The sequence below is a fragment of the Stenotrophomonas sp. RIT309 genome (genome assembly GCF_000632045.1).
Taxonomy (GTDB): Bacteria; Pseudomonadota; Gammaproteobacteria; order Xanthomonadales; family Xanthomonadaceae; genus Stenotrophomonas; species Stenotrophomonas indicatrix.
Map to the genome: position 1 here is coordinate 57,672 of NZ_JFYS01000007.1, position 57,671 is coordinate 115,342.

Annotated in this window: 48 protein-coding genes (2 of these 48 cut by a window edge); 20 read left to right on the top strand and 28 right to left on the bottom strand. The window is 66.7% G+C overall.

Features of this window, described 5'->3' with window-relative positions; all coding sequences use genetic code 11:
* The 6 genes from BW38_RS14940 to dapB form a co-directional block, all read right to left on the bottom strand.
* Window positions 1-45, bottom strand: the 5' portion of a protein-coding gene (locus BW38_RS14940) for a phosphoglycerate mutase (protein WP_032975483.1). It extends 876 nt beyond the left edge of the window; only the first 45 of its 921 coding nucleotides appear in the window; the start codon lies at window positions 43-45; its stop codon lies beyond the left edge, outside the window.
* 3 nt (window positions 46-48) lie between these two features.
* Window positions 49-513, bottom strand: coding sequence for a transcription elongation factor GreA (gene greA, locus BW38_RS14935; RefSeq protein WP_025874725.1), 465 nt, complete (start codon window positions 511-513; stop codon window positions 49-51).
* Window positions 514-521: 8 nt separating this feature from the next.
* Window positions 522-3,764 carry a carbamoyl-phosphate synthase large subunit gene (gene carB, locus BW38_RS14930; protein WP_032975484.1) on the bottom strand — a complete coding sequence of 1,081 codons (3,243 nt, stop codon included), beginning with the start codon at window positions 3,762-3,764 and terminating at the stop codon, window positions 522-524.
* A 54-nt stretch (window positions 3,765-3,818) separates the two neighbouring features.
* Window positions 3,819-4,367, bottom strand: a complete 549-nt coding sequence (locus BW38_RS14925) for a hypothetical protein (protein WP_032975486.1) — start codon at window positions 4,365-4,367, stop codon at window positions 3,819-3,821.
* Window positions 4,367-5,497: a glutamine-hydrolyzing carbamoyl-phosphate synthase small subunit gene (carA, locus tag BW38_RS14920; protein WP_025874731.1), complete on the bottom strand. Its 1,131-nt coding sequence runs from the start codon at window positions 5,495-5,497 to the stop codon at window positions 4,367-4,369. The genes BW38_RS14925 and carA overlap by 1 nt, the downstream gene beginning before the upstream one ends.
* Window positions 5,498-5,786: 289 nt before the next feature.
* Window positions 5,787-6,515 (bottom strand): 4-hydroxy-tetrahydrodipicolinate reductase, encoded by a 729-nt coding sequence (gene dapB, locus BW38_RS14915; RefSeq protein ID WP_080277594.1) that lies wholly within the window; start codon window positions 6,513-6,515, stop codon window positions 5,787-5,789.
* 159 nt (window positions 6,516-6,674) lie between these two features.
* Here dapB and BW38_RS14910 point away from each other — a divergent pair, with 159 nt between their 5' ends.
* Window positions 6,675-7,070 (top strand): MerR family transcriptional regulator, encoded by a 396-nt coding sequence (locus tag BW38_RS14910; RefSeq protein WP_032975488.1) that lies wholly within the window; start codon window positions 6,675-6,677, stop codon window positions 7,068-7,070.
* 55 nt (window positions 7,071-7,125) lie between these two features.
* Window positions 7,126-7,707, top strand: a complete 582-nt coding sequence (locus BW38_RS14905) for an NAD(P)H-dependent oxidoreductase (protein WP_032975491.1) — start codon at window positions 7,126-7,128, stop codon at window positions 7,705-7,707.
* A 247-nt stretch (window positions 7,708-7,954) separates the two neighbouring features.
* Here BW38_RS14905 and BW38_RS14900 read toward each other — a convergent pair whose 3' ends face one another.
* The 3 genes from BW38_RS14900 to BW38_RS14890 are packed head-to-tail and all read right to left on the bottom strand — an operon-like array spanning window position 7,955 to window position 10,322.
* The gene (locus BW38_RS14900; RefSeq protein ID WP_025874739.1) at window positions 7,955-8,209 is read right to left on the bottom strand and encodes a DUF6587 family protein; all 255 of its coding nucleotides are present in this window, start codon (window positions 8,207-8,209) and stop codon (window positions 7,955-7,957) included.
* Complete coding sequence (gene feoB / locus BW38_RS14895; protein ID WP_032975492.1) at window positions 8,209-10,071, bottom strand: ferrous iron transport protein B; 1,863 nt, start codon at window positions 10,069-10,071, stop codon at window positions 8,209-8,211. Before feoB ends, BW38_RS14900 begins: the two co-directional genes overlap by 1 nt.
* The gene (locus BW38_RS14890) at window positions 10,068-10,322 is read right to left on the bottom strand and encodes a FeoA family protein (RefSeq protein WP_025874743.1); all 255 of its coding nucleotides are present in this window, start codon (window positions 10,320-10,322) and stop codon (window positions 10,068-10,070) included. The genes feoB and BW38_RS14890 overlap by 4 nt, the downstream gene beginning before the upstream one ends.
* Before the next feature lie 120 nt (window positions 10,323-10,442).
* Here BW38_RS14890 and BW38_RS14885 point away from each other — a divergent pair, with 120 nt between their 5' ends.
* The 7 genes from BW38_RS14885 (at window position 10,443) to BW38_RS14855 (ending at window position 17,243) form a co-directional block, all read left to right on the top strand.
* Window positions 10,443-11,231, top strand: a complete 789-nt coding sequence (locus BW38_RS14885; RefSeq protein WP_025874745.1) for an enoyl-CoA hydratase-related protein — start codon at window positions 10,443-10,445, stop codon at window positions 11,229-11,231.
* 1 nt (window position 11,232) lies between these two features.
* A complete protein-coding gene (locus tag BW38_RS14880; protein WP_032975493.1) occupies window positions 11,233-11,619 on the top strand; it encodes a VOC family protein in 387 nt (128 codons plus the stop codon).
* Between the two features lie 171 nt (window positions 11,620-11,790).
* Window positions 11,791-12,684: a hydroxymethylglutaryl-CoA lyase gene (locus tag BW38_RS14875; RefSeq protein WP_032975495.1), complete on the top strand. Its 894-nt coding sequence runs from the start codon at window positions 11,791-11,793 to the stop codon at window positions 12,682-12,684.
* Complete coding sequence (locus BW38_RS14870) at window positions 12,681-15,254, top strand: EAL domain-containing protein (RefSeq protein WP_032975497.1); 2,574 nt, start codon at window positions 12,681-12,683, stop codon at window positions 15,252-15,254. Before BW38_RS14875 ends, BW38_RS14870 begins: the two co-directional genes overlap by 4 nt.
* Before the next feature lie 79 nt (window positions 15,255-15,333).
* Window positions 15,334-16,104, top strand: coding sequence for an SDR family NAD(P)-dependent oxidoreductase (locus BW38_RS14865; RefSeq protein ID WP_032975499.1), 771 nt, complete (start codon window positions 15,334-15,336; stop codon window positions 16,102-16,104).
* 49 nt (window positions 16,105-16,153) lie between these two features.
* Complete coding sequence (yeiP, locus tag BW38_RS14860; RefSeq protein ID WP_006363947.1) at window positions 16,154-16,720, top strand: elongation factor P-like protein YeiP; 567 nt, start codon at window positions 16,154-16,156, stop codon at window positions 16,718-16,720.
* A complete protein-coding gene (locus BW38_RS14855) occupies window positions 16,710-17,243 on the top strand; it encodes a hypothetical protein (protein ID WP_032975540.1) in 534 nt (177 codons plus the stop codon). Before yeiP ends, BW38_RS14855 begins: the two co-directional genes overlap by 11 nt.
* 72 nt (window positions 17,244-17,315) lie before the next feature.
* Here the strand turns inward: BW38_RS14855 and BW38_RS14850 are convergent, their stop codons facing one another.
* The 4 genes from BW38_RS14850 to BW38_RS14835 all read right to left on the bottom strand — a co-directional run bounded on the left by BW38_RS14850 (window position 17,316) and on the right by BW38_RS14835 (window position 22,823).
* Entirely contained in the window at window positions 17,316-18,032 is a 717-nt protein-coding gene (locus BW38_RS14850; protein WP_032975501.1) for an MliC family protein, read from the bottom strand.
* Between the two features lie 83 nt (window positions 18,033-18,115).
* A complete protein-coding gene (locus BW38_RS14845; protein WP_032975502.1) occupies window positions 18,116-18,508 on the bottom strand; it encodes a nuclear transport factor 2 family protein in 393 nt (130 codons plus the stop codon).
* On the bottom strand, window positions 18,489-21,653 hold the full coding sequence (locus BW38_RS14840; protein WP_032975503.1) for a multidrug efflux RND transporter permease subunit: 3,165 nt from the start codon (window positions 21,651-21,653) through the stop codon (window positions 18,489-18,491). Before BW38_RS14840 ends, BW38_RS14845 begins: the two co-directional genes overlap by 20 nt.
* 21 nt (window positions 21,654-21,674) lie before the next feature.
* Window positions 21,675-22,823, bottom strand: coding sequence for an efflux RND transporter periplasmic adaptor subunit (locus tag BW38_RS14835; protein WP_032975505.1), 1,149 nt, complete (start codon window positions 22,821-22,823; stop codon window positions 21,675-21,677).
* A gap of 130 nt (window positions 22,824-22,953) precedes the next feature.
* On the opposite strand from BW38_RS14835, the gene BW38_RS14830 reads away from it, so the two are divergent.
* Window positions 22,954-23,670 carry a response regulator gene (locus tag BW38_RS14830; protein ID WP_025874768.1) on the top strand — a complete coding sequence of 239 codons (717 nt, stop codon included), beginning with the start codon at window positions 22,954-22,956 and terminating at the stop codon, window positions 23,668-23,670.
* A complete protein-coding gene (locus BW38_RS14825; protein WP_025874770.1) occupies window positions 23,670-24,737 on the top strand; it encodes an ATP-binding protein in 1,068 nt (355 codons plus the stop codon). The genes BW38_RS14830 and BW38_RS14825 overlap by 1 nt, the downstream gene beginning before the upstream one ends.
* On the opposite strand, the gene BW38_RS14820 is transcribed toward BW38_RS14825, so the two are convergent.
* From BW38_RS14820 to BW38_RS14810, 3 genes are all read right to left on the bottom strand, one after another.
* Window positions 24,715-26,547 (bottom strand): DUF4105 domain-containing protein, encoded by a 1,833-nt coding sequence (locus BW38_RS14820; RefSeq protein ID WP_032975506.1) that lies wholly within the window; start codon window positions 26,545-26,547, stop codon window positions 24,715-24,717. The genes BW38_RS14825 and BW38_RS14820 overlap by 23 nt on opposite strands.
* 40 nt (window positions 26,548-26,587) lie before the next feature.
* Window positions 26,588-26,887: a DUF2388 domain-containing protein gene (locus tag BW38_RS14815; protein WP_032975508.1), complete on the bottom strand. Its 300-nt coding sequence runs from the start codon at window positions 26,885-26,887 to the stop codon at window positions 26,588-26,590.
* A gap of 62 nt (window positions 26,888-26,949) precedes the next feature.
* Complete coding sequence (locus BW38_RS14810; protein WP_032975509.1) at window positions 26,950-28,338, bottom strand: FAD-binding oxidoreductase; 1,389 nt, start codon at window positions 28,336-28,338, stop codon at window positions 26,950-26,952.
* Between the two features lie 169 nt (window positions 28,339-28,507).
* Between BW38_RS14810 and serA the strand changes: the two genes are divergently transcribed.
* Window positions 28,508-29,749 carry a phosphoglycerate dehydrogenase gene (gene serA / locus BW38_RS14805; protein WP_032975510.1) on the top strand — a complete coding sequence of 414 codons (1,242 nt, stop codon included), beginning with the start codon at window positions 28,508-28,510 and terminating at the stop codon, window positions 29,747-29,749.
* Between the two features lie 75 nt (window positions 29,750-29,824).
* On the opposite strand, the gene BW38_RS14800 is transcribed toward serA, so the two are convergent.
* Window positions 29,825-30,439: an NUDIX hydrolase gene (locus tag BW38_RS14800; protein ID WP_032975511.1), complete on the bottom strand. Its 615-nt coding sequence runs from the start codon at window positions 30,437-30,439 to the stop codon at window positions 29,825-29,827.
* A 132-nt stretch (window positions 30,440-30,571) separates the two neighbouring features.
* Here BW38_RS14800 and BW38_RS14795 point away from each other — a divergent pair, with 132 nt between their 5' ends.
* On the top strand, window positions 30,572-32,047 hold the full coding sequence (locus BW38_RS14795) for an amino acid permease (RefSeq protein ID WP_025874781.1): 1,476 nt from the start codon (window positions 30,572-30,574) through the stop codon (window positions 32,045-32,047).
* A 97-nt stretch (window positions 32,048-32,144) separates the two neighbouring features.
* Window positions 32,145-33,572, top strand: a complete 1,428-nt coding sequence (locus tag BW38_RS14790; protein WP_032975512.1) for an amino acid permease — start codon at window positions 32,145-32,147, stop codon at window positions 33,570-33,572.
* Window positions 33,573-33,895: 323 nt separating this feature from the next.
* Here the strand turns inward: BW38_RS14790 and BW38_RS22080 are convergent, their stop codons facing one another.
* Window positions 33,896-34,045, bottom strand: coding sequence for a hypothetical protein (locus BW38_RS22080; protein ID WP_235189912.1), 150 nt, complete (start codon window positions 34,043-34,045; stop codon window positions 33,896-33,898).
* Between the two features lie 44 nt (window positions 34,046-34,089).
* Between BW38_RS22080 and BW38_RS22160 the strand changes: the two genes are divergently transcribed.
* Window positions 34,090-34,224 carry a hypothetical protein gene (locus BW38_RS22160; protein ID WP_265350032.1) on the top strand — a complete coding sequence of 45 codons (135 nt, stop codon included), beginning with the start codon at window positions 34,090-34,092 and terminating at the stop codon, window positions 34,222-34,224.
* Window positions 34,225-34,231: 7 nt separating this feature from the next.
* Here the strand turns inward: BW38_RS22160 and BW38_RS14785 are convergent, their stop codons facing one another.
* A complete protein-coding gene (locus BW38_RS14785) occupies window positions 34,232-34,627 on the bottom strand; it encodes a hypothetical protein (protein ID WP_032975513.1) in 396 nt (131 codons plus the stop codon).
* Window positions 34,628-35,041: 414 nt separating this feature from the next.
* Between BW38_RS14785 and BW38_RS14780 the strand changes: the two genes are divergently transcribed.
* The 3 genes from BW38_RS14780 (at window position 35,042) to mtnC (ending at window position 37,031) form a co-directional block, all read left to right on the top strand.
* Entirely contained in the window at window positions 35,042-35,683 is a 642-nt protein-coding gene (locus BW38_RS14780; RefSeq protein ID WP_025874785.1) for a methylthioribulose 1-phosphate dehydratase, read from the top strand.
* Window positions 35,684-35,774: 91 nt separating this feature from the next.
* Window positions 35,775-36,332 (top strand): acireductone dioxygenase, encoded by a 558-nt coding sequence (locus tag BW38_RS14775; protein ID WP_025874787.1) that lies wholly within the window; start codon window positions 35,775-35,777, stop codon window positions 36,330-36,332.
* Window positions 36,333-36,335: 3 nt separating this feature from the next.
* The gene (mtnC, locus tag BW38_RS14770; protein ID WP_032975514.1) at window positions 36,336-37,031 is read left to right on the top strand and encodes an acireductone synthase; all 696 of its coding nucleotides are present in this window, start codon (window positions 36,336-36,338) and stop codon (window positions 37,029-37,031) included.
* Between the two features lie 139 nt (window positions 37,032-37,170).
* Here the strand turns inward: mtnC and BW38_RS14765 are convergent, their stop codons facing one another.
* The 6 genes from BW38_RS14765 to BW38_RS14740 all read right to left on the bottom strand — a co-directional run bounded on the left by BW38_RS14765 (window position 37,171) and on the right by BW38_RS14740 (window position 47,088).
* Window positions 37,171-39,789, bottom strand: a complete 2,619-nt coding sequence (locus BW38_RS14765) for a glycoside hydrolase family 2 protein (protein ID WP_032975516.1) — start codon at window positions 39,787-39,789, stop codon at window positions 37,171-37,173.
* A 99-nt stretch (window positions 39,790-39,888) separates the two neighbouring features.
* Entirely contained in the window at window positions 39,889-41,115 is a 1,227-nt protein-coding gene (locus BW38_RS14760) for an AGE family epimerase/isomerase (protein WP_032975518.1), read from the bottom strand.
* Complete coding sequence (locus BW38_RS14755) at window positions 41,112-42,107, bottom strand: carbohydrate kinase (RefSeq protein ID WP_025874794.1); 996 nt, start codon at window positions 42,105-42,107, stop codon at window positions 41,112-41,114. The genes BW38_RS14760 and BW38_RS14755 overlap by 4 nt, the downstream gene beginning before the upstream one ends.
* Window positions 42,108-42,114: 7 nt before the next feature.
* The gene (fucP, locus tag BW38_RS14750; protein WP_025874796.1) at window positions 42,115-43,428 is read right to left on the bottom strand and encodes an L-fucose:H+ symporter permease; all 1,314 of its coding nucleotides are present in this window, start codon (window positions 43,426-43,428) and stop codon (window positions 42,115-42,117) included.
* Between the two features lie 75 nt (window positions 43,429-43,503).
* Window positions 43,504-44,553: a LacI family DNA-binding transcriptional regulator gene (locus BW38_RS14745; protein ID WP_032975521.1), complete on the bottom strand. Its 1,050-nt coding sequence runs from the start codon at window positions 44,551-44,553 to the stop codon at window positions 43,504-43,506.
* Window positions 44,554-44,649: 96 nt separating this feature from the next.
* On the bottom strand, window positions 44,650-47,088 hold the full coding sequence (locus BW38_RS14740; protein WP_032975541.1) for a GH92 family glycosyl hydrolase: 2,439 nt from the start codon (window positions 47,086-47,088) through the stop codon (window positions 44,650-44,652).
* A gap of 1,221 nt (window positions 47,089-48,309) precedes the next feature.
* Between BW38_RS14740 and BW38_RS14735 the strand changes: the two genes are divergently transcribed.
* Both BW38_RS14735 and BW38_RS14730 read left to right on the top strand, forming a co-directional pair.
* Window positions 48,310-51,387, top strand: coding sequence for a TonB-dependent receptor (locus BW38_RS14735; protein ID WP_032975522.1), 3,078 nt, complete (start codon window positions 48,310-48,312; stop codon window positions 51,385-51,387).
* 162 nt (window positions 51,388-51,549) lie between these two features.
* Entirely contained in the window at window positions 51,550-51,744 is a 195-nt protein-coding gene (locus BW38_RS14730; protein ID WP_025874804.1) for a heavy-metal-associated domain-containing protein, read from the top strand.
* A 77-nt stretch (window positions 51,745-51,821) separates the two neighbouring features.
* On the opposite strand, the gene cueR is transcribed toward BW38_RS14730, so the two are convergent.
* The 3 genes from cueR to BW38_RS14715 form a co-directional block, all read right to left on the bottom strand.
* Window positions 51,822-52,274 (bottom strand): Cu(I)-responsive transcriptional regulator, encoded by a 453-nt coding sequence (gene cueR, locus BW38_RS14725; RefSeq protein ID WP_025874806.1) that lies wholly within the window; start codon window positions 52,272-52,274, stop codon window positions 51,822-51,824.
* Between the two features lie 12 nt (window positions 52,275-52,286).
* Window positions 52,287-54,788: a heavy metal translocating P-type ATPase gene (locus BW38_RS14720; protein WP_032975524.1), complete on the bottom strand. Its 2,502-nt coding sequence runs from the start codon at window positions 54,786-54,788 to the stop codon at window positions 52,287-52,289.
* Window positions 54,789-54,974: 186 nt separating this feature from the next.
* Window positions 54,975-57,671: the 3' portion of a TonB-dependent receptor gene (locus BW38_RS14715; RefSeq protein ID WP_025874810.1), read on the bottom strand. Its footprint extends 261 nt past the window's final position; only the last 2,697 of its 2,958 coding nucleotides appear in the window; its start codon lies off the right edge, out of view; its stop codon occupies window positions 54,975-54,977.

Genomic DNA, 57,671 nt, shown 5'->3' on the forward strand with positions numbered 1-57,671 from the left:
CGCAAAGCGGCTGCGTGCCGGCAACAGCAGGGTCGCCGTCGCCACGGATCAGTCCTGGTAGCTGACGCTGACGATCTCGTACTCGCGCTGGCCGGCCGGCGCATCGATCACGATCGAATCACCTTCCAGCTTGCCGATCATCGCGCGGGCGACCGGCGAGGAAATCGCGATCAGGCCGAGTTTGATGTCCGCTTCCAGATCACCAACGATCTGGTACTTCTTCTCTTCGTCCGATTCCACGTCGGCCAGGATCACGCTGGCCCCGAACACCACCTTGGAGCCTGCATTGAGCTTGCTCACGTCGATGATCTCGGCGTGCGACAGCTCGCCTTCCAGCTGCTTGATGCGGCCTTCGATGAAGCCCTGTTCCTCGCGCGCGGCGTGGTACTCGGCGTTCTCCTTCAGGTCGCCGTGCTCGCGCGCTTCGGCGATCGCGGCGATCACCTTCGGACGCTTGACCGACTTCAGGTGATCCAGTTCGTCGCGCAGACGCTGCGCGCCCTTCATCGTGATGGGTGCTCTCATGCGTTCAACTCCTTGTGCAGTTCCTGCAGCGACCAGACCGGGCCGGTACCGCGGAATTCCAGTGAATCCACCAGCGCCTTGGCACCGGCAATGGTGGTCGAATAGGTGACACGGTGCTGCAGTGCCTCGCGACGGATCGAGAACGAGTCGTTGATCGCGGCACGGCCTTCGGTCGTGTTGACGATATAGACGATCTCGCCGTTCTTGATCGAATCGACGATGTGCGGGCGACCCTCGACCACCTTGTTGATGATCTCGCAGTCCATGCCGTGCTGCTGCAGCCACGCTGCGGTGCCACGGGTGGCAACCAGGCTGTAGCCACGCGCCAGCAGGGCCTTGGCCACCGGCAGCACGCGCTTCTTGTCCGGGTCGCGCACCGACACGAACGCCTTGCCCACCGGCGGCGCCTTGATGCCACCGGCTTCCTGCGCGCGCGCGAAGGCGGCGTTGAAGCTGCGGCCCACGCCCATCACCTCACCGGTGGAGCGCATCTCCGGCCCGAGGATCGGGTCGACGCCCTGGAACTTGGCGAACGGGAAGATCGCTTCCTTCACCGAGTAGTAGTCCGGCACGATTTCCTTGGTGGCGCCCTGCTCTTCCAGGGTCTTGCCCGCCATGCAGCGGGCCGCGATCTTGGCCAGCGGCATGCCGGTGGCCTTGGACACGAAGGGCACGGTGCGCGAGGCACGCGGATTCACTTCCAGCAGGAAGATGGTGTCGTTGCCTTCCTCATCGGTCTGGATCGCGAACTGGGTGTTCATCAGGCCCACCACGTTCAGGGCCTTGGCCAGCTCGACCACCTGGCGACGCAGCTCGGCCTGGGTTTCAGCCGACAGCGAGTAAGGCGGCAGCGAGCAGGAGGAATCGCCCGAGTGCACGCCAGCCTCTTCGATGTGCTCCATCACGCCGCCGATCAGGACGTTGCCCTGGGCGTCGGCGATGATGTCCACGTCGCACTCGACGGCGTTGTCGAGGAAGCGATCCAGCAGCACCGGCGAATCGTTGGACACCTTCACCGCGTCACGCACGTAGCGGGCCAGATCGGATTCGCCGTAGACGATTTCCATCGCGCGGCCACCCAGCACGTAGCTCGGGCGCACCACCAGCGGGTAACCGATCTCGCGCGCCAGCAGCAGGGCTTCCTGGTCGTTGCGGGCAATGCGGTTCGGCGGCTGCTTCAGGCCCAGGTTGTCCACCAGCTGCTGGAAGCGCTCGCGGTCTTCGGCCAGGTCGATCGAGTCCGGGCTGGTGCCGATCACCGGCACGCCGTTGGCTTCCAGCGCGCGTGCCAGCTTCAGCGGGGTCTGGCCGCCGTACTGCACGATCACGCCCTTCGGCTGCTCCAGCTCGACGATTTCCAGCACGTCTTCCAGGGTCAGCGGCTCGAAGTACAGGCGGTCGGAGGTGTCGTAGTCGGTCGACACGGTTTCCGGGTTGCAGTTGACCATGATGGTTTCATAGCCATCCTCGCGCAGCGCCAGTGCCGCGTGCACGCAGCAGTAGTCGAACTCGATGCCCTGGCCGATGCGGTTCGGGCCACCGCCGAGGATCATGATCTTGTCGCGGTTGCTCGGCGCGGCTTCGCACTCGTCCTCGTAGGTCGAGTACAGATAGGCGGTGCCGGTGGAGAACTCGGCGGCACAGGAGTCCACGCGCTTGTACACCGGGCGCACCTTGTGTGCGCGACGCAGCGCACGCACGGCCGCTTCGTTGGTGCCGGTCAGCTGGGCCAGGCGGGCGTCGGAGAAGCCGGCACGCTTGAGCTTGCGCAGGCGCGCCGCATCCAGTGCGTCGATCCCATCGGCTGCGACCTGGGTCTCGGCGGCGATGATTTCTTCAATCTGGTCCAGGAACCACGGATCGATGTAGGACAGCTTGAAGATGTCCTCCACGCTCATGCCGGCGCGGAACGCGTCGGCGACGAAGAACAGGCGCTCCGGACCCGGCGCCTTCAGCTCGCGGCGCAGGGTCTGCAGATCGTCTTCACTGGTCAGGTCCAGGCCGGTCGGGTCGAAGCCGACCTTGCCGGTTTCCAGGCCACGCAGGGCCTTCTGCATCGATTCCTGGAAGGTGCGGCCCATCGCCATCACCTCGCCCACCGACTTCATCTGGGTGGTCAGGCGCGCATCGGCAGCCGGGAACTTCTCGAAAGCGAAGCGCGGAATCTTGGTGACGACGTAGTCGATGGACGGCTCGAACGAGGCCGGGGTCAGGCCGCCGGTGATCTCGTTCTTCAGTTCGTCCAGGGTGTAGCCCACGGCCAGCTTGGCGGCGACCTTGGCGATCGGGAAGCCGGTGGCCTTGGACGCCAGCGCCGAGGAACGCGACACGCGCGGGTTCATCTCGATCACCACCACGCGGCCGGTGTCCGGGTTGATGCCGAACTGCACGTTCGAACCACCGGTATCCACGCCGATCTTGCGCAGCACGGCGATGGAGGCATCACGCAGGCGCTGGTATTCCTTGTCGGTCAGGGTCTGCGCCGGGGCCACGGTGATCGAGTCACCGGTATGCACGCCCATCGGGTCCAGGTTTTCGATCGAGCAGACGATGATGCAGTTGTCCGCAGTATCGCGGACCACTTCCATCTCGAATTCCTTCCAGCCCAGCACCGACTCTTCGACCAGCACTTCGGTGGTCGGCGACAGTTCCAGGCCGCGGTTGACGATCTCGATCAGCTCTTCGCGGTTGTAGGCGATGCCGCCGCCACTGCCGCCCAGGGTGAAGCTGGGGCGGATGATGGTCGGATAGCCGACGCGGGTCTGGATCTCCAGCGCTTCGTCCAGGGTATGGGCAACGGCAGCGGTCGGGCACTCCAGGCCGATCTCGCTCATCGCCACGCGGAACAGCTCGCGGTCTTCGGCCATCATGATCGCTTCGCGCTTGGCGCCGATCAGCTCGACGTTGTACTTCTCAAGCACACCGTTGTCGGCCAGGTCCAGCGCGCAGTTCAGCGCGGTCTGGCCACCCATCGTCGGCAGCAGCGCGTCGGGCTTCTCCTTGGCGATGATCTTCTCGACGGTCTGCCAGTTGATCGGCTCGATGTAGACGGCGTCGGCCATCTCCGGGTCGGTCATGATCGTGGCCGGATTGCTGTTGACCAGCACCACGCGGTAGCCCTCATCTCGCAGGGCCTTGCAGGCCTGGGCGCCGGAGTAATCGAACTCACAGGCCTGGCCGATGACGATCGGGCCGGCACCGATGATGAGGATGGTCTTGAGGTCAGTGCGCTTGGGCATTTTCTTCTCTAAGTCAGTACAGCGTGACAAGGGGGAGTGATCGCACGCTGTCGATCAGGAAATCTCTTCGGGTTTCAGCGCAATCCCGCACTGGTCCTGCAATCCCTGGCTCAGTTTCACCGCATATTCGTCAGGGACGCTCATTGCATCGAAACCAGCATCCAGGCGCTTGAAGGACGTACTGCCGAGAAAGGCGTCGAATCCGGCGGCGTACGCCTCGTCGTTGACGTTGACCGACGCGTCCGCTGCCGACTCCGGGAGCGCGCGGGTGAGGATCAGGTAACCCTTTCCGGACGGTGTGGCCAGGAAGCGCGACCAGTCCGCGACGATCACGTCACCGTCCTCGCCAAGGCTGTTGATCAACGACTGGCGCGCATGAACGTAGAAGAACGACTGGATGGAGGTGCGGGCGCATTGGCGATCGCTTTCGGCCAGCGCTTTGAGCGTTGGCACCTCCTCGACCATCATCGCCGCCGACGACGCACCGACCGAGTCTTTCTTCAACGTGTGCAGCAGCGCGTCCATGTCCGCAGCGGACGCCGGCGCAGCCTGTGCCGCACCCGCGGCGCAGCACAGCGACAGCAGCAGAGCGGCGCTGCGCATCAAGCCTTCGCCTCGGCCATCAGGGTCACGAAACGATCGAACAGCGGACCGACGTCATGCGGGCCCGGCGAGGCTTCCGGGTGGCCCTGGAACGAGAACGCCGGCACATCGGTGCGGGCGATGCCCTGGTTGGTGCCGTCGAACAGCGAACGGTGGGTCACCCGCAGCGTGGCCGGCAGACTGGCTTCATCGACCGCGAAGCCGTGGTTCTGCGAGGTGATCATCACCCGGCCGCTGTCCAGGTCCTGCACCGGATGGTTCGCGCCGTGGTGGCCATGGCCCATCTTGATCGTCTTCGCGCCCGAGGCCAGGCCCAGCAGCTGATGGCCCAGGCAGATGCCGAAGGTCGGAATCTTCACGTCGATGAAGGTCTTGATCGCGGCGATCGCGTAGTCGCACGGTTCCGGGTCACCCGGGCCGTTGGACAGGAACACGCCGTCCGGCTTCAGCGCCAGCACTTCAGCGGCCGGGGTCTGCGCCGGCACCACGGTGACCTCGCAGCCGCGCTCGGCCAGCATGCGCAGGATGTTGGTCTTCACGCCGAAGTCGTACGCCACGACCTTGTACTGGGCCGGCACGCTGACGAAGGCGTTGGCATCCAGGTCCAGCTGGCCCTCGGTCCAGACGTAGGTCTTGTCGGTAGTCACGACCTTGGCCAGATCCATGCCCTTCAGCCCCGGGAACTTGCGGGCCGCTTCCAGTGCCTTTTCCACGTCGATGCCGTCGCCGGCCATCAGCGCGCCGTTCTGGGCACCCTTCTCGCGCAGTATGCGGGTCAGCTTGCGGGTGTCGATGCCGGCGATGGCGACCACGCCACGCTGGATCAGCCAGTCCTGCAGCGACACCTGGCTGCGCCAGCTGCTCGGGCGGCGCGGTACGTCGCGCACGATCAGGCCGGCCGACCACACCTTGGACGCTTCATCGTCCTGGTCGGTCATGCCGGTGTTGCCAATGTGCGGATAGGTCAGCGTGACCATCTGCCGGGCGTAGGACGGGTCGGTCAACACTTCCTGGTAGCCGGTCATGGCGGTGTTGAACACCACTTCACCGACGGACAGGCCGGGCGCGCCTACGGATTCGCCCTCGAATACGGTGCCGTCTTCGAGGACGAGGATTGCGGCTTGGGTCACGGAATTCTCACTTTGGCTACCGAGGGGGTGCCGAAGTCACGCCTGCGCTTCACGGAAATCCGGTTGCAAAAAAGCGCGGACGTACGGTCTGGGACCGGTCCGGCTTTCGTGATTCGGCGAGTGCGAATTGTAGCGGTGCCGGGGCGCTCGCGCCAGCGGTTATCGCCATTCATGAACAGGCGATTGCGCATTCATTTCAATCCGGGGCCGTATGCAGGCACCCAAGGGTAGCGCCGGGCCATGCCCGGCGGATCTGCCACCGACGCCGGGCATGGCCCGGCGCTACCGGTTACAGGGGGCCGTCCAGCAGGTCCCTTACCCGGTAGCTGCCAGCCGCCCGGCCCTGCAGCTGGCGAGCGGCAAACAGCGCCCCGCGGGCAAAGATGTCGCGGTTGGTGGCCCGGTGCACCAGCTCGATGCGCTCGCCCAGGCCGGTGAACTGCACCAGATGCTCGCCGACGATGTCTCCGGCGCGCAGGCTGGCGTACTGCGGCTCGGCCCCGCCCCGCTGCGCCGCGGCCCCCAGGGTCAACGCCGTGCCCGAGGGAGCGTCCTTCTTCTGCGTATGGTGCGATTCGACGATGTCGCAGTTCCAGCCGGCCAGCGCCTGCGCTGCACGTTCCACCAGCTCATCGAGCACCGCCACGCCCAGGCTGAAGTTCGACGCCCACACCAGCGGGATCTTCGCCGCCGCTGCTTCCAGTGCCTGGCGCTGCACACTGGAAATACCGGTGGTGCCCGATACCAGTCCCGCACCGCGCTCCACGCACAGTGCCAGCAGCGCATCGAAGCCCTCGGGCAGGCTGAAGTCGATCGCCACATCGAACACCGGCGCCCCCGGCAACTCGCTGGCCGCGAAGAACGGCACGCCGTCGATCACCCGCTGCGCCGGCGCGCGGCCGGTCACCGCAGCGACGATCTGCAGGGAATCAGGATGTTCGGCGGCCAGCCGCAACAGGGCCTGGCCCATGCGCCCGGAGGCGCCGTGAATAAGCAATCGCAGGGGAGTCTGGTTCATGCACGCAGGCTAGCGGCAGCACGCATGGTCCGGCAAGCACTGTCGCTGCTACGCTGCGTGCCCCTTCAAGCGCTGGCCCGCACCCCATGCACCTTTGCAAACCGCCCGCGCCAAGCGCTGACGCCGTCATGCCGCCTGCGCGGATGCAGGGCTGAAACGGTGCGCATTTCCGAAGTCGCCCGCCGCACCGGCGCCAGCGCCAAGGCCATCCGCCTGTACGAGGCACGCGGCCTGCTGCCGCCAGTGCCGCGCCTGAACCGCTATCGCGACTACAGCGAGCAGGACGTGGCCTGGGTGCAGCTGATCCGACAGGCACTGGGGCTGGGCATCGGCTTGGCCGCCATCACCCGCCTGCAGCGCGGCGACGGCCAGCTGGACTGGCCAGCCGTGCTCGCCCTGCTGGAACGCCAGCGCACTGCGATTGCCGCCGAGCGCGAGCGCCTTGCCCGCACCGAGATCGAGCTGCTGCATGTGGCTGACGAGCTGCGGCAATGGCTGCAACAGGGCGATGGTCCCTGCGTGCTGGCCTCCGCTGGCTGCCCCGGCGGGGTTTGACTCTGCCCTTGGGGCATAGCGCAACGTCGGTCGCCTTCCAGCCTCCGAGACTGCCGTGTCCCGCTCCATCCTGATCCTGCTTGGCCATCCCGACCGCGACAGCCTGTGCGGCGCCCTCGCCCAGCGCTACGCGACCGCCGCCCGCAACGCCGGCCACCGCGTGCACTTGATCGCCCTGGGTGAACTGCAGTTCGACCCGGTGCTGCGCCACGGTTATCGCCAGATCCAGCCGTTGGAAACCGACCTGCAGGATGCAGCAGACGCGATCCAGGCCTGCGATCACCTGGTGCTGGTCTACCCGACGTGGTGGGGCGCGATGCCGGCACTGCTGAAGGGCTTCTTCGACCGCGTGCTGCTGCCGGGCTTTGCTTTTCGCTACCGGCGCGATTCGGTGTGGTGGGACCGGCTACTGGCGGGGCGCAGCGCGCGGGTCATCACCACGCTGGATACGCCGCCCTGGTACTACCGCTGGATCTACCGCGATCCGGGCATTACCCAGATCCGCGCCACCATCCTTAAGTTCTGCGGCATCCGCCCGGTGCGGGTCAGCCGGCTGGGCCCGGTGCGCAGTAGCACGCCGCAACAGCGCGAACGCTGGTTGGCACTGGCAGCGGAGCTTGGCACGCGGGCAGGTTGACGCATCGCCGCGAACCGGTCGCCTCACCCTGCCTGCAACGTAGATCCAAGTCCTGCGTGGATGATCAATTCCGACACCGCTGGAGGACAGCGCTGGGGATGGGTAGATCCACGCCATGCGTGGATGATCAATTCCGACACCGCTGGAGGGCAGCGCTGGGGATGGGTAGATCCACGCCATGCGTGGATGATCAATCGGCAGTGCGGACCAAGGTCCGCACTCACCAGGGCAGCGCCCAGACGCCTCTCTAGTGCTGCTTCGGCGGCGTCGGTCCGCAGCTGTCGCAGCCGCCGCACGCACCGCCACCGCCAGTGGCCGGCGGCGCGATCTTCCGGCCCAGCGCCTGCAGCCAGGCCGCACGGCCCGGCTTCAGCAGCGCCAGTGCCAGCGCGCCGCGCAGCTTGCGCACGGTGCCGGGCGCCTGCTTCTTCAACACCACCCACGCACTGACCAGCACGGCCACCGCGATGATCAGGTACTGGACCAGCAGGCCGGCATCCATCAGCCGCCTCCCAGCGCCACGGTCACCTGGTAGGTGATCAGCGCCGCGACATAGGCGGCAGCAAACAGGTAGAACGCCGAGAAGCCCATCGTCTTCCACGAGTTGGTCTCGCGCTTGATGGTGGCCAGCGTCGAAATGCACATCGGCGCGTAGATGAACCACACCAGCAGGGCCAGGCCGGTAGCCAGCGACCAGCCGTCGGCCACCACCGGCGACAGTGCGGAGATCGCCGCATCATCATCGGCGGCCGACAGCGCATACACCGTCGCCAGCGAGGACACCGCTACTTCGCGCGCAGCGAGGCCCGGGATCAGCGCGATGCAGATCTGCCAGTTGAAGCCCAGCGGCGCGAAGATCGCGGTCATCGCATGACCGATCTGGCCGGCGTAGCTGTAGTCGATGGCCGGCATCGTCGCGTCGGCGGGCGCGCCCGGGAACGACAGCAGGAACCACAGCAGGATGGTCAGCGCCAGGATGATGCCGCCGACACGCTTGAGGAAGATCATGCCGCGCTCGTACAGGCCGACGGCGAGGTCGCGCGGATGCGGAATGCGGTACGACGGCAGCTCCAGCATCAGCGGGTGCTCGCTCTTGTCGCGGCGCCACTTCTTCATCACCCACGACATCACCAGCGCGCTGAGGATGCCCGCCACGTACAGGCCGAACAGCACCAGGCCCTGCTGGTTGAAGATGCCGATCCTGCCGGCCGGTATGAACGCACCGATCAGCAGCGCATACACCGGCAGCCTTGCCGAGCAGGTCATCAGCGGTGCCACCAGGATCGTGGCCAGGCGGTCACGCGGGTCCTGGATGCTGCGGGTGGCCATGATGCCCGGCACCGCGCAGGCAAAGCTGGACAGCAGCGGGATGAACGACCGCCCCGACAGGCCGGCCGCCGCCATCATGCGGTCCAGCAGGAACGCGGCGCGTGGCAGGTAACCGGACTCTTCCAGCGCCAGGATGAAGGCGAACAGGATCAGGATCTGCGGCAGGAACACCACCACGCCGCCCAGGCCGGCGATGATGCCGTCGGTCAGCAGGCTGGTCAGCGGACCCGCCGGCAGCACGCTGGCAGCCAGCTCACCCAGCCAGGCAAAGCCGGCCTCGATGCCATCCATCAGCGGCGTGGCCCAGGCGAACACCGCCTGGAAGATCAGGAACATCACCACCACCAGCGTGATCAGGCCGAACACCGGATGCAGCAGCCAGCGGTCCAGCGTGTCGTCGATCTTCGCCGTCCGTGCCGGCATGCGTACGGCTGCGGCCAGGATCGCGCGCACCTGCGCGTGGTAGTCCACACCGCTCTCAACGCCGGCCAGCGGCGCATCCAGGTGCGGCACCATCGTATCCAGGCGTTCCACCAGTGCACGCGCGCCCTGCTTGCGTACCGCCACGGTTTCCACCACCGGCACACCGATCTCGCGCTCCAGCGCGGCCACATCGATCTGGATGCCGCGGCGCTGCGCGGCGTCGACCATGTTCAGGGCGATGATCATCGGCTTGCCCAGCTCGCGCAGTTCCAGGGCGAAGCGCAGGTGCAGGCGCAGGTTGGTGGCGTCGATCACGCACAGAAGGACGTCCGGCGCGGCCTCGCCCGGGTAGAACCCCCGGCACAGGTCGCGGGTGATCGCCTCGTCCAGGCTGGCCGGCTGCAGGCTGTAGGCGCCCGGCAGGTCCAGCACGGCGAACTCGCGGCCGGACGGCGCACGCAGGCGGCCTTCCTTGCGCTCAACGGTGACGCCGGTGTAATTGGCGACCTTCTGCCGGCTGCCGGTCAGCTGGTTGAACAGCGCGGTCTTGCCGCTGTTGGGGTTGCCGACCAGCGCGATGCGCAGCGGGGCGGCGGTTGCGGTGGCGCTCATGCACGTCCCTCCTGGCTGGCCGGGTCGATGACCACGCGCCGGGCCTCACTGATACGCAGCGCGAAACGGGTGAACCCGACCTGCACCAGCAGCGGCTCGCCACCAACCGGGCCTCGCGCCACCAGGCGCACTTCCTCACCCTTGACGAAGCCCAGCTCGCGCAGGCGCCGGGCGATGGCATCGTTGGCATGCAGGTCCTGCACGGAATCGACCACGGCCGAGGCGTGCAGGGGCAGTTCGGACAGCGTCATCTAGCGTGTTCTCTGCTGGATGTAAATGGTTCTCGATTCTAACATTCCCGCGTCGCGTCATGGCCCATGACCAACGGCCCGCTATGATCCATACAGGTATGGAGCAACCCCCGGAATCCCATGAACGATGCTTTGCAGATCGAGCGCAACGGCGCTGTCCTGACCCTCTGGCTGAACCGGCCGGAGCTGCACAACGCCTTTGACGCCGGCCTGATCGCCCGGCTGACCGCAGCCCTGGAAGCGGCCGGCCGCGATGACACGGTGCGCACGGTGGTGGTGGCCGGCCACGGTGCCTCCTTCTCCGCCGGTGCCGACATGCAGTGGATGCGCGGCATGGCCTCCGCCAGCGAGGCCGACAACCGTGACGACGCCCTGGCCCTGGCCCGGCTGATGCGCACCCTGGACGAACTGCCCAAGCCCACCCTCGCCCGCGTCCACGGCGCCGCCTTTGGTGGTGGCGTCGGCCTGGTGGCCTGCTGCGATATCGCCATCGCCACCACCGCCGCCCGCTTCGGCCTGACCGAAAGCCGTCTGGGCCTGCTGCCGGCAGTGATCTCGCCCTATGTGATCGAGGCCATCGGCAGCCGCCAGTCCCGCCGCTGGTTCGCCACCGGCGAGCACTTCGACGCCGACACCGCCCTGCGTATCGGCCTGATCCACCAGCTGGTGGAGCCCGAACGCCTGGACGAGGCCGTGCAGCGACAGCTGGCTTTGCTCGACAAGGCCGGGCCGATCGCCTCGGCTTCGGCCAAGCTGCTGGTCCGGCAGGTTCGCGACGCCCATGATCGCGACAGCCTGGACCGTGACAATGCCGCCCTGATCGCCCGCCTGCGGGTATCGGCCGAAGGCCAGGAGGGCTTGGGTGCCTTCCTCGACAAACGCGCGCCGCACTGGGTCACGGAGGCCTGACATGCTGGACCATATCGGCTTGAACAGCGGCGACCTGCCGCGCAGCAGGGCCTTCTTCCTGCAGGCGCTGGCACCGCTGCAGATCGGCGTGGTGATGGAGGTCAGCGCCGAACAGACCGGTGCCCACGACCACGTAGGTTTCGGCAACCACGGCAAGCCGTTCTTCTGGCTGGGCAATGCGGCGCCGGTCAGCCAGGGCGTGCACGTGGCCTTCGTCTGCGCCGAACGCGCCCAGGTTGATGCCTTCCACGCCGCCGCGCTGGCCGCAGGGGCACGCGACAATGGTGCGCCCGGCCTGCGTCCCTGGTACCACCCGGACTATTACGCCGCCTTCGTGATCGACCCCGACGGCAACAACATCGAGGCGGTCTGCCACCTGCCCGGGTAGATCCTTCCGCCGTAACCAGACGCGGGCATGGCCGCTTGTGCGACCCGCCTGCGTATCTCATCTGGCAGCCTGGCGAAGACCGGGCCGCCCCCGTTTCCCAGGAACCGTCGTGACCCCAGCCGATCCCATCCGCCCTGCCCGCCCCGCCCCGCTTTTCATGGGGGTGCCGCGATGAGCGATTTCGTCCGCATCGTCGAGGTCGGCCCGCGCGACGGGCTGCAGAACGAAAAGCAGGCCGTGGCCACCACCGACAAGATCGCCCTGATCGATCGCCTGTCGGCCACCGGCCTGCGTACGATCGAGGCAACCAGCTTCGTCAGCCCGCGCTGGGTTCCGCAGTTGGCCGATGCTGCCGAGGTCTATGCCGGCATCCAGCGCCGCCCGGGCATCGCCTATCCGGTGCTGGTGCCGAACGAACAGGGCTACGACCGTGCGCGCGCCGTCGGCGTGCAGGAGATCGCGGTGTTCACCGCTGCATCGGAAGCCTTCAACCGCACAAACACCAACGCCGGCATCGATGAGTCGCTGGCCCGCTTCGAGCCGATCCTGCACCGCGCGGCCGCCGACGGCGTGCGCGTGCGCGGCTACGTCTCCACCGTGCTCGGCTGCCCCTACCAGGGCGAGGTACCGCTGGCCGATGTGGTGCGCGTGGCCCGCGCACTGCACAAGATGGGGTGCTATGAGATCTCGCTGGGTGACACCATCGGCGTCGGCACGCCACGCAAGGCCCGCGCGATGCTGCAGTCGGTGGCTGCCGAGATCCCGATGAGCGCACTGGCCGTGCACTTCCACGATACCTACGGCCAGGCCATCGCCAACATCGCCGCCTGCCTGGAAGAAGGCGTGCGCGTGGTCGACAGTGCGGTGTCCGGTGCCGGCGGCTGCCCGTACGCGAAGGGCGCCAGCGGCAACGTGGCCAGCGAGGACGTGGTGTACCTGCTGCAGGGCCTGGGCCTGGAATGCGGTGTCGACCTGCCGTCGCTGGCCGAGACCGGCCGCTGGCTGGCCGGACTGCTCGGCCGCGCGACCGCCAGCCGCGCCGGGCAGGCGCTGGCGGCGACATGAACGACAGCGGCCCGCGCGACCGTCCGGCCACCGGCGATGCACCCGCCGCAACCGACGTCGCGCTGGCCGCTCTGGATGCGGCGCTGGCCGCTTCCCCATCGCGGGCCCAGGCCAGGCTGCTGCGCCAGGCACGGCAGGCGCTGGCCGATTCGCAGCAGCGCGAACTGGATACCCAGGCCCGCTATGCCGCGTTGTTCGACGCCGTGCCCGACCCGGTCAGCATCCTCAGCGCCGAAGGCGTGGTGCTGGACGTCAACCGCGCAGGCATCGTCGCCTACGACCGCCCGCGCGAGGACATCGTCGGCCAGCCGATCGAACTGCTCAATCCCGACCTGCCCAGCGACCATCTGCAACCGGTGTGGGAAGCGCTGAACCGCGGCGACACCTACGTCATCGAAGTGACCAACATGCGCGGTGATGGCAGCCGCTTTCCGGTGGAGGTGCACTCGGCCGGCTTCCAGGACCGCGGCCAACCCTGCATCGTCGCCGTCGCCCGCGACCTGAGCGGGCGCTGGCGCGCCGAGTCGCGCTATCGCCTGTTGATGGAATCGATCGACAAGGGCGTGATCCTGTTCGACCGCGACCTGCGCGTGCTGTCGGCCAACCCGGCCGCACATCGCATCCTCGGCCTCACCGGTGGCGGCGTGGGCTTGAACGCGATGCTCGATCCCGAAGCGTGGATCATCGTCGACGAACATGGTCACCCGTTGACCCAGTCACAGTGGCCGACCAGCCGCTGTTTCCAGGCCGGGCGGGTGATCCGCAGCACCATCATCGGCCTGTACCACCGCCCGCGCGGACGCATGCTGTGGTTGTCCACCACCAACGTGCCGGTGTTCGGCAACGGCTGCGACCAAGCCGACCATGTCTATGCGATGTTCAGTGACATCACCGAGCTGAAGCGCAACAACACCCTGTTCGCGCGCGCGCAGTCACTGGCCCATATCGGCGGTTGGGAGTGGGATCGCGGCCTGCAGCGCCTGTACCTCACCGATGAAGCGCGGCGCATCGTCGGCCAGCCGGCCGACCTGGAGGACATGCCCGACCTGCTGGACTGCCTGCGCAGCGACGACCGCGCCGCCCTGCAGCAGGCGCTGGCCGACACCATCGAACACCGCAGCAGCTTCGGCCTGGAGCTGCAGGGCCAGCGCCGCGATGGCCACTCGTTCTGGATCCGGATGATCGGCGAGGTCTCGGCCGGCGATGTCGATGCCGCCCGCATCACCGGCACCGTGCAGGACATCACCGAGCGCAAGCAGGCCGAGGAAACCCTGCGCGTGCAGGCCCGCACCGACCCGCTGACCGGAATCATGAACCGCGATGCGGTGCTGAGCGACCTCGGCGTGCGCATGGACAGCCCCAGCCACGACCGCGTGGCGGTGCTGTACATCGACCTGGACCGCTTCAAGGTGGTCAACGACCTGCTTGGCCACAACGCCGGTGATGAACTGTTGATCGAAGCGACCCGGCGCATCGCCACTGCGATCGGCACCGAAGGCCTGCTTGCACGCTTTGGCGGCGACGAGTTCCTGGTGATCTGCGACCTGCGCGACCAGCCGGACCAGGCCGAACAGCTGGCCGAGCGCATCACTGCGGCGTTCTCGGCACCGTTCCAGCTGGGCAGCGACGAGTTCCCGGTGACCGCCAGCATCGGCATCGCCCGCGCACCGCGCGATGGCAACCGGCCGCAGCAGCTGATCCAGAACGCCGACACGGCGATGTACGAGTGCAAGCGCCGCACCCGCAACGGTTGGCAGGTGTTCTCCCCGGAACTGGCACAGCGCCAGCATGACCGCCTGCAGATCGAGAGCCGGCTGCACAAGGCCCTCGATGGCGACGAGTTCCATCTGGTGTACCAGCCACAGGTCAACCTGCGCAGCGGCGCCACCATCGCCTGCGAGGCGCTGATGCGCTGGCACAACATACAGCTGGGGCCAATGCGTCCGGACCTGTTCATCCGCCACGCCGAGCACACCGGCGACATCGTGCGCATCGGCCAATGGGCGCTGCGCGAGGCCTGCCGGCAGGTACGGCAATGGCAGGATGACGGGCTCGGCCTGGTGCGGGTGGCGGTCAACGTGTCCTGGCGGCAGTTCGTCGGTGAGGATCTCGCCCGCTGGGTGCGGCAGGTGCTGGACGAGTTCGGCCTGCCCGGCAGCGTGCTGGAACTGGAGTTCACCGAGCGGGTGCTGATCGAGGATGCGCCGGACACCCTACGCACCTTCGCCCGCCTGCGCGAAATGGGGGTGATGCTGACCATCGACGACTTCGGCGAAGGCTACAGCGCCCTGAACTACCTGCGGCGCCTGCCCATCCATGGGCTGAAGCTGAGCCAGCTGTTTGTCGAAGGCATTCCCCGCAACCGTTCGGACGTGGCGGTGTGCGAGGCAGTCTGCGCGATCGCGCGCAGCCTGGGGCTGGGCGTGGTCGCCGAAGGCGTGGAGACCGAGCCACAACGGCAGTGCCTGCTCGACCTGGGGGTGACCGTCGGCCAGGGCTTCCTGTTCGCCCATGGCCTGCCCGCAGCGGATTTCGAACGTCGCCTGCGCCGCGCCCGCGAACTGGGCTGAGGCCGGCGGCGCAGTGCACAACGGCGGCTGCCGTCGCTTCCGTTAGAATCGGCGGTTCTTGAACCTGCAGGACCGTGCAATGCAGCTGTCTTCCGTACGTGCCGTGATCACTGGCGGCGTCTCCGGCCTCGGCCTGGCCGTGGCCCAGCACCTGGTTGCCGAGGGCGGCAAGGTCGCCCTGTTCGACCTCAACGACGCCAAGGGCGCGGCCGCTGTTGCCGGCCTGGGGCAGGACAACGCCCGCTATTTCAACGTCAACGTCAGTGATGAAGCGTCCGTGTCGGCGGCCATCGACCAGGCCTGCGATTTCCTCGGCGGCCTGAATGTCGCCATGAACTGCGCCGGCATCCTCGGCGCTGGCCGCGTGCTGGGCAAGGAAGGCCCGATGCCGCTGGCCGGGTTCCAGGGCACGGTGATGGTCAACCTGGTCGGCAGCTTCAATGTCGCCAAGGCCGCAGCCAACCGCATGCAGCACAACGAGGCCGGCGTGGACGGCGAGCGCGGCGTCATCATCAACACAGCCAGCGTTGCCGCCTACGAAGGCCAGATCGGCCAGGCCGCCTACTCCGCCTCCAAGGGCGGCGTGGTGGCGATGACCCTGCCGATGGCCCGCGAGCTGTCGCGCTTCGGCATCCGCGTCAACACCATCGCGCCGGGCGTGTTCTGGACACCGATGGTCGATGGCATGCCCGAAGCCGTGCAGGAATCGCTGGCCGCCTCGATCCCGTTCCCGTCGCGCCTGGGCAAGCCGGAAGACTTCGCCAGCCTGGTCGGCCACATCCTCGGCAACACCTACATCAACGGCGAGACCATCCGCCTGGACGGCGCCACCCGGCTCGCTCCGAAGTGATTCCCCCCGGGCGCCGGGACGGCGCCCTCCCCCAACGACCAACATCATCATGAAAGCCAACGACATCAAGAAGGGCAACGTCGTCGAGTTCAACAACGGCGTCTACCAGATCCGCGACATCGAGCGCAGCTCGCCGCAGGGTCGCGGCGGCAACGTCCGCTTCCGCTTCATCATGTACAGCGTGCCGGGCGGCAACAAGCTCGACGCCAGCTTCGATGCCGACGACAACCTGGTCGAAGTCGAACTGCTGCGCCGCCAGTCCACCTACTCGTACAAGGACGGCGATGCGTTCGTGTTCCTGGACGACGAGGACTACACGCCCTACACCCTGGACGCGGACGTGATCGGCGATGACGCCGGCTACATCACCGACGGCCTGACCGGCATCTACGTGCAGGTGATCGACGAGCAGCCGGTGGCCATCCAGCTGCCGGCCTCGGTGGTGCTGGAAGTGATCGAGACGCCGCCGGAACTGAAGGGCGGCACCGCCACCAAGCGCCCGAAGCCGGCCAAGCTCAACACCGGCATCGAGATCATGGTGCCGGAGTACATCGTCAACGGCGAGCGTGTGCTGGTGAACACCGCTACCGGCGAATTTGCCGGCCGTGCCGATTAACCGCGCTGCGCTGATCGCCTGCCTGTCCCTGCTCGTGGCGTGCTCGCCGCGCGCAGCGGACAGCACCGGTGACGTCGCCGCGGACGCGGTGACGCAGCCCGCCGCAGCGGACACCGCTGCCGCTGCGGTTGCACCGGCTGCAGATGAAGCAGATGCTGTGGCGACGCTGGCAGGTAGCCCCGAGGAGGAGCAACAGGCGCGGGCTGCCGCCGGTTGCAGCGTCCCCGACGACGTCGCTTTCGTGCAGGACATCCGCATCTACTGCGGCATGCCGGCCGATGTGCAGGCCTTCATCGAACGGGAGAACAGCTGCCAGCATTTTGCCGGCGAAGAACCCTACGACGACGCCCGTCGTCGCGAGCTGGAGGCCGCCATCGCCAGGTTCTGCGACGATCGAGAGAAGATCTTTGCCGACCTGGTGGCCCGCCATCGCGATGACTGCGCGATCCGGCAGGCGTTGATCGGCGTGAACCTGCGCTACGACCTGTCCCCCGATCTGGATCTGAAGCCCTGCGAGGGCTGACGCAAAAAAGGGGACGGAGGGGATGACGTCGTTCATGGCACAAACAACGTCATCCCCTCCGTCCCCTTTTTCTTATTTGCCGCCGAAGTTGCCGCAGCCGTGGTACTGGCGCGTGCCCACGGCCAGCATCGCCTTGGCTTCGAATGTCTCGCCACTCATGCCGTCCTGGCAGGTGGTGCGCTGGAAGCTCAGCTTGATGTCGGTGCCATCCGCCGCCTTGCCCACCCAGCCATCCGCACCCTCGGTCGGTTTGGCGACGGTGAAACGGCGCTCGCCGTAATCCACGTCCACCTGCAGGCCCGGCGTATCGCCGTCGACGACGGCAAGCCAGCCCGGCTCGTTGCCGGTGGCACGGAACGCCGCGTTGCCGGCACTGCCATCGCCCTCGGTCGCTTCCACCGCGCCACACTCGCGGTCCGCCTCGCCCTTCAGGCTGAGCAGCGCTTCGTCACTGCCACGGGTCCAGAAGCTGTTGCCCTTGCCGTCGCCATACTTCGCACCGGAGGCCGCACGTTCGGAGGACATCGCGAAACTGCGCCCGCCAATCACAACCGTCGCTGCGTCCTCTCCGTTGAAGGTCGCGCGCACATCAAGGTCGCCGCAGCGATAGAGGGTTTCGTTGCCGGCGCCTTTGCCGCCGCCATCAGCGTCGGCGGCCACCGGTGCCGGTGCCGGTGCCGGCGTTGCGGCCGCATCGCCTGCATTACTGGCGGCCGGCGCCTGGGCCGGCTGGCAGGCGCTCAGCGCGAGGCCGAGGGAGGCAGCCAACAGACTGGGAATTACACGCATGGCTCGACTCCTTGTCGAAACTACAGAGACCCTGGACCCTACCATCTGCACGCAAACGGGGCCTGAAAGCCGCATGACCCTGTTCAGCCTGCCAGCACCGCCATCGACAGCAGCTGCGCGCCGCTGGCACTGGAAGCGCTTGTCCAGACGCGCAACAAGCGCAAGCGCTGCACGTGTTCGCGTCCCCGCCAATGCACATGCAGCTGAACATCGCCGGACAACAACGCCAGCCGACCACACAGCAACGTTTCAACTGCATGCACCTGCAGCGCAAGAATCTGCAGGCGCCCTTGCTGCCAGTCCCTCAACCAGGGCAGCTCGAGCACCCGCCCGCCCTGCCCGTCCATCATGAACAACACCGGTGACAGCAGCGCAGTGGCTGCGCCATGGTCGCCGTCCAGCAGCGCATCCCGCAGCTGCTGCTCCAACACGCGCAGCTGCGCCTCGTACAGGCCCTCAGCGTTCCTGCTTTCCATCCACCTGCTTTCCATCCACGCTCCCTCCCGGCGTCGGCCGGCGTCGGCGCAGGCGCTGCGCAAGCCACTGCTGCGCCCCCTGCACCACCACATAGAACACCGGCACGAAGAACACGGCCAACACGGTCGCACTGACCATGCCGCCGAACACGCCGGTACCGATGGCCTGTTGCGTTTCCTTTGAAGCCCCCTGCGCCAGCATCAGCGGCACCACGCCCAGCGCGAACGCCAGCGAGGTCATCACGATCGGTCGCAATCGCAGGCGTGCTGCTTCGATGGTCGCCTCGACCAGACCGCGTCCCTGCTGTTGCAGTTGGCGGGCGAACTCGACGATCAGGATCGCGTTCTTCGCCGAAAGTCCGATCACCGTGATCATGCCGACCTTGAAGAACACGTCATTGGGCATCTCGCGCAGCAACACCGCAGCAACAGCGCCGAGCAGGCCCAACGGCACCACCAGCATCACCGCAAGCGGGATCGACCAGCTCTCGTACAACGCCGCCAGCACCAGGAACACCACCAGCATCGACAGCAGCAGCAACCACGGCGCCTGTGCGCCGGACTCACGCTCCTGCAGCGACTGGCTGGTCCACTGCAGGGCGAAGCCCGCTGGCAGCTGCTGGGCAAGGCGCTCCATCTCGACCATCGCCTGGCCGGTGGACACCCCGCCGGCAGGTGTGCCGGACAGATTCAATGCCGGGAACCCCAGGTAACGCTGCAGCTGCAGCGGCGCCTCGGTCCAGTGCGGGGTGACCAGCTCGGACAGTGCCACCATGCCGCCTTCGCTGTTGCGGACATACAGCTTCAGCACGTCCTCCAGCTCCATCCGGTACGGCGCATCGGCCTGCATGATCACCTGCTGCATGCGCCCGCGATTTGGAAAATCGTTGACGTACTGCGAGCCCATTGCCGCCGACAACGTGGCACTGATGTCGGTGAACGCCACGCCCATCGCTTCGGCCTTGGCGCGATCGATGTCCAGCCGTACATTGCTGCCCGCCGGCAGGCCATCGGCATTCACATCGGCCAGCAACGGACTTGCCTCTGCCAGCTTCAACAGCTGCTGCAGGGCAGCGCGCAGCTCGGCCTGGCCCTGTCCGGTACGCGCCTGCAGCGCCAGCGAGAAGCCGGAGGAACGGCCAAGGCTGTCGATGGCCGGCGGCATCACGCTCATCACCTCGCCTTCCGGGACCGTTGCCATGGCCTGCTGCGCCGCCTTCACCTCGTCCGATGCGGTGCTGCCGCCGCGTTCACCCCAGTCCTTCAACATGGTGTAGGTCAGCGCCGCACTTGGGCCGGAACCGGAAAAGCTGTAGCCGAGGATGGCCTGGTTGGACGCGATCGCCGGCCGCGAGGCGACATGCTGTTCGTAAGCTTCGACCACCGCCAGCGTACGCTCGGCGGTTGCTTCGGCCGGCAGCTGGATGGAAGTCATGAAATAGCCCTGGTCCTCTTCCGGCAGGAACGCACCCGGCAACCAATGCAGGCCGATCAGCAGTGCCACCAGCAAGGCAGCGAACAGGCCCATCACCCGGCCACTGCGCCGCAGTACGGCCGCCACGCCCTGCTGGTAACGCCCGGTCATGCGCTCGAAGCCGCGGTTGAACGCACCGAACACGCCGCCGCGGCCATGGTGACCACGTGTGCCCTGCCGCAGCAGCGTCGCGCAGAGCGCCGGGGTCAGGCTCAGCGCCAGCAGGGCCGAAAACAGGATGGACACCGACATCGCCACGCTGAACTGGCGGTAGATCGCACCAACCGAACCACTGGCCAGCGCCATCGGGATGAACACCGCCGTCAGCACCAGGGTGATGCCGATCACCGCACCGGTCAGCTCACGCATCGCCTTGATCGTGGCCTCGCGCGGCGGCAGCCCCTCTTCGGCCATGATCCGCTCCACGCCCTCGACCACCACGATCGCGTCGTCAACAATGATGCCGATCGCCAGCACCATGCCGAACATGGTCAATACGTTGATCGAGAACCCCAGCGCCAGCATCACCGCGAAGGTGCCCAGCAGCGCGATCGGCGCGACCAGGGCGGGGATCAGCGTATAGCGCCAGTTCTGCAGGAACAGGTACATCACTGCAAACACCAGCAGCATCGCCTCGATCAGGGTCTGCAGCACCTTCTGGATCGATACTTTCACGAAGGGCGCGGTATCGAACGGAATGCTGGATTCGACACCCTGCGGCAGCAGCGGCTGCAGGTCGGCCATGCGTTCGCGCACCGCCGTGGCAGTACGCACCGCATTCGCACCGGGGCGCAGCTGCACGCCGGCGGCCGTCGCCGGATAGCCATCTTCGCGCGTGCCCCAGGCATAGCTCTGCGCGCCCAGTTCGACCCGGGCAACGTCGCCCAGCAGCACCCGCGAACCATCGGCACCGGCGCGCAGCACGATCGCCGCGAACTGCCCGGGCGTGGACAGCTGGCCTTCGGCACTCAAGGGCACGGTGATGCGCTGGCCGGGAACACCGGGCGAATCGCCGATGCGGCCCGGCGAGATCTCCAGGTTCTGCTGCTCGATCGCGCTGGCGACATCGCCCATGGTCAGGCCGTAGCCGGTCAGGCGGGTCGGGTCCAGCCAGATCCGCATCGCCTGTTCGGCACCGAACAGCTGCACGCGGCCGACGCCGTCGATGCGCCGCAGCTCCTCGATGATGTTGCGCGCCATGAAATCGCCCAGCGCCGCTTCGCTGACACTGCCATCGGGTGAGCGCAGGCCCACCAGCATCAGGAACCCGGAGTCGGCCGCCTCCACGAACAGGCCGTTCTGGCGCACGCTGCGCGGCAGGCGCGGCTCGATCGCCTTGATCCGGTTCTGCACGTCTACCTGCGCCAGCTCAGGGTCGGTGCCGGGCTTGAAGGTGGCGGTGATCGACGCTTCACCGGAGGTGTCCACCGACGATTCGAAGTACAGCAGGTGCTTGACGCTGGACAGCTCGCGCTCGATCAGGCCAACCACCGCATCATTCAATGTCTGCGGGCTGGCGCCGGGATAGCTGGCATAGATGCTGACGCTGGGCGGTGCGACCGCCGGGTAGCGCTCGACCGCCAGCCGCGGAATGGCCAGCACGCCGGCCAGGATGACGAAGATCGCCAGCACCCAGGCAAATACCGGGCGATCGATGAAGAAACGGGCCATGTCGTAGGTTCCTGGAAGGGCTCAGCCCTGGCGTTCGGATGTCGGCGGTGCGCTGGCACTGGCGACCGGCACCTGCCAGTCGCGCGGATCGACCAGTACGCCTTCCTGCAGGCGCTCCTGGCCTTCCACCACCACCTTCTCGCCGGCCTTCAGGCCGTGCCGCACCAGCCATTGCCGGTTGACGCTGCCGTCCACCTCCAGCGTGCGGATCACCGCCTTGCCATCGGCGGCGATGACCCAGGCATAGGCCTGGCCACCGGCGCTGCGGAGCACTGCCTGCTGCGGCAGCAGCAACGCGCTGGCCGGCGCACCACGGGGCACCCGCGCACGCACGTACATGCCCGGCAGCAACTGCCGCTCCGGGTTGTCGACCAGGATGCGCAGGATCACATCGCCGGTGCGAGCATCGACATTGACACCGGAGAACAGCAGCCGGCCGCGCTCGGGCAGCGGCGTACCCGCCGCGCCGATGATCGTCACCGGCAACTCGCCGTCCACCGCGCTGCGCTGCAGGGACTGCAGCTGCGAAGCAGGCTGGCGCACGTCCACGTAGACCTGGTCGATCTGCTGCACCACCGCCATCGGCTCGGCATCGGCGACGCCGACCAGCGCGCCTTCGGTCACCAGCGCCTGATCGATGCGGCCATCGATCGGTGCGCTGACCGTGGCGTAGCGCAGGTCGAGCTGGCGTCGCGCAAGGATCGCGCGCGCCTCGTTGACCGCTGCCCGAGCCTGCTCATGCTCGGCACTGGCATCGTCGCGGTGCTGCTGGCTGACCGCCTGTGCGGCCGCCAATGCCTGCAGCCGCTGTGACTGCAGCCGGCTGCGCCCCAGTGCCGCCTCGCTGCGCTGCAGGGCAGCCAGCGCCGAATCGACGTCGGCGCGGAACGCCGCCGGGTCGATCTGGAACAGAGGCTCTCCGGCATGCACCTCCGCGCCCTGCTCGAACATCCGGCGCTGCACGATGCCGCCGACCTGCGCACGGATCTGCGCGGTGCGCACCGCCGCCACCCGACCGGGTAGTTCATCATCGCGCTGCACCACCTGCGGGCCAACGGTGACCACGCTGACACGCGGCACGGCTTCGACGGTGGGTTCGGGGCGGGAGCAGGCCGTCATGGCCAAGGCGAAGGCCGCGACCAGCGCGACCGGAGTCCTGAAGGTTCTCATTGCTGTGCACAGTGCCGCAGACGCGGCTGAGGAATCATGAAGCGCGCAGTGTGCGTGGCGATGATGGGGTTTCGATGGAGGAACTGTGGAGATACGATGGAGGACAAGCACCTTCCGGCCTCGCCTTGCCATGCATGCCTCCCCTGCCCTCGCGGCGCTGGTCCTGATCGTCGAGGACGAAGCCGAGATCGCCGACATCCTTGCTGCCTACCTTGAACGCGAGGGCCTGCGCACCCTGCGTGCGGCCGATGGCCAGATCGCCCTGGACATGCATCGCAGCATGCGCCCGGACCTTGTGCTGCTGGACGTGCAGCTGCCGCGACTGGATGGCTGGAGCGTGCTGACCCAGCTGCGCCAGCGCGGCGAAACGCCGGTGATCATGCTGACCGCGCTGGACCAGGATCTGGACAAGCTGACCGCGCTGCGGATGGGCGCCGATGACTATGTGGTCAAACCGTTCAACCCGGCGGAGGTGGCGGCACGCGTGCGTGCAGTACTGCGGCGTACGCTGCGCAGCCCGCGGGCGGATGCGCCCAGCGCCCTGCGCGTGGGCCCGCTGCTGATCGACACCGCCACCCACGCGGTGCATGTGGAGGGCGACGGCTACAGCCACGAGCTGCTGCTGACCCTCACCGAGTTCAAGCTGCTGCATTGCATGGCATTGGCCCCGTCACGGATCTTCAGCCGCAGCGAGCTGATGCACGAATGCCTGCCGGAGAGCGAAGCGCTGGAGCGCACCGTGGACAGCCATGTCAGCAAGCTGCGGCGCAAGCTGGACGAAGTGGGTCTCACCCAGATTCCGGCCAGCGTGCGCGGTGTCGGCTACCGATTGATGGCCGACCGCTGATGCGCCGCTCCGGGCTCAGCCGGCACATCATCGTATCGATGTCGCTGATGGTCGTTGGCGTCATCGTGATGGTGATCCTCTCTTCGTGGCTGCTGTACGCCGTACTGATCGAGTTCTTCCCGGCCAGCGCCGAAGAGCCGGAAGGTTGGCTGCCAAGCGGACCGGAGCTGGCCTGGATGGTCGGGGTGATCCTGACCGGGCTGGCGCTGGCGATTGCCGCCTCGTTTCGACTGGCCCACCGCATCCTGTCACCGCTCAATTCACTGGTGGACAGCGTGCGTGCGCTGGCTGGCGGCGATCTCGGGGCGCGCGCCACGGCCGAGGCCAACTCGCCCGGCGAGGTCGCAGCGCTGGTGGACGATTTCAACGCAATGGCACGCCGCCTGCAGCATATGGAAAGCGAACGGGTGATGTGGCACGCGGCCATCGCCCACGAACTGCGCACGCCGGTGACGATCCTGCGCGGCCGCCTGCAGGGCCTGGCCGAAGGCGTGTTCCAGCCCGATGAGTCGCAGTTCCGCAGCCTGCTGGCGCAGGTCGAGGGCCTGTCACGGCTGATCGAGGACCTGCGGGTGTTGAGCCTGGCCGACAACGCCCGCCTCGACGTGCGCCGCGCCCGTACCGATGTGGTGGCCGAGGTGCATTCGGTGATGACCCTGGTGGATCCCGCGTTCCGCAGCGCCGGTTTCGTGCTGGAGCTGGAAACCAGCCGCGAGGAACACCCCGCCCATTGCGACCCGACGCGGTTGCGGCAGGCGTTGCTGGCCTTGTTGGAAAACGCGCGCCGCTATGCCAACCCGGGCAAGGTACGCATCGCCGTGCATGACACCGTGGCCCATGTACAGGTGGCGATCGAAGACGAAGGCCCGGGCATCGACCCGGCCCTGCACGCGGACATCTTCAATCCATTCATGCGCGGCGACGGCTCACGATCGCGCCTGGGCGGTGGCAGTGGCCTCGGCCTGGCGGTGGTCAAGGCCATCGCCGATGCGCACGGTGGCCAGGTCTACTGCACCCCGGGCACCAGCGGCGGCAGTCGTTTCATCATCGAGCTGCCGCGCCAGTAGGCGGCACTGCGGCCGCCTGCTCACGCACGTGCGCACCCAACACAGCGAGATTGCGGTCGATGTCATCCAGCTCGCGCTGCTGTGATGACGGCAACTGCGCGCGCAGCTGCACGCGCAGCGCCTGCCAGGCGGGTACCGCCTGTACGCTGGCGGCGGCCGCTGCCCGTGCCACCTCCGCCTGTTCGTCCGCCTGCGGCAGGCCGTAGCCAGCGTCGGCCAGCAACTGGCCCGGCCGCAACCACTGCCCGCTCTGTTCCAGCAACGCGCGCAGCGAGCGGGTAGCGCTGCTGTCCGGGTTGGCCAGCAACCGTCGCTTCAGTGCATCGCGCGCACGCAGCTCCGCGCGCCGCTGCGCCGCCTGTTCCAGCAGCAACAGGCCGGCACTGGCGCGTACATCACCATGCAGCAACCACGGTGCGCGCTGTTGCGCCGTCAGCGCCAGCCATGCGCGCACATCGCGCGCCGGCAGCGCCATCTGCGCGGCGGCAACCGCGAACAACTGCTGGTAGTGGTCGCGCGCAGAAGCAAAGTAGTAGCCCTGCGCCTGGGCCTGCACGGGATCGGCCAGCACCTGCTCGTCCAGTGCGTGCAGCCGCGCCAGGCGGCGGCGCAGCCCGCGCGGGCTCAGCTGTGCCAGCCCGGCTTCGCCCAGGCGCGGGACACCGGCCTGCAGCAGCTTCGCCGTCTCCACCGCGCAGTTGTTGCTGACGAAGTAATAGCGACCGTCATAGCTCCAGTGCACCTGGGCGGTGCGCTCGAGCAGGCTGGCGATCTCGCTGCGGTCCAGCTGCAGCGGCAGCGAGGCCAGTCCGCGCAGTTCGACCTTGGTGTATTCGTCCACCACCTGCTGCAGCGGCAGCACGAACAGGCGCGAAGGATAACCACCGGTCAGGCCACGCCAGTTGGAGATCTGCACATCGCCGACGAAGGCGCGGAAGGACAGCACCCGATGATGCTCCAGGTCCAGCCTGCAGTCCGGGCCCGGTGCGCGTCCAGGACGGCAGATCACCAGCCGCAGCATGCTGTGGCCCCAGCGGCTCATCGGCTGCGCACTGCCTTCGGCGAACAGGTAGTCCACGGCATACACCCGCGCCGGGTCCAGTGCGAGCAGCGATGCAGCGCCCTCTTCCGCATCGGCCTGCAGCAGCGGAACGGTGCCCGCACAGTGCGGCGCGGGCAGCGAGGGCGGCGTACCGAAATGCGCCTGGTACCACTGCGCCAAGGCCGGACGGCGGCAGGCGAACTCTGCATCGAGCACGAAGTGTTCGGCGTTCACCGCCAGGTACTCGGCCGGGTCGGTCAGTTCGTAGGCATCGGGACTGCGGTCGCGGAAGGCGTTGTCACCGCGACCCAGATGCCAGGGCTTGCGCTGCCAACCTGCAAGGTCAAGCCAACGGGCGCTGCGTGACCAGTGCGCCCCCGTGCGGTCGGCAACATGGGTCAGTTCGTGCACCAGCGCACTGCGCCGGGCGCGTCGGGCACCGGCTACATCGTCGTCCAGCAGGTCGCGGCGCAGCGCGATGCCCCCGGCGAAGGCACGGCCATGCACGTTGGCGGGCAGGTCGTCACGCCAGCCGACCTGCACCTGCGCGGGCAAGGCACGCAGCAGGCCGTCGGGCAGCAACGACTGCACATCAGCCAGTGTCTGCATTGCGACCTGCTGCTGCGCCGGGCTCAGCCTGGCCGGGTCCAGCTGCAGGCGGTTGGCGGCATGGGCTGTTGGAATGACCAGCCACGCCAACGCAGCGAGCCAGCCCATCCGCCTCCGTCGCGTTGGGCCATGCCCGGCAGCGTTCCACGCAGGTGTCATGAGGTTGCCGGCCAGCGGCCGGCACTACCCGGGCGCTGGATCAACGCGCCAGCAGGGCGCGTGCCAGCTGCAGGTCGCTCTGCTGCTGCGCAGCTGCATCCTGCTCACGCAGGTGCACCAGTGCCGCCTGCAGGCGCGCGCCACGGATCTGGCCATCGCTGGCGACAAACGCAGCCGCATCATCGCGGGCAGCCAGCACCACCTTGTCATCGCCCGAACTGCTGCCCGAGGAACCCGAAGAGGCGCCCGTCGCCGAACCGGCCGAGGTGCCGGCAAAACTCGAAGCGACGCCGGCCAGTGGCAGGGACAACAGGGCAAGCAGCAGGAACGGACGGATCATGGTCAGGGAGTTCATCGATTGGGTGGGTGGAGCGTAACGGCTGGGTGAAGACTTTGCCCGTGTCAAAGGTCGAACAATTTGCCGGGATTCAGCCGCCCTTCGGGATCGAACGCGCGCTTGACCGCCTTCATCAGCGCGATCTCGGCCGGTCCACGCGTGCTGTCCAGGTAGCCCTTCTTGACCAGGCCGATACCGTGCTCGGCCGAAATGCTGCCATTGAAGCGCGCCAGCACCTGCGCCAGCAGCTTGGTGACATGCTCGCACTGGCTTACGAAGTCCGCGTCGCTGGTGCCGTCCGGCTTGAGCACGTTGATGTGCAGGTTGCCGTCGCCGATGTGGCCGAACCAGACCACGTCGAAGTGCGGGTAGGCCTCGCCGATCAGCGCCTGGGTCTCGGCCAGGAACGCCGGCATCGACGAGATCCGCACCGAGACATCGTTCTTGTAGGGCTTGTAGCGCGCCAGCGCCTCGGTGATGCCCTCGCGCAGGCGCCACAGCTGCGCCGCCTGGGCATCGCTGGCACTGATCACGCCGTCGCTGACCCAGCCGTTGCCCATGCAGTCCTCGAAGGCCGCCATCGCCGCCGCCTCCTGCGCCTCGTCACCGGCAGCAAACTCGGTCACCACGTAATAGGGATGCACTTCATCGAACGGTGCCTGCGCACCATGGGCCAGAACATGTTCCAGCGCCCGGTCGGTGAAGAACTCAAAGGCCTGCAGCTGCAGCCGCGCACGGAAGGCGGCGAACACCTGCATCAGCACGTCGAAGCTGGGCAGCGCCAGCAGCATCACGTTGCTGGCCGGCGGCGGGTCGGTGAGTTTCACCGTGGCCTCGACGATCACGCCCAGCGTGCCCTCCGATCCGATCAGCAGCTGGCGGAAATCGTAGCCGCTGGAGTTCTTGATCAGGCCCTTGTTGAGCTCGAGCAGTTCGCCCGTGACGGTAACCACTTTCAGTCCGGCGATCCATTCACGGGTATTGCCGTAGCGGATCACCCGGATGCCACCGGCATTGGTGGCGATGTTGCCGCCGATCGAGCACGACCCGCGCGCCGCGAAGTCCACCGGATAGATGAGGCCATGTTCAAGGGCCGCGTTGTGCAGCGCCTCCAGCGGCATGCCGGCCTGCACCACCAGGGTGCGGTCGACCGCATCGTAGTCCAGCGCCTTGTTCATCCGCTCCAGGCTCAGCACCAGCTCGCCATTGGCCGCTACCGCACCGCCGGAAAGGCCGGTGCGACCGCCGGAGGGAACCACCGCCACGCCCTCGGCCGCGGTCCAGCGCATCACCGCCTGCACTTCTTCAACCGTGGCCGGCAACGCGATCGCCAGCGGCGCCGGTGTCCAGCGCCGGGTCCAGTCGCGGCCGTAATGCTCCAGGTCGGCAGGGTCGGTCTTCAGCTTCAGGCCGGGACAGGCCTGCTGCAACGAGGCGATGCGGGAATCGGTCATGACGGTCCAGCGCGGGGCGTGAAGAACGGGCAAGCGTGCCAGTGGCCGGGCCCAGCGTCCAGCCCTGCAGAGCCTTCAATAGCTGCAGTTGCAACCAATTGCGCACTGCACCATGGGCGTTGCGATCTGGCATAGTGGTCAGCCCCTGTCCCACTGGCCGTGCCGCCCCATGTCGCCGAAGAAGACCTCGTTCCCGAAGCAGGATATCCGCGTGCTGTTGCTGGAGGGGGTCAGCCAGACCGCCGTGGAGGTGTTCAGCGCCGCCGGCTACAGCCAGATCGAGGCGCACACCAAGGCGCTTCCCGAGGACGAACTGAAGGCGCGCATCGCCGAAGCCCACATCGTCGGCATCCGCTCGCGCACCCAGCTCAGTGCCGAGGTGCTGGCCGAGGCCAAGCGCCTGATCGCGGTCGGCTGTTTCTGCATCGGCACCAACCAGGTCGACCTGGATGCGGCCGAGCTGGCCGGCATTCCGGTATTCAACGCGCCCTACTCCAATACCCGCAGCGTGGCCGAACTGGTGATCGCCGAAGCGATCATGCTGACCCGCGGCATCCCGCAGAAGAACGCCGAATGCCATCGCGGCGGCTGGTCGAAATCGGCCAGCGGCAGCCATGAGGTGCGCGGCAAGGTCCTGGGCATCATCGGCTACGGGCACATCGGCACCCAGGTCGGCGTACTGGCCGAATCGCTGGGCATGCAGGTGATCTTCCACGATGTGGAAACCAAGCTGTCGCTGGGCAATACCCGTGCGGCGGCCAGCCTGGACGACCTGCTGGCGCGTGCTGACATCGTGACCCTGCACGTGCCGGAGACGCCGTCCACGCAGTGGATGATCGGCAGCACCGAGCTGGCGAAGATGCGCCGCGGCGCGCACCTGATCAACGCCGCGCGCGGCACCGTGGTCGACATCGATGCGCTGGATGCAGCACTGGCCAGCGGCCACATCGGTGGCGCTGCACTGGATGTGTTCCCGGTCGAGCCGAAGGGCAACGGCGATATCTTCGAATCGCCGCTGACCCGCCACGACAACGTGATCCTGACCCCGCACGTCGGCGGCAGCACGCTGGAAGCGCAGGACAACATCGGCATCGAAGTGGCGGCCAAGCTGGTGCGCTACAGCGACAACGGCAGCACCCTGTCCGCGGTCAACTTCCCGGAAGTGACCCTGCCCGAGCACGCCGACAGCCTGCGCCTGCTGCACATCCACCAGAACGTGCCGGGCGTGCTGTCCAAGGTCAACGAGATCTTCTCGCGGCACAACGTCAACATCGACGGCCAGTTCCTGCGCACCGACCCGAAGGTGGGTTACGTGGTGATCGACATCACCGCCAGCGAGGAGCAGGCCAGCGCGGTGCGTGACGAGCTGGCGGCGATTCCGGGCACCTTGCGCACCCGCATCCTGTATTGAGATGTACGTCGCCGGGCGTGGCCCGGCGGAATGCGTCCGGCATTGCGTCATCCACGCGTGGCGTGGATGCGTCTTTCAGCGCGCCAGCCAACGGCGCGCCATGCGCTGCATCGATTCGTCCGACTGGGGATCGCTGGCGACCTCGGCCACCGGTCGCCAGGCCAGCTCCAGCGACTCTTCGCTGAGCACGAAACTCTCTCCGCCCAGCGCACGGATCACGAAACGCACGTCGTAGTGCCAGTGCCCCGGCACATCCTTGCGCTCGGGAATCCAGTGCTTGTCGATATCGAAGATGGCCGGATCATCCAGCACCAGGCCGCTCAGGCCCGATTCCTCCTCGGCTTCCTTCAACGCTACCCGGGCCAGATCGCGGTCGCCGTCGGCGTGGCCACCCAGCTGCAGCCAGCGCTGCAGCTTGCGATGGTGGGTCAGCAGCAGCCGCTGGCCATCGGCGCTGACCAGCCAGCAGCTGGCGGTGAAGTGGCCGGCCAGGCGTTCGCGGCGGAAAGCATCTTCCGCATCGTCGATCAATGTGCTGAATTCGGCAGCAAGGGCGTCGTGGGCGGGTTCTTTGCGCGCATAGTCATGCAGCAGGCCGCGCAAGCGATCGTCAAGTGCGGCAAGGGATTCGGTGGTTTCGCTCATGAATGCGGGGTGCCTGGAAAAATACCTGCCATTATCGCCGTTCATTGTTGCGTTTGCGCTTGTGCGGTGCCTTCAGCATTGGCTAAGGTACAGCGGGCCGTTCGCACGGCTTTCACGATTCCAGGCCGCCGGCAATGTACTGGCGGCCCTCCCAATCCGATCATCAGGAAGTACTGCATGCTGAAAGCTCTGTTGAGGGTCAAGCCGGTCGAACCGGCCGGGCACGTCGATGCCGGCGAACCCATCGAAGGCAGCCTGGATGGCGAAGCCACGTTGAAACGGACCCTCACGGCGAAACACCTCATCATGCTTGGCATTGGTGCGGTGATCGGCGCAGGTATTTTCGTCCTCACCGGCCAGGCCGCGGCCAACCACGCCGGCCCGGCGGTCATGCTGTCGTTCGTGTTCGCCGGCATCGCCTGCGCGCTGGCCGGCCTGTGCTACGCCGAGTTCGCAGCGATGATGCCGGTCTCCGGCAGCGCCTACTCCTACTCCTACGCCACGCTTGGCGAGGGCATGGCCTGGTTCATCGGCTGGTGCCTGGTGCTGGAGTACCTGTTCGCCTCGGCCTCGGTCGCGGTGGGCTGGTCGGCGTACCTGATCAGCTTCATCACCACCACGCTGCACATGCCGTTCCCGGACGCGCTGAGCGCGGCGCCGATCGCCTGGAACGGGCACGAGTTCGCCGCCTCCGGCAAGCTGTTCAACCTGCCGGCGGTGCTGATCGTGGCGGCGGTGACCGGCCTGCTGTACGTGGGCGTGACCCAGTCCGCGTTCGTCAACGCGATCATCGTGGCCATCAAGGTCTTCGTGATCTGCCTGTTCGTGGGCATCGGCGCGGCCCACGTGGACCCGGCCAACTGGCACCCGTTCATCCCGGAAAACACCGGCGTGTCCGGCGAGTTCGGCTGGAGCGGCGTGTTCCGCGCGGCCACCATCGTGTTCTTCGCCTACATCGGCTTCGATGCGGTCTCCACCGCCGCCGGTGAAACCAAGGACCCGCAGCGCAACATGCCGATCGGCCTGCTCGGCTCGCTGGCGGTGTGCACCATCGTCTACATCATCGTCTGCGCGGTGCTGACCGGCATGCTGCCCTACCACCTGCTGGGCACCGACAAGCCGGTGGCCACCGCGCTGGAAGCCTACCCGAGCCTGTCCTGGCTGAAGACCGCAGTGGAAATCGGCGCGATCGCCGGCCTGTCCTCGGTGGTGCTGGTGATGATGATGGGCCAGACCCGCATCGCCTACACCATCTCGCGCGATGGCCTGCTGCCGAAAGTGTTCGGCAAGGTCCACAAGCGCTTCCGCACGCCGTACTGGGCCACGATCGTGGTCGGCGTCATCGCCGCTTCGCTGGCCGGCCTGGTGCCGCTGAACGTGCTGGGCGAACTGGTTTCCATGGGTACCCTGCTGGCCTTCGCCACGGTCTGCATCGGCGTGCTGATCCTGCGCTACACCCGCCCGGAGCTGCACCGTCCGTTCCGCGTGCCGCTGGTGTGGGTGATCTGCCCGCTGGGCGCGCTGTCGTGCCTGTTCCTGTTCTGGCAGGCGTTCGTGGTGCATTGGCACCTGTTCGTAGGCTGGACCGTGCTGGGCCTGCTGATCTACTTCGGCTACGGCATGCGCCACAGCAAGCTGGCCAAGTCGCCCTGATCCTCCCGACGGGCCGGCCCCTGCGCCGGCCCGTCGATATCCGCAAGCATTTCCGCCCGCGCCCGGTCACCGGGCGCATCGCACAAGACCACCACACATGTTCAAGCAACTGTGGGCCACCAAGCATCCGCATGCCGCCCATGAAGACGCCAACGGCCTGAGCCTGCGTCGCCACCTCGGCCCTTGGGGCCTGACCGCGCTCGGCATCGGCGCCGTGATCGGCGGCGGCATCTTCGTCATCACCGGCCAGGCCGCCGCCAACCACGCCGGCCCGGCCATCATGCTCTCGTTCGTGCTGGCCGCGATCTGCTGCGCCTTCTGCGCCCTGGCCTATGCCGAGTTCGCGGCGATGGTGCCGGTTTCCGGCAGCGCCTACACCTATACCTACGCCACCTTCGGCGAGCTCTCGGCCTGGTTCATCGGCTGGATGCTGGTGCTCGAGTACGGCGTCTCCGCCTCGGCCGTGGCGGTCAGCTGGACCGGGTATTTCCTCAGCCTGCTCAGCCATTTCGACATCCATCTACCGGCGGCGCTGGTCAGCGCCCCCTTGGATGCGCAGCTGCGGCCCACCGGCGCCATCGCCAACATTCCCGCCGCGATCCTGGTGCTGCTGTTGACCTGGCTGTGCTACGTCGGCATCAGCAAATCCTCGGCGATGAACATGGCCATGGTCATCCTCAAGACCGGGCTGATCGTGCTGGTGATCGTGGTCGGCTGGAAGTACGTGGACACCAGCAACTGGACCCCGTTCATCCCGGCCAACGAAGGCCCCGGCAAATACGGCATGGAAGGCGTGCTGCGTGGCGCGGCGATGGTGTTCTTCGCTTACATCGGCTTCGAAGCGGTATCGGTGGCCGCGCAGGAATCACACAAACCGCAGCGCGACATGCCGATCGGCATGATGCTGTCGCTGGTGATCTGCACGGTGCTGTACATCGCGATGGCCGCGGTCATGACCGGCCTGGTGCCCTACCAGCTGCTGGGCACCGATGAGCCGGTGGTGACCGCTGTGGCCGCGCATCCGCAGCTGGGCTGGTTGCGGGTGGTGGTGGAAATCGGTGCGTTGATCGGCCTGTCGTCGGTGGTGCTGGTGATGATCATCGGCCAGCCGCGCATCTTCATGATCATGGGCCGCGACGGCCTGTTGCCGCCGGTGTTCACCAAGATCCACCCGAAGTACCGCACGCCGCATATCAACACCGTCATCACCGGCATCGGCATCGCCCTGCTGGCGGCGCTGTTCCCGCTGGACATCCTCGGCGAGCTGACCTCGATGGGCACGCTGATCGCCTTCGCGGCGGTCTGCGCCGGCGTACTGATCCTGCGCCGCACGCAGCCCGACCTGCCGCGCCCGTTCCGCATTCCGGGTGCATGGCTGGTCTGCAGCCTGGGCGTGATCAGCTGCCTGGCGCTGCTGTCGGCGATGACGTTGCACAACTGGATGCTGATGGGCGTGTGGACGTTTGTCGGCTTCGTGATCTACTTCTTCTACGGGTTCAAACACAGCCGCCTGCGGGGGAAGTAAGGTTTTCTGCATCGCAGGGCCTGCGGCCCTGCACCCGCTGGGGCAACGGCAACAGCAACAGCGGGTCTGAGGGTTTGGCGGGGAGGGGTGAGATTGCGGGGGACGCTGCAAGTACGTCCCTGTAAGCTCGATCGCCGCATCCATGCGGCTCACGCCCCCGCAATCTCACCCCTCCCCGCCCCGACAGCGTCCTGGCGCGTCCAGTAGATCCACGCCATGCGTGGATATCAGCGGCGCTGAGATGTGTCGGCTGTGGGATAAGGGGCACCTGCGGCTGAACCAGATGGTCTTCTGTATCCAACCAGTGCCGCTCATGCAGCCCATTAAGTGTTCATGGTTCTATTCGCGTTGATGTCTACGGCGTAGCGCTCCGTCTTCAACATCTTCTTGTATTTGCCATCCACGTCGCATGTCTCGCCTTCCTTGCAGACGGTCTGCACCTCGATCTCCTCGGTGCGGTCGACAATCTCCATATTCTCCGGCCACTTCTCATTCGCTTCGGCCCTGTAGCGCCAACATGACTCACAGCGAATCGACATGGTCGCTGAAGCGTGCCCATTCGGTTGCGCATCTACAGGTCAACAAGGCCAGCAACACAGCCATTTACATGCGCATCACCATCGGCATCCGCGTGCGCCCTTCCCTGCAATGAAGCGGCGTCAATGCGACGTGTCTGGTTTGCGCTGCCACAGCCAGCGCTCCTGTTCCGACCAGCCCCAGTACCACATGCAACTGGTGTAGGCGCTGCGGCGGCTGCTCTCGTTGACATCCATCACATAGCTCTCGATTTCCGGCTGTTGCACGCGATTGTATTTTCCATCCACGTCGCACTTGCTCTTGTCATCTTCCCTGCACTTCTCCAGCTTCTCTACGTAGACGGTTCGCGTTGCAACTTCGTTCTTCACCGGCCACTGCCCTCTCGACTCCGTAGAGCAGTAGTCGGTCGAGTAGCTGTAATCCGCTGCATTCGTACGTGGCACCCACTCGGTCACACAGCCACTGGTGGACACCACCACCAGGACCACCGCCGCACCTGCAACTCGCCTGCACCACATCGCCTTCCTTTCCATGGCAGCCCCCTTTCATCAGTGCCGATTCGATCGTGGCGGCGATGCATCAGGCTTGTCCACGACCGGAACCGCTTTCACCAATGATGGCCAATCGCCTGTTCATCTGCCGGCAGATCTGCCTCGATCCAAACGCCCGCGTCGCTTCATGAGCAAGCGCAGCGAAGCGACCCGCTTCTGCCCTTCTTTCTTCAATCCGTGGCTGGCCGCGCGGAACCTGTCCCTGGCCGGTCGGGTGGGCTGCGCAGGGGTGTCCGCGGCATGGATGCCGCGGCCAAGCCCCCATGGACGGGTTTACGGCGTCCCCTGCGCAGCCTACCCGACCGGCCACCCCACTGAATCTGCTTCTGACGCCAGCCACGAGGGGCTCAGCCGTTGGCCGAATCCAGTAAAATCGCCCCCATGAACACCCCCACCTTCCCCTACGACACCGCGCGCCTGAGCGAACTGGCCCAGCTGCTGATCGACAACGTCCGCGAACTGGCCCAGGCCGGCTGGACCCCGGCCACCAGCAGCAACTTTTCCCACCGCCTGGACGACCGCCACGCCGCGATCACCGTCTCCGGCAAGGACAAGGGCCGCCTGATCGAAGACGACATCATGGTCGTGGATTTCGATGGCAAGGCCGTCGGCCGCCCGCTGCGCCCGTCTGCCGAAACCCTGCTGCATACCCAGCTGTATCGCCGCTTCCCGGAGATCGGCTGCGTGCTGCATACGCATTCGCCGGTGCAGACCATCGCCTCGCGCCTGTATGCACCGCAGGGCCATATCCGGGTGGAAGGCTACGAACTGCTGAAGGCCTTCGCGGGCAACAGCACCCACGAGATGGCCATCGACATCCCGGTGTTTGCCAACACCCAGGACATGGACGTGCTGTCTGCCCAGGTCGACGCCCTGCTCGACACGCAGACCCTCTGGGGCTACCTGATCGACGGCCACGGCCTGTATGCCTGGGGCCGCGACATGGCCGAAGCACGGCGGCACATGGAAGCGTTCGAATTCCTGCTGCACTGCGAGCTGGAGCTGCGCAAGCTGCGCAGCTGAAGTTTCCGGCACGGCCAGATGCCGTTCTGGAATCAGGCCATCAATGCCACCCTGCTACCCTGTCCTTCCCCGAGACGTTCAAGCTGCCGCCATGAGCCGACTGCGCATCTACGACGATACCCATCCCGAATCGCCGCTGCTGGACACCCAGGACGGCGCGATCATCGCTGCCGAACTGCAGAAGATCGGCGTCACCTTTGAACGCTGGCAGGCCACCGCGCCGGTCGCCCCGGGCGCAAGCCAGGACGAAGTGTTCGCCGCCTACCGCGCCGACATCGACCGCCTGGTTGCCGAACGCGGCTTCAAGAGCGTGGACGTGGCCTCGATCGCCCCCGACAACCCGAACCGCGCCGAGCTGAGGAAGAAATTCCTCGACGAACACTTCCACAAGGAAGACGAAGTACGCTTCTTCGTCGCCGGCTCGGGCCTGTTCACCCTGCACGTGGGCGACAAGGTCTATGAGATCGAGTGCGTGAAGGATGACCTGATCGCCGTGCCCGACGGCACCACCCACTGGTTCGACATGGGTGATGAGCCGAGCTTCGTGGCGATCCGCTTCTTCACCGAACCGGATGGCTGGGTCGGTCACTTCACCGGCACCGACATCGCGCAGAAATTCCCCCGTTACATTCCGACCCAGGCGTCCTGATCAATGCAGCCCCGCGTCATCCTGACCGACATCGAAGGCACCACCAGCAGCATCTCGTTCGTCAAGAACGTGCTGTTCCCGTACGCACGCCAGGCGCTGCCCGGCTTCGTCGCCGACCATGGCCAGCAACCGGAGGTGCGTCGCTGGCTGGATGCAGTCGCCACCGAGATCGGCGGCGCCTGCCAGGACAGCCTGGTGGCCGAGACGCTGCAGGGCTGGATCGACCAGGACCGCAAGCACACCGCACTGAAGGCCCTGCAGGGGCTGATCTGGGACGCGGGCTACCGTCGTGGTGACTACACCGCGCACTTCTACCCGGAGGTAGCGCCGGTGTTGAAGGGGTGGCACGCCTCGGGCCTGCCGCTGTATGTGTACTCCTCCGGCTCGGTGCCGGCGCAGAAGCTGTTCTTCGGCTTCAGCGACGCCGGTGACCTGAGTCCGCTGGTGTCGGGCTGGTTCGATACCGAAGTCGGTGGCAAGCGCGAGGCTGACAGCTACCGCCACATCGTGCAGGCCATCGGCGTTCCCGCTGGCGAGATCCTGTTCCTGTCCGACGTGGTCGAGGAACTGGACGCCGCCCGCGAAGCCGGCCTGCAGACACGCCTGATCGATCGCTTGGACGACTACCCGATGCCGCGCATCGGCGACGCCGCCAACGGCCATGATCGCGTCGAGAACTTCCAGCAGATCCAGCTGTAAGGCCATCCGCTTTGGTGGATGCCAACCTTGGTTGGCATGCTTCTGATGTGCCAACCAAGGTTGGCACCTACCAAGGGCAGATCAGCTTCTGATGTGCCAACCAAGGTTGGCACCTACCAAGGCGGGTAGACGGCGCTGCTCATCGATCGTTGAGGGTCTTCACCTTCAACGTCTCGCGCAGCGCGGCCAGATCCACCGGGCCACGCACGGCGATGTCGCGGGTTTCGCCCGGCAGCAGGTCCAGCAGGTTGTCTTCCACCTGCACGTTGAGCGCGCCGAAATCGATCCAGACTGCGCGCACCAGCGCAGCGCTGTGCAGCCGCAGGCGATAGTGGTCACCGTCGATCGCCAGCGTTGACGTCAACTGCTGGCGTGGCAGCACCTGGTCCTTGGCTTCAACGAAGCCGACCACCTGCCGCGCCCTCACCTTGCCATCCTGCAGCAGCTCGAACACCGCCACCGTCCGCGCCGGATCGGCACCGGCCAGCAGCTCGGCATCCGCGTAGGTGCCGATATCGGTCACCCCGGCGGCGGTCAGGGTCACCGCCTGCTCGCGACGGCGCAGCACCTTGCCCTCAACGTCCATCACCCGCAGGCGCCAACGTGCATCCAGTGCGGCACCATCGTTGATCAGGCGCACGCGGGTACTGCCTTCATCACGCAGTGCGGCCACCGTAACCGGCGCGAAGAAGCGCCGCGCGGCATAGTGCAGCGCCTTCCAGCGACCGAAGTAGTCCACGCTCGACCACGATGCTCCCGGCCAGACATCGTTGAGCTGCCAGTACAGCGAGCCCATCGTGTAGGGCCGCGAAGCGCGATGGTGCAGCGCCGCCAGGGCGATGCCATCGGCCTGCATCACCTGGCTCAGGTAGACGAAGTCCTCGAAGTCCTTCGGCGTGCCGTAGCCCAGTTCGATGTAGTGCAGCAGGCGTGTATTGCCCTCGCCGGCCATGAACTTCTGGTGCGCACGGATCACCGGGCTGTCGATGCGCTGTTCGGCACGGGTGGCGATCTGGTCCACCGTCGCCACCGCTGGCCAGGCCTGCAGGCCGTACTCGGACATGAAGCGCGGGGTCTCGCCCAGATACGCCTGCACCGGCAATGCCGGATTGCCCCACACCTGCCAGTAATGCTTGTCGCCACGGGTGGAGTCGTTGGCCTTCTCGTCCAGGTCGTTGCTGGGCGAACTGGACCAGTACGGCACGCCCAACCCATCTTCGCTCACCACCTGGCGCAGGTCGTTGCCGAACAGGTCAACGTAGCCCTGCCAGACCTTCGCTGCGAACGCCGGATCGGCGGACTTCAGGTCACGGCCGTGGCCCCAATCCTTCCACGCGGTTTCTTCTTCGTTGTTGCCACACCACAGCACGATGCTGGGATGGTGGCGCAGCCGGCGCACGTTGTCGCGCGCCTCGGCCACCACGCTGGCGCGGAATGCCGGGTCGTAACCCGGCTGCATGCCACCGCCGAACATGAAGTCCTGCCAGACCAGCAGGCCCAGTTCGTCGGCGATGTCGAAGAACGCATCGTCCTCGTAGTAGCCGCCGCCCCAGTTGCGCAGCATGTTCATGTTGGCATCGCGCGCGGCGACCAGTACCTGGCGCAGGCGCGCAGCATCAACGCGCGCGGGGAAGGCGTCGAAGGGGATCACGTTCGCGCCCTTGGCGAAGATCGGCACCCCGTTGATGACGAAGGCGAAGCCCTGCCCTCCCTTGTCGTCCTGCTCGCGGCGCAGTTCGACGGTGCGCAGGCCAATGCGCTGTTCGCGTGCCAGCACCGCATCGGCACTGCCGTCCAGGCGCGCCTGCACGGTGTAGCGGTCCTGCGCACCATGGCCGACCGGCCACCAGCGCCGCGGCTTGGCCAGTTCAACCGGCACGTCCACGCTGTTCCGGCCGGGCGTCAGTTCGACCGTGCGCTGCACCCGCGCGACGCTGCGGCCGTAGGGATCGCGCACCTCGACGTCCACCGCCACCGGACCGGCGACCGCGTCCTGCTCCACCTGCAGCACTACCGCCAGCTTTGCGTTTTCTGCATCAAGCGCATCAGTGCGTACGGCCACATCGGTCAACCGATGCGCATCCCATGCCTGCAGGTCAACGCCCCGCCAGACGCCGGCAGTGACGTAGCGCGGGCCCCAGTCCCACCCGAAGTGGTACGCCGGTTTGCGAGCGAAGTTGCCAACCATCGCGTCCTTCGGTTCATCACCGTAGGGCGAAGGATAGTTGCCGGCAATCCTGTGCGGCATTGCCTGCACGCCGGCCAGCAGCGTGCGGATCGGCGAACGGAACACGATCTGCAGCTCATTGCCCTTCGCACGCAGGCGACCTTCGACGCGGGCATGCCAGGTGCGGTGGGCATTGTCGGCGCGCAGCAGCGGCTTGCCGTTGAGCGTCACCTCGGCATAGGTGTCCAGGCCGTCGAAGCGCAGCTCGGCATGGGCCTTTGCCAAGCTGGCAGCGTCCACATCGAAACGGGCTCGGTACTCCCAGTCGGCCAGACCGATCCACTGCAGCTCGGCTTCGGGCGCACCGACGTAGGGATCGCGGATCAGCTCATGCGCCAGCAGATCGGTGTGCACGCTGCCTGGCACCGTGGCTGCGCGCCACTGCTGCAGGCCAGGATGGGCCGCGCCCTGGGCGTCACCGGGCAGTAGCCGGAACTCCCATTGCGCCTGCAGCGGTGCGGCGCCTGCCGGGAAGGCGCCAAGGGCGATCAACAACAGCAGCAGACGGACAGCGTTGGAAATGCGATGCACGTGATACTCCTGTTTTTCCGCCGGGCATGACCCGGCGCTACCAATGCCACACGCCACGGTAGCGCCGGACCACCCGGCGAGCGCGCAGCGCGGCAGACCTCAACGCACGACGTTCAGCACTTCGTAGCAGGCACCCATGGTGTGGTAATCCACCTTGCCGGCCGGGCTCTTCTCATCGCTGTACTTGCGGTTGTCGGCGTCGAGGATGCGGAACCATGCGCCGTATCGATGGTCGACGAAGTGCTCCCACGAGTACGCCCAGATACGGTCGTACCACTGCCAATAGCGGTCGTCGCCGGTGCGCGCGGCCATCAGCGCGGCGGTGGCCAGGGTCTCGGCCTGCACCCAGAAATACTTGTCGTCATCACAGACGAAGCTGTCACCGCCGATCGGCGCGCCGTCCATGCCCGGCTGCCGGCGGGACTCCGGGGCGAAGCCGTAGTACAGGCCGCCGCGCACCACGTCCCAGCTGCGCTCTACGGCCACATCGAACAGATGCTGCGCGGTCGGCAACAGCCAGTCGGCCTGCACGTGTCGGTCCAGGATCAGCAGCAGCTTGGCCCACTCGGTCTGGTGCCCCGGCTGGAAGCCCCACGGCCGGAACAGGTGCTTGGGATCGTCCAGGTTGTAGTCCCAGTCGATGTTCCAGTTGACGTCGTAGTGTTCCCAGACCAGACCGCCGGCCTTTGCCGCCTGGCGGCGGGTCATGTTGTCGGCCAGCTGCAGCGCGCGCTCGACATAGCGCTGCTCGCCACTGGCCTCGAACGCGGCCAGCATCGCCTCGCACATGTGCATGTTGGCGTTCTGGCCGCGGTAGCCGGTGAAGTTCCACTGGCCGTCGGCCTCGTCCCTGTACAGGCCGTGCTCGGCTTCCCAGAAGCGCGCCTGCAGCAGCTGCCAGGTTTCGTCCATCCACGTGCGGGCTTCTTCGATGCCTGCCTTCAACGCACAGCTGTAGGCGAGCAGCACGAAGGCCACGCCGTAGCAGTGGTTCATGTCGTCCTCTACCACACCATCGCGCAGAGTCCAGGCGTAGCCGCCGGTGGCCGGGTTGCGGTGAACCTCGCGCAGGTAGCGCACCCCGTGCTCGACCGCGTCGCGATACTCTGCGTTGCCGAATTCGCGGTAGGCCATGGCGTAGTTGAAGACGAAGCGGGTGCTGCTCACCAGATGACGATGGCTGGCATCGTAGATGCTGCCGTCGTCACGGAAGTAATGGAAGAAGCCGCCCTTCGGGTCGATGCAGCGCGGATGGTAGAACGCCATCGTGTCGGCGATGTGGGCGCGCAGGAACGTGGGGGAACGGAAATCGGGCGAGGTGCTCATGCGGGGAGATCCTGTAGCTGCAGCAGCTGCTGCACTTCATCGAACGAGGGCATCGCAGCGAACGCGCCCTTGCGGGTCACCGCCAGTGCGCCAACGGCGGCGCCGAAGCGCAGCGTGGCGGCGATCGCCTGCGGGTCCTGGCAGAACGCGGCAAAGCCCGCACCTGCCCCACCCCGCTCCAGCAGGCCAACCAGCACGCCGCCGACGAAGGCATCACCGGCAGCGGTGGTGTCCACGGTGGCGACGCGGAAACTGCTGACCTTGCCCTGCGTTTCACGGGTATACCAATGCAGCGTGGCGGCGCCGTCGGTGATGATCACCCAGCGTGCCTGCGCGGCCAGCAGGCGGCGCAGCACCAGCGCCTCGCCGTCATCGCCCAGCGGGGCGGCCAGGTAGTCCAGTTCCTCGCGCGACAGCTTGACCAGGTCGGCGCGCTCCAGCGCCTGCCACAGGCGCGGTGTCGGGTCGACATCGGCCGGCCACAGCGCCGGACGCAGGTTGAGATCCAGGCTGACCACCGCGCCGGCCGCACGCGCACGGTCCATGCCGGCGAACGTGGCTTCGGCGATGTCCGCTTCGGTCAGGCTGTTGGAACAGACGTGGAAACACTGCGCGCCATCGAAGCAGCCCGCCTGGAAATCGCTGTCACGGAACAGCAGGTCGGCGGCAGGCGGACGGTAGAAGCTGAAGCTGCGTTCGCCGCCCGCGTCCAGTGCAACGAAGGCCAGCGCGGTTTTGGCCGCGTCGGTACGCACGATGTAGTCGGTGCCGACGCCGTGTTCGCTCAGGCTCTCCGCCAGGAAGTCGCCGAACATGTCGCGGCCGAGCATGCCGACGAACTGAGTCTTCGCGCCCAGCCGCGCGGCGGCCACCGCGACGTTGGCCGGTGCACCTCCGGCGTACTGCAGGAACGCGCGCGGGGTATCGGCCGAGGCCGGCGGCTGCGCTAGTAGATCGATCAAAATTTCGCCGAAGCAGACGATGGAACCCATTTTCGACTCAGCCTCCCTGCGTGCCGGCAGCCGGCGCGCGGGCGCCGACCAGTCCGTAGAAAATGATGTAGCCGTAGCACAGCAGCGGCAGGATGAAGCTGGCCTGCACGCCGATGTGGTCAGCCAAGACGCCCTGCAGGTAAGGCACCACCGCACCACCGACGATGGCCATGATCAGCAGGCTCGAACCCTTGCTGGTCAGCGGGCCCAGGCGCTCGATGCTGAGCGCGAAGATGGTCGGAAACATGATCGAATTGAACAGGCCGATCGCCACCACCGAGTACAGCGCGACATTGCCGGAGGTCATCATGGTCAGCGTCAGCAGGCCCACGTTGACCAGCGCGAAGATCGCCAGCAGGCGGCTCGGCGAGAAGCGCGCCAGCAGCGCCGAACCGGCGAAGCGACCGATCATCGCCATCGTCCAGTAGGCCGACACATAGTGGGTGGCTTCCTGCTCGCTGAAGCCGCCGATGGTGGGCATCGACAGGTAGTTGACCAGGAAGCTGCCGATCGACACTTCGGCACCGACGTAGAAGAAGATGCCGAGCACGCCCAGCAGCAGGTGGCGCTTGCGCAGCGCATCCAGATAGCTGTGCTGATGCCCCTGGTCAGCCTGCTCGGTGGTGTCGTTCAGCGCCGGCAGGCGGAACAGGAACACGAACAGGGCCAGCAGCACCAGCGCAACGGCCAGGCCGACGTAGGGGCCCTGCACCGCGTGTGCCTCGGCGGTACGGTAGGCGAGCTGCTCGGCGGCCGGCAGCGCGGCGATCTGCTCGCCGCTCATGGCCGTGTTGGACAGGATCAGCATGCCGCCGAAGATCGGGGCGATGGCCGTACCCAGCGAGTTCAGCGCCTGCGCCAGGGTCAGGCGGCTGGAACTGGTCTGCTCCGGACCAAGCAGCGCGACATACGGGTTGGCCGCCACCTGCAGCACGGTGATGCCGGTGGCCAGCACGAACAATGCACCGAGGAAGGCGCCATAGACGCGCAGCTCAGCGGCCGGCCAGAAGCCCAGTGCACCGATGCCGGCGATCACCAGGCCGGCGACGATGCCCTTCTTGTAACCCAGCGCTGCAACCAGCCGCCCTGCCGGCAGCGACATCAGGAAGTAGGTGCCGAAGAAAGTGAACTGCACCAGCATTGCCTTGGCGTAGTTCAGCTCGAACACCGCCTTTAGATGCGGAATCAGGATGTCGTTGAGGCAGGTCAGGAAGCCCCACATGAAGAAGATGGTGGTGACCACGGCCAGCGCCTTGCCGTTGGTGACGGCAGGCTGGTTGCCCGGGGAACCCGATGGGCGGGGCGTTGCGGAGATCGGCATGCGGTACGCGCCTCGATGCGCGAAAGGTCGTTGGTGCGTGGAAGGGTGCAATCAGTTCAGGAGCGAAGCATCAATTCAATTCGGACGTGCGGCGCTGCTTTCGCGGATGCGCAACTGTACCGAGGCGACCGTGCGCCGTGGTGGCGCATCCGGTTCCTCCAGCCGCTGCAGCAGCAGCGAGGCCGCCTGCCGCCCGCGTTCGCGCGGGTCGGCCGTCAGTGTGGTCAACGGCGGCACGGCAACCGACGCTTCGGAAATATCGTCGAAGCCGGTCACCGCGAAGTCACCGCCGGGACGGATGCCGCGCGAGTTCAGGCCCAGCATCAGGCCCAGCGCGACGGTGTCGTTGTAGCAGACCGCTGCGCTCGGCCGATGGCCGTCGACGAACAGTTCATCGGTGCGCGCGGCCGCTTCCAGGCGGTTGGGTGCAGATTCGATCATCCAGCCCGGCGGCAATGCCAGCCCGGCCTCGGCCAGGGCCTGCTGGAAACCGGCACGACGCTGGTGGCAGGAACTCGATGCCGCGTGGCCGCCGAAGAACGCAATCTGGCGATGGCCGCGCTCGATCAGGTGGCGGGTGGCCAGGTAGGCGCCATGCTGGTTGTCCAGGGTCAGGAAGTCCCAGTCGGCGCCCTCCAGTTCGCGGTTGAACAGCAGTACGTTGGCGTTGGCGCCCAGCACCTGCCGCAGCAGCGTGGCATCGCTGCCTTCGGCCGGCGACAGGATCAGGCCCGCAGGCGTGTGTTCCATCAATGTCGACAGCACCGCCTGCTGCCGCTCGGGCGACTCGCCGGTACTGCCGAGCAGGGTCACGTAGCCGCGCCCGCCCAGTGCCTCGTCCACACCGGAGGCGAATTCGGCGAAGAACGGGTTGGACAGATCGTTGATGACCAGGGCGATGCTGGAGGACGTGCGCCGCCGCAGGTTCGCTGCAGCGCGGTTGTAGACGTAACGCTGGCGGCGCAGCTCAGCCTCGACCCGGGCGCGGGTATCGACGTTGACCAGCGGGCTGCCGCGCAGCACCAGCGACACGGTCGCGCGCGAAACGCCGATGGCACGGGCGATGTCGGTCACCGTCACCGCCTTGCCGGAACGCTTGCTGGAACTGTCGCTGTTGTCGTTCATCGTCTTCCCGCACTCCGATGGATGCTCAAGCCTAATGGATCGCGGCCCTGTCGTGCCGTGCCGTTCGCTGGGTTGCCTCGAACGGCACAGCCCGGCTCAGTGCAGCTGGCTGCCCGGTGCCGCGCACCAGGACACCGGCAGGTCCTTGACCGCCGTGCCCCAGCCCTCGGTCGGCGCCCGCCCGTCCAGCGCGAAGCGCAGCTTCGGGCCCTGCTGCAGCTGGCTCCAGCCCAGCCATACCGGGGCATGTGCCTTGCCGTCGATCTGCACGCCCTGCACGTACTGCAGGCGGCGGCCATCGGCGCCAGGTGCCTCGATGCGCAGGGTGCGGCCATTGCCCAGCTCGACCTCGACCTTGGCAAAGCGCGGCGTATGCAGCAGGAACTCGCCGCTGCCCGGCACCGCCGGGTACACGCCGATCGCACTGAACAGGTACCAGGCCGACATCGTGCCGAGGTCATCGTTGCCGGTCACGCCGTTGGGTGCATTGGTGAACAGCTGCTGCGCTGCACGCACCACCGCTGCGGTCTTCCACGGCTGGCCGATCAGCGTGTACAGCCACGGCGAATGCAGGTCGGGCTCGTTGTTGGGGTTGTAGCGGAACTGGTTGTAATAGCTGTACGGCCCGACCACCCACTCCTTGCGGGCGGCATTGAGGGGGTCGGCCTGCAGAGCGTCCATGGCGAAGAAAGCATCCAGGCGGCGGCCGGCCTGTTCGCGGCCGTCCATCGCTTCGACCAGGCCCGGCACGTCCTGCTGCGCCAGCCACTGGTACTGCCACGCCGTGCCTTCATGGAAACCGTGATGCGAGCGCGGGCTGTAATGGCCATCGGCCGGTGTGTACCACTGGCCATCTTCGGTACGCGGGCGCGGGAAGCCGGTGAAGCCGGTCTCGGCGTCGCGCACCTGCGGGTCCCATACCTTGCGCCAGTTGCGGCCGCGCTCACGCAGGACCGCCGCATCCTGGGCATGGCCGAGCCCATCGGCCATCTGCGAAAGCGCGCAGTCGGCCAGTGCGTACTCCAGCGTTGCCGAACCACCATGGTGGGGATCGACATCCATGCCCTTGGACGGGAACGCACGGTCGTAGACCACGTAGCCCTTGTCCAGGTAGGTCGGGTTGCCGGAGCGACCGGCAGCACGCGAGTTCAGCGGCGGCGTACCGAACGCATTGCGGCGCAGCGCATCCCATGCCTGCCCTTCGCGGCCCTTGAGCGCACCGAAGCGCCACAGGTCGACCATGAAGGGGGTGACCGGATCGCCGGTCATGATGTTGGTCTCGAAGTTGGCATAGCCCCAGCGCGGCAGCCAGCCGCCCTGCTCATCGATCGCCAGCAGGCTGCGGCCGATGTCGCGCGCCACATCCGGGCGCGTCAGTGCCAGCCACTGGTTCTGTGCACGGTAGGTATCCCACAGCGAGAAGTACTCGTAGTAGGTCCAGCCATCGGCGCGATGGATGCCATCGTCGTAGCCGCGGTAACGGCCGTCGGCATCGCTGCCGGTGAGCGGCTGCAGCAGCGCGTGGTACAGCGCACTGTAGAACACGGTGCGGTCATCGCCATTGCCGCCCTGCACGCGCACGCGTGCCAGCTGCTCACGCCACGATTGCTGCGACAGCGCGCGCATGCGCTCGAAGCCCAGCAGCGCCCCGCCCTGCATGCCCTCGGCGCGCAGGTTGGTGCGCGCACCTTCGGCATCCACATGCGAAATCGCGCTGACGGCGGTGACCGCCTGGCCCTTGGCCAGGTCGAAGCTGAGCCACGCGCCATTCGGCTTCTGCTCGCCTTCCATGCTGTGGCGCGCGCCCGGCAGGCCGCCGCCCTCGCCCCAGGTGCCATGCGCCTTGAACGGGCGGTCGAACTCGATGCGGAACCAGGTGGTGTACTGATGCCCACCGCAGAAGCTCTTGGTGACCAGCTTGCCTTCCACCACGCGGTCACCCACCACATCGACCACGCTGCCGATCACCGAGTGGCGCTCGTTGGCCTGACCGACATTCACCAGCACGTGGCCATCGCCCTGACGCTGGCTGAAGGTGTAACGCTCGGCAGCTGCGCGGGTGCGCGCGGTCGCTTCGGCGTCGATGCCGCCGTAGCTGGTCAGGCGCACCTTGTAGTAGCCGGCTTGGCCGATCTCACCGTCGTGGCTGTAGGCCGACGCATAGGTCTTGTGATTGAAGGCTTTCGCATCGGCGGTATCGAAGTCGCCGCCGGGGCCGATCGAACCGGTCACCGGCAGCACCGAGACCTGCCCACCCTGCTCCCAGCAACCGGCACCGGACAGGAAGGAGTGGCCGAAGCCGCGGATCTTGTCGTCGTCGTAGCGCCAGCCCGAATAGTGGCTGCCGATCGGGCTGACCTGGATCAAGCCGAACGGTGCCGAAGCACCGGGGAAGGTGTTGCCGTCATCCTTGCTGCCGATGAAGGTATTGACCTCGCGCTCCAGCGCGGCCGGTGCGGCCTGCAGCCAGGGCGTCACCGCCAGTGCCAGCAGGCAGGCGATGCGGGCCAGGGGCCGATGGGACAATGCCGACAGGCGGCGGGCGGGACGACGGCGGGACAACCTGGTCACGGGCAGGACTCCTTGGCGGCAGGGCGGCAGCGAAGAACCGGCCGCACAGGCCGAGCCCTCGTTTCCATCGGTACAAATCCGCACCCCGGCGGATTTAGATCGATTCAAGTAGACCATGGGAATTTCGCCCAATGCATTCTGCGGCGCAGCATGAGCGGGGGGCTTCGGCCGGGCTGCGCCCGGCACCCGCAGAGGCCGGAGCAACGGCGACGGCAACGGCAACAGCAACGGCAACAGCTGCATTCCGTGGGGTGGCGGGGTGTGCCCGGTTGCGGGGGACGCCGTAAACCCGTCCCTGGGGGCTTGGCCGCGGCATCCATGCCGCAGACACCCCCGCAACCGGACCCACCCCGCCTTCGACAGTTTTCGGCGATCTGTCGGAATCCTGGTGGGTGTCGACCTTGGTCGACGCGTAGATCCACGCCACGCGTGGATGCTGTTCGATGACTACCGAAATATTGATTTCGACGAATTTTATCCACGCAAGGCGTGGATGGATGTTCCTACCGATTTCGAAATCATCGATTGGATTTCATCCATGCATGGCATGGATCCACGTGTCGACCAAGGTCGACACCTACCAACAGCAGCGGGAATCTGTCGAAGGCGGGGTGGGTCCGGTTGCGGGGGCGTGAGCGCCATGGGCCCGAGGCATGCCTCGGGCGGGCTGGGCAGGACGCCCAACCCCGGTCTTGCCGTGTGCGCAGGACAGCGCACACGAGCAAGGCGCGACCGAGCTTACAGGGACGTACTTGCAGCGTCCCCCGCAGCCGGACCCACCCCGCCATCCCGCAGGAAACCAGCCGTTGCTGTTGCTGTTGCCGTTGCTGTTGCTCCGGCCTCTGCGGGTGCCGGGCGCAGCCCGGCCGGCCTACCCCGTCTGCGCATGTAAACGCTTACAGCATTTTTCCGAGAAGGGTCATTTGCACGACACGTCACTGCCATATTGCGCAGCAACATGCGTCGGCGCGTTGGCCGTGCTAAAAATCGCCCCGCCCATCGCTTAGATCGATCCAAGACGACATCGCGATGGCCCGGGAGTTGGGGAGCAGGACAGGACGTGTCAGGCCATCTGCCAGGCGCTCGTTGCATCTGCAGGGCGAAGGCAAGATCGGCATCACGAATTAGATCGATTCAAGTTTCCGCGTCAGTCAGTCACCGGATCAATCCAGGAGAGAGGGAGAGATGGCAATGAAGCATTCAACACGTACGCAGGGCCACGACGCGTTGTCGCTGGCCATCGCGCTGGCCCTGGCCGCCGCCGTCGCCCCGCTTGGCGCTTCCGCGCAGCAGGCGTCAGCTACGACCGGCACGCAGGACGCCACCACCCTGGACAGCGTCCAGGTCACCGGCTACCGCTACGCGATCGAAAAGAGCCTGCAGCAGAAGCGCGACGCCAACGCCGTGGTCGAAGTGATCACCGCCGAGGACGTTGGCAAGTTCCCCGACAAGAACGTGGCCGACGCGCTGCAGCGCGTGCCCGGCGTGGTCATCACCCGCAGCGGTGGCGAAGGCAAGTCGGTCAGCGTGCGCGGCCTCGCGCCCGACCTGACCCTGACCCAGTTGAACGGCAACTACGTCGCCTCGTCGGAAACCAACAACGAAGCTACCCGCTCGTTCAACTACACCCTGCTGCCGTCGAACATGCTGTCCAGCGCCGAGCTGTTCAAGTCGCCGGAAGCGCGCATCGACGAAGGCGGCATCGGCGGCACGGTCATCCTGCACACGCGCCGCCCGCTGGAGATGGAAGCCAACTCCGGCTACGTCAACCTGGAAGGCACGTCGTCCGATACCAGCCACGACGTCGACCCGCAGGTGTCGGCGCTGTACTCCTGGCACAGCAAGGACGAGCGCTTCGGCGTGCTGGTCGGCGTGACCCAGCAGAAGCGCACCAGCCGCACCATGGAGACCAGCACAGAGGACTACCAGTGGTACGGCAACAACACCACCGCGCGCGATGCCAACGGCAACCTGCTGGAACAGGATGGCATCCACTACTGGTGGGGCCAATCCGGTTTCAACAACCAGACCGGCACGAACTACAGCGAATTCTTCATGCCGACCTCGGTGAACTTCGCGGTGAAGGAAGAGAAGCGCGAGCGCAAGGGCGGCCAGCTGACTTTCCAGTTCAAGCCGATCGACAACCTGACCCTGACCGCGAACTACTTCCGCTTCGAACTGCAGGGTGACTACACCCAGAACATGCTGAAGGTGCCGGAGTGGAACCTGGCCCGCTACAACGGCGATGGCAACTGGGCCGGTGGGCGCCTGCTCAACGGGCTGAGCTTCGATCCCAGTGGCAGCATCGTCACCGGCGCGCAGTACGAAAAGCTTGCCGGCAAGACCTATTACTGCAGCGAAGACCAGGCCGCCGCAGCTGGCCTGCCGCCGGGTGGCTGGGGTCCGGATGACTGCACCATCCCCACCCCGCAGCTGACCGGTGGCTACAGCAAGGAAAAGGCGCTTTCGCAGACGGCCGATCTGACCGTCGACTGGGACATCAGCCCGCTGTGGAAGGCCAGCTTCACCGGCGGCCGCACCTGGTCCAAGGGTGGCCCGTCGATGAATTTCCGCATGTCGGCCAAGCCCCGCCGCAAGGTCGGTGACCAGTGGCAGGCGGGCAACCAATACACCGCGTGGGACCTGACCGGCACGCCGTCGCTGACCGTCTCGCCGGACATCCAGCAGCAGCTGATGGCCGGCATCGCCGAGGTCGATACCGGCTCCACCGATTCGTCGTGGATGCAGACCGAGGTCAAGCAGAACTACTTCCAGGCCGACGTCACCAAGATGTTCGAAGCCGGCTGGCTGGATTCCATCCAGTTCGGCGCCAAGTACCGCGACGGCCAGGTGCACCGCAATACCGGCAACACCTACTGGGTCTGCCAGGGCCTGGACCCGGCCGACTATGACAACAATCGTTACCAGGCCGGTTGCGATCCGACCGCAGGCAATGCGCAGCCGGGCTTCTTCCTGTCCAACCCGATCAACAACATCGCCGGTGGCTTCAATGCCAACGTGTTCCCCGGCATCAACTACCCGGCCTACATCGACTACCTCAACCAGACCTACGGTGGCTCGCACAACCGTACCGAGGAAGACTTCGTCTACGACGTCAACGAGAAGATCTACTCGGGTTACTTCCAGGCCAACTTCCGCACTGATCGCGTGCGCGGCAACGTCGGCGTGCGCGTGGTGCGCACCAAGCAGTTCGCCCAGTCCAGCGATTCGGTCGAGCGCTTCAACGACTACTTCGTGGACAACGCCGCGGGTGCGCCGATGAGCTGCGATGACCCGGCTGCCGATCCGAACCTGCGTTGCCAGGGCGGCTTCGTGCGTCTGCCGGACAACCAGGTGCGCGACAAGGTCTATACCCTCAGCTCGCTGGAAAAGACCTATACGGACTTCCTGCCGAGCTTCAACATCGCCTGGGACATCACCGACAACCTGGTGCTGCGCGGTGCCGCGTCGAAGGTAATTGCGCGCCCGGGCTACACCAGCATCGCCTATCCGGGCGGCCTGCAGTACATCAGCCAGGAATACAGCAATGATCGTCGGGTCGCTGGCGGCACCGACACCCCCGGCTGGTACGGCTCGGGCAGCAACAAGGCACTGGAGCCGTTCAAGGCGGTGCAGTTCGACCTTGGCCTGGAGTGGTACTTCAAGCCGGGTTCGGTTGCAGGCGTGGCGTTGTTCCGCAAGAACGTGGACAACTTCACCGTGCCGGTCGTGCGCGACCAGCAGATGAGCGTCGGTGGTGAAACGGTGGTGGTGCAGAAGTACAGCACCGAAGCCAACGGCCGCGACGGCGTCTCGCAGGGCGTGGAGCTGTATGGCCAGTACACCTTCGACTTCGGTCTGGGCGTGCAGGCCAACTACACCTACAACGACACAAACCTGGCCTCGATCGTGCTTGATGGCGAAGAGATCGGTTCGTCGCCGCTGGTCGGCAGCGCCAAGAACCAGGCCAACGTCACCGTGTTCTACGAGAACGAGAAGTTCCTGGCCCGTGCCTCGTACAACCGTCGCGGCGAAGTGGTGGGCGGGCTCAACAACGGCCTGACCACCTACACCAAGCCTTACAGCCAGCTGGATCTGAACGTGGCCTACAACCTCACGCCGGACTGGACGGTCACCGCGGCAGTGCTGAACGCCACCAAGTCCGAGCTGCGCAGCTACATCGGCAATGACAGCCAGGCCCGACTGCTGTCCAACCTGTATGCCGGGCGCCAGCTGTACTTCGGCGTGAACTGGAAGTTCTAAGGCATTACCCCCGCCTGTGGGCGGGGACGATCCTCCACGGCAGCCGCGCTGGTACAGGTGGCTGCCGTTTTTCGTGGCCCCTGCGCCGCGGGAGCGCTTGACCCTGCCATCGTTGCAAGGTGCACACTGCCTCCACCCCCAAGTGCATCGAAGGAGCTACAGATGGAATTCCATGTGGAAGGTATGACCTGCGGCGGCTGCGCGCGCAGCGTGACCAAGGCGATCGAGCTGGTCGACCCGGCGGCGACGGTGTCGGCCGACCCGCCCAGCCGCCGCGTGCAGGTGCAGACCTCGGCCAGCGAAGCGCAGATCATTGCAGCGCTGACCGAAGCGGGTTTCCCGCCGCGCCCGGCCTGATCGCCTGAGCCGCTGCATGAACGATGCCCGCCCCGTGCAGCTGCCGGGGCGGGCATTTTCTTTTCCGTATATCGTCCTCAGGTCCTGCGCGCGCGCCTGCGTACCGCCCCGGTGGGCGCCGCAACCGGCGCAGCGCCCTCCTCGCCTTCCCCCAGCCGCTGCAGGATCGGGCACTCGGGACGATCATCGCCGGCGCAGCAGCTGATCAGCGATTTCAGCGTATCGGCCATCTGTCGCATGTTCTCGATGCGCTGTTCCAGATCATCGATGTGCTGCTCGGCCAGGCGCTTGACGTCGGCGCTGTGCCGCGAGGTGTCGTTCCACAGGCCCAGCAGGTCGGTGATCTCGGCCACCGAAAAGCCGAGATCACGCGCGCGACGGATGAAACGCAGCCGGTGCACGTCGGCCTGCGAATAGGCGCGATAACCCGCGCCGGTACGGTCAGCTGGCGGAATCAGGCCGATCTGCTCGTAGTAGCGGATCATCTTGGCCGACACGCTGGATGCCTTCGATGCTTCACCGATGTTCATGCCATCACTCCTTTACTGGGCCGCATGGGACGCCTCGACCATCGGCGCCTGGAAGCGCCTCAGGCGCAGCGCATTGCCGAGCACGAACACGCTGGACAGGGCCATGGCACCGGCGGCGAACACCGGCGACAGCAGCACGCCCCATACCGGGTACAGCGCACCCGCCGCGACCGGAATCAACGCGGTGTTGTAGGCGAAGGCCCAGAACAGGTTCTGGCGGATGTTGCCGATGGTCGCCTTCGACAGCGCGATGGCATTGGGCACGCCCTGCAGGTTGCCGGACATCAGCACCACGTCGGCCGATTCCACCGCGACGTCGGTGCCGGTGCCGATGGCCAGGCCCACATCAGCCTCGGCCAGCGCCGGCGCATCGTTGATGCCATCACCGACGAACGCAATCTGCCCGTAGGCCGCCTTCAACCGGCGCACCGCCTCCACCTTGCCTTCGGGCAACACCTCGGCCACCACTTCATCGATGCCGAGCTGGCGGGCGATGGCCTGCGCGGTGGCGGCGTTGTCACCGGTAATCATGGCCACCTTCAGACCCAGCTGGTGCAGGGCGGCAATGGCGGCCGGCGTACTCGGCTTGATCGGATCGGAGACGGCGATGATCGCCGCCAGGCGGCCATCGATGGCGGCATACAGCGGCGACTTTCCTTCGTTGCCGAGGCGGTCGGCCAGCGCAGCGAACATGCCGATGTCCACGCCCAGCGAACGCATGAAGCGATCAGCACCCACTTCCACCCGCGCACCGTCGACGCTGGCACGCACGCCCATGCCGGTCACCGACTCGAAATCAATCATCGGCGGCAACGCGATGCCCTCCTCCGTCGCCGCCTCGACAATGGCGCGGGCGATCGGGTGCTCCGAGCGCGACTCCACCGCCGCCACCCGCGCCAGTACCTGCGCACGATCGAAACCGTCGGCGATTTCCAGATCGGTCAGCAGCGGGCGACCTTCGGTCAAGGTGCCGGTCTTGTCCACCGCCACCACCTTGGCGTCCTTCAACAGCTGCAGCGCCTCGCCCTTGCGGAACAGCACGCCCATCTCGGCGCCACGGCCGGTGCCGACCATGATCGAGGTCGGCGTGGCCAGCCCCATCGCGCATGGGCAGGCGATGATCAGCACGGCCACCGCGTTGACCAGCGCGAAGGTCAGCGCCGGCGACGGCCCGAAGATCAGCCACACCAGGAAGGTGGCCAACGCCGCCAGCATCACCGCCGGCACGAACCACAGCGTCACCTTGTCGACCACGGCCTGGATGGGCAGCTTGGAACCCTGTGCCTGTTCAACCAGACGGATGATCTGCGCCAGCATGGTCTGCCCACCCACCGCGGTCGCACGCAGGGTCAGCGCACCCTTCTGGTTGACGGTGCCGCCAACCACGCTGCTGCCGGCCGACTTCTCCACCGGGATCGGCTCGCCGGTGATCATCGATTCGTCGACGTAGCTGCGACCATCGGTCACCTCACCATCCACCGGCACGCGCTCGCCCGGACGCACTTCCAGCAGATCGCCCAGCAGCACCTCGTTGATCGGGATATCGACGATGCGCCCTTCGCGGCTGACGTGCGCCACCTTGGCCTGCAGGTTGACCAGGCGCTTGATCGCCTCAGAGGTACGGCCTTTCGCGCGCACCTCCAGGAACCGGCCGAGCAGGATCAGCGCGACGATCACCGCCGCCGCTTCGTAGTAGACATTCACCGTGCCCGCCGGCAGCAGGCGCGGGATGAAGGTGGCCACCACCGAATAACCGAACGCCGCCGCGGTACCCACCGCCACCAGCGAGTTCATGTCAGGCGCCAGGCGCAGCAGCGCCGGGAAGCCCTTCTGGTAGAAACGCCGGCCGGGAATGGCCAGGACCAGCGTGGTCAGCACGAACTGCAGGTACCAGCTGGCCTGCATGCCGATCGTGGACATCACCCAATGGTGCATGCCGGGGATCAGGTGCGAGCCCATTTCCAGCACGAACACCGGGGCCGCCAGCACGCTGGCCAGGATCAGGTCGCGCTTCAGCGCCACCCGCTCGGCATCCTTCTTTTCCGCCGCTTCCTCGTCGACCTGGGTACCGCCATCGATCGCGCGCGCCGCATATCCAACCTTGTCGATCGCCGCCACCAGTGCATCGATGCCGGCAACGCCGCGCACGGTCGCACGCTCGGTGGCCAGGTTGACGCTGGCGTGGCTGACGCCCGGTACGGCCAGCAGCGCGCGCTCCACGCGGCCGACGCAGGACGCGCAGGTCATCCCCTCCACGGCCAGTTCGGTGGTCGCGGCGGGTACTTCGTAGCCCACCTTCTCTACTGCCTGGATCAGCGCATCGCGGTCGACCGGACCAGAGGAACGGATGTCTGCGCGCTCGGTGGCCAGGTTGACCGACACGCTGGCGACCCCCTCGACCTTGGCCAGGGCCGCTTCAACGCGGCCAACACAGCTGGCGCAGGTCATGCCTTCGATCGGCAGGCTGATGGTGGAAGCCGTCTCGTGGACGGCTGTGGGGCTGGAGGTGCTCATGGCCTGGTTTCCCTGGTTCCATCTGGAGGATGGTGACCAGCCTAGACCTTGCCATCGTGGGAAGGTCAAATCCACCCCACCCCGCCAACGACCCACCCATCCCGCGCGCGCCCAGTAGAGCCACGCCATGCGAGGCTGCCCGTCAAATCGTGGCTGGCGCCGGGCCATGCCCGGCGCCGCCTTCCCTCAGAACGTGAACACATACTCCAGCGCGAACTCGCGTCCCACCGCACCCAGCAGGCGGGTCGGGGCGAAATCGTAGTCGACCTTGTACGGGTCCTTGTGGTTCCAGCTGGTCGCATTGAAAGCGTTGTTCACGTACAGATTGACCTTCATGAACTCGGTCACCTGGTAGCCGACGTTGAAATTCCACGTAATGAACGGCCCGACCCGGCCGTAATAGCGCGCCGTCTGCTGCCCCGCATTCGGGTTCGGATTGGCCGATCCATCCGGGCGCGTGGCAGGCTCCAGGCAGTTAAGCGACGGGCTGTCGCTGGGCACGTAGCCATCGGCGAACGGCAGGCAGCCGCCGGGGTTGTCCAGGCGGTCGGTGCCCCAGTGGTAGCGCACGCCCGGCACCGAACCGATGCGGTCGGCATACACGTTCGCATTCCAGTTGCCACCCTGCCACGCCAGGCTGGCGCGCAGCTTGCTGCGCAGGTCACGGTCGCGACGCTCCGGGTTCGGGTCGTTGGCGTAACGCTGTTCTTTCGTCGAAATCTGGTTGGTGTAGTTCACCCCCAGCTGGAAGCTGCCCCATGCGGCCGTCTCCAGCCGGTAGCGCGCGCTCAGGTCGATGCCGCGCACTTCGCGGCTGGCCAGGTTGAATGGCCCGCGCTCGATCGACACCAGCCGGCCGCTGCTGTCACGGTTCACCCGGGCCAGGATGCCAGCGCAGTAAGCCTCACCCGCCGGGTTCGCCCACGGCGTGCCGTCCATGTTCTTGCCGGTCAGGCAGCCGGCCTCGCTGGCCAGCACCTCGTCCGCGCCGACGTCGACGATCATGTCTTCCAGCTTGATCGCCCAGTAGTCAGCGCTCATCGACAGGTTCGGCAGCACGTCCCACACGAAACCGACCGTCCACGAATCGCCGGTTTCCGAGCGCAGCAGTGGCGTACCCCGGCGGTTCACGTCGAACGCGTACCAGACATCGGTATTGCCCACGCCGCAGTTGTTGACCAGATAAGCGCCGCTCTCGATGCAGCGCAGGCGGTCGTAGGTCAGCACTTCGGAACTGCTGGCCTGGCCCAGCAGGTAGTGCATGTCCGGCGCGTGGAAGCTGGTCGCGTAGGAACCGCGCACCAGCAGCGACTCGAACGGCCGCCATTCCAGGCCGGCGTTCCAGGTGGTTTCCTTCTGGCTGCCGATATCCAGCGCTTCACCGCCGCCGTCGGCCTTGTAGCTGCCGTACCGGTCGTAGCGTGCCGCCGCGGTGGCGATCAGGCTGTCGGCCAACGGGATCTTGAATTCGACACCGGCCGAGTAGCGGGTACGCTCGCCACCGCCGCGATCGACGTTCTGCAGATCGAAATCGATGCCCGCGCGCGGGTCCGGGCTGAGGTGATAGCCCTGCTTGGCCACTTCGGCTACCGCGGCGAACGAGATCGGCCCGGCCCAGCCCTGGAACAGTTCACCGGTGATGTCGGCCGAGGCCTGGTTGACGTAGGACGACGCCCGGTTCTTCGCTACCGTGCCCATCTGCCAGTACTGGTCCGGGGTGATCGGGTTCCACCAGCGCGACTCGTTCAGGGCGTAGATCGCCTCGCCATCGCCGGTGGTGCCCAGCCGTGGGCCGAGGAAGAAGTCGTACGACTTCTGCTCGTCGACCACGTTCTGCCGCTCCTCGACGCGGTAGTAGGAACGGCCGACCGTGGCGCTCCAGTCGAAGCGATCGGCCAGGCGCCCGCGCAGGCCCGCGCTGATATCCCAAGACAACTCGCGGTTGGTATTGCGCAGCGTGTCCAGGCCACCGACTTCGTTCGGGGTGAACTGGCGCACGCCGAGCACCGGGCGATTGCGGTTGGCATCCCAGTAGTAACCGTTGGCATCGTCGATCAGCGACACGCTCGGCGGATTGGTGCCCCAGATCGCTTCGGAACGGTATACCGCCAGGTTGCTCCAGGCCTGCAGATCGTTGCCGAAATCGAAGGTGGCATACAGGTTGCCCGACAGGTTCTCCGAGCCGCCCGTCAACAGCCAGTTGGCGTAGTCGGCGCTCATGCCGCAGAGGCGGCCGGTGTTGCTCACCGTATTGGCGTTGTAGTTGTAGACCAGGCGGTCGGCGGTGTAGTACTCGCCAGCGAATTTCTCGCAGGTGCCGTCCGGCGGCGCCAGGCGCTGGCCGTTGCTGGGGTCGATCAACGCCAGGCCAGCGGTGGGACGGAAGCCGACCTTGCGCTGCTCCATGTTCCAGGACGGGTACAGCGCATCGTCGGCGTCGTCCATCTGCGGCCGGTCACGGCCGAACAGCGGATCGCGCTTGGTGTACTGCAGAGCGTAGGTCACGCTCCAGTTGTCGCCGGTCTTGCCGCCCGCCCAGGACAGATCCCAGGTGTCACGCCCGCCTTCGGTGGAGGTACCGCCGCGCACGCGCACTTCGTCGCCGTCGTAGTTGGTCTTGAGGATGACATTGACCACGCCGGCGATGGCGTCTGAACCGTAGATCGCCGAAGCGCCGCCAGTCAGCACTTCGATGCGTTCGACCGCCGCCGCCGGAATGTTGCTGTAGTTGGAGAAATTGGTCTCGCCGCCATAGGGCAGCGGATAGTCGGCCACGCGGCGGCCATTGACCAGCAGCAGGCTGCGGTTGGGGCCCATGCCGCGCAGGTTCAGGCCACTCGCGTTGGGGGTGTGCGAGCCCCACTGCGATGCCGCCTCGACCGT

Bases quoted from the DNA above. Each gene is read 5' to 3' on its own strand.
- carB (WP_032975484.1), bottom strand. From the start codon at position 3,764: ATGCCCAAGCGCACTGACCTCAAGACCATCCTCATCATCGGTGCCGGC.
- BW38_RS14925 (WP_032975486.1), bottom strand. From the start codon at position 4,367: ATGCGCAGCGCCGCTCTGCTGCTGTCGCTGTGCTGCGCCGCGGGTGCG.
- dapB (WP_080277594.1), bottom strand. From the start codon at position 6,515: ATGAACCAGACTCCCCTGCGATTGCTTATTCACGGCGCCTCCGGGCGC.
- BW38_RS14900 (WP_025874739.1), bottom strand. From the start codon at position 8,209: ATGGATGCCGGCCTGCTGGTCCAGTACCTGATCATCGCGGTGGCCGTG.
- feoB (WP_032975492.1), bottom strand. From the start codon at position 10,071: ATGAGCGCCACCGCAACCGCCGCCCCGCTGCGCATCGCGCTGGTCGGC.
- BW38_RS14890 (WP_025874743.1), bottom strand. From the start codon at position 10,322: ATGACGCTGTCCGAACTGCCCCTGCACGCCTCGGCCGTGGTCGATTCC.
- BW38_RS14885 (WP_025874745.1), top strand. From the start codon at position 10,443: ATGAACGATGCTTTGCAGATCGAGCGCAACGGCGCTGTCCTGACCCTC.
- BW38_RS14880 (WP_032975493.1), top strand. From the start codon at position 11,233: ATGCTGGACCATATCGGCTTGAACAGCGGCGACCTGCCGCGCAGCAGG.
- BW38_RS14875 (WP_032975495.1), top strand. From the start codon at position 11,791: ATGAGCGATTTCGTCCGCATCGTCGAGGTCGGCCCGCGCGACGGGCTG.
- BW38_RS14870 (WP_032975497.1), top strand. From the start codon at position 12,681: ATGAACGACAGCGGCCCGCGCGACCGTCCGGCCACCGGCGATGCACCC.
- BW38_RS14865 (WP_032975499.1), top strand. From the start codon at position 15,334: ATGCAGCTGTCTTCCGTACGTGCCGTGATCACTGGCGGCGTCTCCGGC.
- yeiP (WP_006363947.1), top strand. From the start codon at position 16,154: ATGAAAGCCAACGACATCAAGAAGGGCAACGTCGTCGAGTTCAACAAC.
- BW38_RS14850 (WP_032975501.1), bottom strand. From the start codon at position 18,032: ATGCGTGTAATTCCCAGTCTGTTGGCTGCCTCCCTCGGCCTCGCGCTG.
- BW38_RS14845 (WP_032975502.1), bottom strand. From the start codon at position 18,508: ATGGAAAGCAGGAACGCTGAGGGCCTGTACGAGGCGCAGCTGCGCGTG.
- BW38_RS14840 (WP_032975503.1), bottom strand. From the start codon at position 21,653: ATGGCCCGTTTCTTCATCGATCGCCCGGTATTTGCCTGGGTGCTGGCG.
- BW38_RS14835 (WP_032975505.1), bottom strand. From the start codon at position 22,823: ATGAGAACCTTCAGGACTCCGGTCGCGCTGGTCGCGGCCTTCGCCTTG.
- BW38_RS14830 (WP_025874768.1), top strand. From the start codon at position 22,954: ATGCATGCCTCCCCTGCCCTCGCGGCGCTGGTCCTGATCGTCGAGGAC.
- BW38_RS14825 (WP_025874770.1), top strand. From the start codon at position 23,670: ATGCGCCGCTCCGGGCTCAGCCGGCACATCATCGTATCGATGTCGCTG.
- BW38_RS14820 (WP_032975506.1), bottom strand. From the start codon at position 26,547: ATGACACCTGCGTGGAACGCTGCCGGGCATGGCCCAACGCGACGGAGG.
- BW38_RS14815 (WP_032975508.1), bottom strand. From the start codon at position 26,887: ATGATCCGTCCGTTCCTGCTGCTTGCCCTGTTGTCCCTGCCACTGGCC.
- BW38_RS14810 (WP_032975509.1), bottom strand. From the start codon at position 28,338: ATGACCGATTCCCGCATCGCCTCGTTGCAGCAGGCCTGTCCCGGCCTG.
- serA (WP_032975510.1), top strand. From the start codon at position 28,508: ATGTCGCCGAAGAAGACCTCGTTCCCGAAGCAGGATATCCGCGTGCTG.
- BW38_RS14800 (WP_032975511.1), bottom strand. From the start codon at position 30,439: ATGAACGGCGATAATGGCAGGTATTTTTCCAGGCACCCCGCATTCATG.
- BW38_RS14795 (WP_025874781.1), top strand. From the start codon at position 30,572: ATGCTGAAAGCTCTGTTGAGGGTCAAGCCGGTCGAACCGGCCGGGCAC.
- BW38_RS14790 (WP_032975512.1), top strand. From the start codon at position 32,145: ATGTTCAAGCAACTGTGGGCCACCAAGCATCCGCATGCCGCCCATGAA.
- BW38_RS22080 (WP_235189912.1), bottom strand. From the start codon at position 34,045: ATGGAGATTGTCGACCGCACCGAGGAGATCGAGGTGCAGACCGTCTGC.
- BW38_RS22160 (WP_265350032.1), top strand. From the start codon at position 34,090: ATGACTCACAGCGAATCGACATGGTCGCTGAAGCGTGCCCATTCGGTT.
- BW38_RS14785 (WP_032975513.1), bottom strand. From the start codon at position 34,627: ATGTGGTGCAGGCGAGTTGCAGGTGCGGCGGTGGTCCTGGTGGTGGTG.
- BW38_RS14780 (WP_025874785.1), top strand. From the start codon at position 35,042: ATGAACACCCCCACCTTCCCCTACGACACCGCGCGCCTGAGCGAACTG.
- BW38_RS14775 (WP_025874787.1), top strand. From the start codon at position 35,775: ATGAGCCGACTGCGCATCTACGACGATACCCATCCCGAATCGCCGCTG.
- mtnC (WP_032975514.1), top strand. From the start codon at position 36,336: ATGCAGCCCCGCGTCATCCTGACCGACATCGAAGGCACCACCAGCAGC.
- BW38_RS14760 (WP_032975518.1), bottom strand. From the start codon at position 41,115: ATGAGCACCTCGCCCGATTTCCGTTCCCCCACGTTCCTGCGCGCCCAC.
- BW38_RS14755 (WP_025874794.1), bottom strand. From the start codon at position 42,107: ATGGGTTCCATCGTCTGCTTCGGCGAAATTTTGATCGATCTACTAGCG.
- fucP (WP_025874796.1), bottom strand. From the start codon at position 43,428: ATGCCGATCTCCGCAACGCCCCGCCCATCGGGTTCCCCGGGCAACCAG.
- BW38_RS14745 (WP_032975521.1), bottom strand. From the start codon at position 44,553: ATGAACGACAACAGCGACAGTTCCAGCAAGCGTTCCGGCAAGGCGGTG.
- BW38_RS14735 (WP_032975522.1), top strand. From the start codon at position 48,310: ATGGCAATGAAGCATTCAACACGTACGCAGGGCCACGACGCGTTGTCG.
- BW38_RS14730 (WP_025874804.1), top strand. From the start codon at position 51,550: ATGGAATTCCATGTGGAAGGTATGACCTGCGGCGGCTGCGCGCGCAGC.
- cueR (WP_025874806.1), bottom strand. From the start codon at position 52,274: ATGAACATCGGTGAAGCATCGAAGGCATCCAGCGTGTCGGCCAAGATG.
- BW38_RS14720 (WP_032975524.1), bottom strand. From the start codon at position 54,788: ATGAGCACCTCCAGCCCCACAGCCGTCCACGAGACGGCTTCCACCATC.